Annotated in this window: 43 protein-coding genes and 1 pseudogene; 24 read left to right on the top strand and 20 right to left on the bottom strand. The window is 70.1% G+C overall.

Translation table 11 applies throughout. The features are described 5' to 3' along the window. Nucleotides 1–3: 3 nt before the first annotated feature. From VH914_18335 to pstC, 4 genes are read right to left on the bottom strand one after another with little or no spacing between them, the layout of a single operon-like run. Nucleotides 4–1,617 (bottom strand): phosphate ABC transporter substrate-binding protein PstS, encoded by a 1,614-nt coding sequence (locus tag VH914_18335; protein HEX4493167.1) that lies wholly within the window; start codon nucleotides 1,615–1,617, stop codon nucleotides 4–6. Nucleotides 1,618–1,645: 28 nt separating this feature from the next. Beyond that, nucleotides 1,646–2,476, bottom strand: a complete 831-nt coding sequence (locus VH914_18330) for a phosphate ABC transporter ATP-binding protein (GenBank protein ID HEX4493166.1) — start codon at nucleotides 2,474–2,476, stop codon at nucleotides 1,646–1,648. Continuing rightward, nucleotides 2,473–3,624 carry a phosphate ABC transporter permease PstA gene (pstA, locus tag VH914_18325; protein HEX4493165.1) on the bottom strand — a complete coding sequence of 384 codons (1,152 nt, stop codon included), beginning with the start codon at nucleotides 3,622–3,624 and terminating at the stop codon, nucleotides 2,473–2,475. Before pstA ends, VH914_18330 begins: the two co-directional genes overlap by 4 nt. Beyond that, nucleotides 3,621–4,610 (bottom strand): phosphate ABC transporter permease subunit PstC, encoded by a 990-nt coding sequence (pstC, locus tag VH914_18320; GenBank protein ID HEX4493164.1) that lies wholly within the window; start codon nucleotides 4,608–4,610, stop codon nucleotides 3,621–3,623. Before pstC ends, pstA begins: the two co-directional genes overlap by 4 nt. 190 nt (nucleotides 4,611–4,800) lie before the next feature. Here pstC and VH914_18315 point away from each other — a divergent pair, with 190 nt between their 5' ends. Further along, the gene (locus VH914_18315; GenBank protein ID HEX4493163.1) at nucleotides 4,801–6,861 is read left to right on the top strand and encodes a substrate-binding domain-containing protein; all 2,061 of its coding nucleotides are present in this window, start codon (nucleotides 4,801–4,803) and stop codon (nucleotides 6,859–6,861) included. Further along, entirely contained in the window at nucleotides 6,858–7,832 is a 975-nt protein-coding gene (locus VH914_18310) for a sortase (protein HEX4493162.1), read from the top strand. Before VH914_18315 ends, VH914_18310 begins: the two co-directional genes overlap by 4 nt. Nucleotides 7,833–7,856: 24 nt before the next feature. Here VH914_18310 and VH914_18305 read toward each other — a convergent pair whose 3' ends face one another. After that, nucleotides 7,857–8,939, bottom strand: a complete 1,083-nt coding sequence (locus tag VH914_18305; protein HEX4493161.1) for a hypothetical protein — start codon at nucleotides 8,937–8,939, stop codon at nucleotides 7,857–7,859. Between VH914_18305 and VH914_18300 the strand changes: the two genes are divergently transcribed. From VH914_18300 to VH914_18285, 4 genes are all read left to right on the top strand, one after another. Beyond that, nucleotides 8,929–9,207, top strand: coding sequence for a hypothetical protein (locus VH914_18300; GenBank protein HEX4493160.1), 279 nt, complete (start codon nucleotides 8,929–8,931; stop codon nucleotides 9,205–9,207). The two genes, VH914_18305 and VH914_18300, sit on opposite strands and share 11 nt — an antisense overlap. 93 nt (nucleotides 9,208–9,300) lie before the next feature. Next, entirely contained in the window at nucleotides 9,301–10,569 is a 1,269-nt protein-coding gene (locus tag VH914_18295) for a substrate-binding domain-containing protein (protein HEX4493159.1), read from the top strand. Between the two features lie 194 nt (nucleotides 10,570–10,763). Next, nucleotides 10,764–12,053, top strand: a complete 1,290-nt coding sequence (locus VH914_18290; GenBank protein ID HEX4493158.1) for a substrate-binding domain-containing protein — start codon at nucleotides 10,764–10,766, stop codon at nucleotides 12,051–12,053. 71 nt (nucleotides 12,054–12,124) lie between these two features. Further along, the gene (locus tag VH914_18285; protein ID HEX4493157.1) at nucleotides 12,125–13,252 is read left to right on the top strand and encodes a hypothetical protein; all 1,128 of its coding nucleotides are present in this window, start codon (nucleotides 12,125–12,127) and stop codon (nucleotides 13,250–13,252) included. A 48-nt stretch (nucleotides 13,253–13,300) separates the two neighbouring features. On the opposite strand, the gene VH914_18280 is transcribed toward VH914_18285, so the two are convergent. After that, nucleotides 13,301–14,062, bottom strand: coding sequence for a PIG-L family deacetylase (locus tag VH914_18280; GenBank protein HEX4493156.1), 762 nt, complete (start codon nucleotides 14,060–14,062; stop codon nucleotides 13,301–13,303). Nucleotides 14,063–14,145: 83 nt separating this feature from the next. Between VH914_18280 and VH914_18275 the strand changes: the two genes are divergently transcribed. The 3 genes from VH914_18275 (at nucleotide 14,146) to VH914_18265 (ending at nucleotide 16,232) form a co-directional block, all read left to right on the top strand. Then, a complete protein-coding gene (locus tag VH914_18275; protein HEX4493155.1) occupies nucleotides 14,146–14,670 on the top strand; it encodes a sigma-70 family RNA polymerase sigma factor in 525 nt (174 codons plus the stop codon). Between the two features lie 128 nt (nucleotides 14,671–14,798). Beyond that, the gene (locus VH914_18270; protein ID HEX4493154.1) at nucleotides 14,799–15,590 is read left to right on the top strand and encodes a VOC family protein; all 792 of its coding nucleotides are present in this window, start codon (nucleotides 14,799–14,801) and stop codon (nucleotides 15,588–15,590) included. 33 nt (nucleotides 15,591–15,623) lie between these two features. Further along, the gene (locus tag VH914_18265) at nucleotides 15,624–16,232 is read left to right on the top strand and encodes a hypothetical protein (protein ID HEX4493153.1); all 609 of its coding nucleotides are present in this window, start codon (nucleotides 15,624–15,626) and stop codon (nucleotides 16,230–16,232) included. Here the strand turns inward: VH914_18265 and VH914_18260 are convergent. Further along, entirely contained in the window at nucleotides 16,217–16,783 is a 567-nt protein-coding gene (locus tag VH914_18260; protein HEX4493152.1) for a dihydrofolate reductase family protein, read from the bottom strand. The two genes, VH914_18265 and VH914_18260, sit on opposite strands and share 16 nt — an antisense overlap. Before the next feature lie 67 nt (nucleotides 16,784–16,850). Between VH914_18260 and VH914_18255 the strand changes: the two genes are divergently transcribed. After that, nucleotides 16,851–17,480: a hypothetical protein gene (locus VH914_18255; GenBank protein HEX4493151.1), complete on the top strand. Its 630-nt coding sequence runs from the start codon at nucleotides 16,851–16,853 to the stop codon at nucleotides 17,478–17,480. Between the two features lie 112 nt (nucleotides 17,481–17,592). Here VH914_18255 and VH914_18250 read toward each other — a convergent pair whose 3' ends face one another. Beyond that, nucleotides 17,593–18,348, bottom strand: a complete 756-nt coding sequence (locus VH914_18250; protein HEX4493150.1) for a sulfite exporter TauE/SafE family protein — start codon at nucleotides 18,346–18,348, stop codon at nucleotides 17,593–17,595. Between the two features lie 174 nt (nucleotides 18,349–18,522). On the opposite strand from VH914_18250, the gene VH914_18245 reads away from it, so the two are divergent. Further along, nucleotides 18,523–19,395: a LysR substrate-binding domain-containing protein gene (locus VH914_18245; protein HEX4493149.1), complete on the top strand. Its 873-nt coding sequence runs from the start codon at nucleotides 18,523–18,525 to the stop codon at nucleotides 19,393–19,395. A 6-nt stretch (nucleotides 19,396–19,401) separates the two neighbouring features. Here VH914_18245 and VH914_18240 read toward each other — a convergent pair whose 3' ends face one another. Then, the gene (locus tag VH914_18240; protein HEX4493148.1) at nucleotides 19,402–20,136 is read right to left on the bottom strand and encodes a class I SAM-dependent methyltransferase; all 735 of its coding nucleotides are present in this window, start codon (nucleotides 20,134–20,136) and stop codon (nucleotides 19,402–19,404) included. 540 nt (nucleotides 20,137–20,676) lie between these two features. Here VH914_18240 and VH914_18235 point away from each other — a divergent pair. After that, entirely contained in the window at nucleotides 20,677–21,564 is an 888-nt protein-coding gene (locus VH914_18235; GenBank protein HEX4493147.1) for an undecaprenyl-diphosphate phosphatase, read from the top strand. 35 nt (nucleotides 21,565–21,599) lie between these two features. Here VH914_18235 and VH914_18230 read toward each other — a convergent pair whose 3' ends face one another. Then, the gene (locus VH914_18230; GenBank protein HEX4493146.1) at nucleotides 21,600–22,055 is read right to left on the bottom strand and encodes a MarR family transcriptional regulator; all 456 of its coding nucleotides are present in this window, start codon (nucleotides 22,053–22,055) and stop codon (nucleotides 21,600–21,602) included. An 89-nt stretch (nucleotides 22,056–22,144) separates the two neighbouring features. On the opposite strand from VH914_18230, the gene VH914_18225 reads away from it, so the two are divergent. Together VH914_18225 and VH914_18220 are read left to right on the top strand one after the other, a co-directional pair. Further along, nucleotides 22,145–22,687, top strand: a complete 543-nt coding sequence (locus tag VH914_18225) for a hypothetical protein (GenBank protein ID HEX4493145.1) — start codon at nucleotides 22,145–22,147, stop codon at nucleotides 22,685–22,687. Between the two features lie 70 nt (nucleotides 22,688–22,757). Beyond that, nucleotides 22,758–24,131: an ABC transporter substrate-binding protein gene (locus VH914_18220; protein ID HEX4493144.1), complete on the top strand. Its 1,374-nt coding sequence runs from the start codon at nucleotides 22,758–22,760 to the stop codon at nucleotides 24,129–24,131. Between the two features lie 42 nt (nucleotides 24,132–24,173). Here VH914_18220 and VH914_18215 read toward each other — a convergent pair whose 3' ends face one another. Together VH914_18215 and VH914_18210 are read right to left on the bottom strand one after the other, a co-directional pair. Then, on the bottom strand, nucleotides 24,174–27,011 hold the full coding sequence (locus VH914_18215) for an ATP-binding cassette domain-containing protein (protein ID HEX4493143.1): 2,838 nt from the start codon (nucleotides 27,009–27,011) through the stop codon (nucleotides 24,174–24,176). Nucleotides 27,012–27,300: 289 nt separating this feature from the next. Beyond that, nucleotides 27,301–28,266: a YafY family protein gene (locus tag VH914_18210; protein ID HEX4493142.1), complete on the bottom strand. Its 966-nt coding sequence runs from the start codon at nucleotides 28,264–28,266 to the stop codon at nucleotides 27,301–27,303. A 181-nt stretch (nucleotides 28,267–28,447) separates the two neighbouring features. On the opposite strand from VH914_18210, the gene VH914_18205 reads away from it, so the two are divergent. Together VH914_18205 and VH914_18200 are read left to right on the top strand one after the other, a co-directional pair. Then, nucleotides 28,448–28,594 carry a hypothetical protein gene (locus VH914_18205; GenBank protein ID HEX4493141.1) on the top strand — a complete coding sequence of 49 codons (147 nt, stop codon included), beginning with the start codon at nucleotides 28,448–28,450 and terminating at the stop codon, nucleotides 28,592–28,594. 115 nt (nucleotides 28,595–28,709) lie between these two features. After that, entirely contained in the window at nucleotides 28,710–32,171 is a 3,462-nt protein-coding gene (locus tag VH914_18200) for a S8 family serine peptidase (GenBank protein ID HEX4493140.1), read from the top strand. A gap of 87 nt (nucleotides 32,172–32,258) precedes the next feature. On the opposite strand, the gene VH914_18195 is transcribed toward VH914_18200, so the two are convergent. Together VH914_18195 and VH914_18190 are read right to left on the bottom strand one after the other, a co-directional pair. Then, a complete protein-coding gene (locus VH914_18195) occupies nucleotides 32,259–32,516 on the bottom strand; it encodes a hypothetical protein (protein ID HEX4493139.1) in 258 nt (85 codons plus the stop codon). Then, entirely contained in the window at nucleotides 32,513–33,892 is a 1,380-nt protein-coding gene (locus VH914_18190) for a PspC domain-containing protein (GenBank protein HEX4493138.1), read from the bottom strand. The genes VH914_18195 and VH914_18190 overlap by 4 nt, the downstream gene beginning before the upstream one ends. Nucleotides 33,893–34,019: 127 nt before the next feature. Here VH914_18190 and VH914_18185 point away from each other — a divergent pair, with 127 nt between their 5' ends. The 4 genes from VH914_18185 (at nucleotide 34,020) to VH914_18170 (ending at nucleotide 37,547) form a co-directional block, all read left to right on the top strand. Beyond that, a complete protein-coding gene (locus VH914_18185) occupies nucleotides 34,020–35,270 on the top strand; it encodes an ATP-binding protein (protein ID HEX4493137.1) in 1,251 nt (416 codons plus the stop codon). Nucleotides 35,271–35,352: 82 nt separating this feature from the next. Next, nucleotides 35,353–35,985, top strand: a complete 633-nt coding sequence (locus VH914_18180; GenBank protein ID HEX4493136.1) for a response regulator transcription factor — start codon at nucleotides 35,353–35,355, stop codon at nucleotides 35,983–35,985. Nucleotides 35,986–36,018: 33 nt separating this feature from the next. Then, entirely contained in the window at nucleotides 36,019–36,987 is a 969-nt protein-coding gene (locus VH914_18175; GenBank protein HEX4493135.1) for an aldo/keto reductase, read from the top strand. Nucleotides 36,988–37,100: 113 nt separating this feature from the next. Further along, on the top strand, nucleotides 37,101–37,547 hold the full coding sequence (locus tag VH914_18170; protein HEX4493134.1) for a neocarzinostatin apoprotein domain-containing protein: 447 nt from the start codon (nucleotides 37,101–37,103) through the stop codon (nucleotides 37,545–37,547). A gap of 57 nt (nucleotides 37,548–37,604) precedes the next feature. Here the strand turns inward: VH914_18170 and VH914_18165 are convergent, their stop codons facing one another. From VH914_18165 to VH914_18150, 4 genes are read right to left on the bottom strand one after another with little or no spacing between them, the layout of a single operon-like run. Further along, nucleotides 37,605–37,751, bottom strand: coding sequence for a hypothetical protein (locus tag VH914_18165; GenBank protein HEX4493133.1), 147 nt, complete (start codon nucleotides 37,749–37,751; stop codon nucleotides 37,605–37,607). Nucleotides 37,752–37,801: 50 nt separating this feature from the next. Continuing rightward, nucleotides 37,802–38,632: an ABC transporter permease gene (locus VH914_18160; GenBank protein HEX4493132.1), complete on the bottom strand. Its 831-nt coding sequence runs from the start codon at nucleotides 38,630–38,632 to the stop codon at nucleotides 37,802–37,804. Nucleotides 38,633–38,643: 11 nt separating this feature from the next. Further along, nucleotides 38,644–39,594 carry an ATP-binding cassette domain-containing protein gene (locus VH914_18155; GenBank protein ID HEX4493131.1) on the bottom strand — a complete coding sequence of 317 codons (951 nt, stop codon included), beginning with the start codon at nucleotides 39,592–39,594 and terminating at the stop codon, nucleotides 38,644–38,646. Then, nucleotides 39,591–40,202, bottom strand: a complete 612-nt coding sequence (locus VH914_18150; protein HEX4493130.1) for a PadR family transcriptional regulator — start codon at nucleotides 40,200–40,202, stop codon at nucleotides 39,591–39,593. The genes VH914_18155 and VH914_18150 overlap by 4 nt, the downstream gene beginning before the upstream one ends. Nucleotides 40,203–40,441: 239 nt before the next feature. On the opposite strand from VH914_18150, the gene VH914_18145 reads away from it, so the two are divergent. The 3 genes and pseudogenes from VH914_18145 to VH914_18135 all read left to right on the top strand — a co-directional run bounded on the left by VH914_18145 (nucleotide 40,442) and on the right by VH914_18135 (nucleotide 42,180). After that, a complete protein-coding gene (locus VH914_18145) occupies nucleotides 40,442–41,164 on the top strand; it encodes a hypothetical protein (protein ID HEX4493129.1) in 723 nt (240 codons plus the stop codon). Continuing rightward, the gene (locus tag VH914_18140; protein HEX4493128.1) at nucleotides 41,164–41,568 is read left to right on the top strand and encodes a hypothetical protein; all 405 of its coding nucleotides are present in this window, start codon (nucleotides 41,164–41,166) and stop codon (nucleotides 41,566–41,568) included. The genes VH914_18145 and VH914_18140 overlap by 1 nt, the downstream gene beginning before the upstream one ends. Nucleotides 41,569–41,580: 12 nt before the next feature. Beyond that, a pseudogene (locus tag VH914_18135) lies at nucleotides 41,581–42,180 on the top strand (TlpA disulfide reductase family protein). A gap of 97 nt (nucleotides 42,181–42,277) precedes the next feature. Here the strand turns inward: VH914_18135 and VH914_18130 are convergent. Beyond that, complete coding sequence (locus VH914_18130; protein HEX4493127.1) at nucleotides 42,278–44,098, bottom strand: family 43 glycosylhydrolase; 1,821 nt, start codon at nucleotides 44,096–44,098, stop codon at nucleotides 42,278–42,280. Between the two features lie 166 nt (nucleotides 44,099–44,264). Further along, entirely contained in the window at nucleotides 44,265–57,239 is a 12,975-nt protein-coding gene (locus VH914_18125) for an HYR domain-containing protein (protein ID HEX4493126.1), read from the bottom strand. Here VH914_18125 and VH914_18120 point away from each other — a divergent pair. Beyond that, on the top strand, nucleotides 57,232–57,671 hold a 440-nt coding region (locus VH914_18120; protein HEX4493125.1), incomplete at its 3' end, for a hypothetical protein. The genes VH914_18125 and VH914_18120 overlap by 8 nt on opposite strands.

The raw sequence follows: 57,671 nt of genomic DNA, 5'->3' as shown, positions 1-57,671 counted from the left end.
CCGTCAGCCCGCGCCCCGCCTGCGCTCTCGCGACCGCATCGCGAGTGCGACGCCGGGCGGTGCGAACACGATGAGGAGCACGATCGCGCCCGCGAGGACGTAGAGCGCGAGCGGCAGCGGATCGTGCTTGCCCGGAAGGTCGATCGGCCCCGACGCGACGTCGCGCGTCACGCCGATTTGCTGTGCCGGTGTCGTCCCGCCGGTGAGTCCGTTACCGCCACCCGACGACCGCGCGGGCGCGGTCGTGTTCGTCGCGCCGTTCAGGCCGTTGCCGCCACTTCCACCGCCGCTGCCACCGGAACCCGACGGACCCGACCCCGGCTGCGGAGGCGGCGCACCGACCGGCGGATCGCTCGCCTTCGAGCCGGCCGGAGGCGGCGGCGCGTGCGCGAGTGGACTGTCGCCCGTGAGCCACGGGTTGGCGCAGTGCGCGGCGTCGAGCGGCGGTGGCGCGGGTGCGCCGGGAATGAGCTTCTCGGCGGCGAACGCGTACTGCACGAGGTTCGGCGGCAGGGGCGAGTACCCGAGCTCTCCGGCCTTCGTCTGACCGACGCACACCGCGTAGAGGATGAACCGGCCGAGCGTCTCGCCCTTCGCGGTGCTGAAGGGTGACGCGGTCGTGGTGGGCACGATGAGGTAGCTGTAGCTCGACACGGGGTACGAGCGCGGGTCCGGGTTGTTGTAGACGCCGACGAGGTTCTGCGTGCGGTCGGCGTTGATCGTCGCCTTGGTGAGCGCGATCGCAACGTTGCTCGGTGTCGGCTGCGAGTAGTAGCCGGCCTTGTTCAGCACCGACGCGACCGGGAAGCCCTTCGCCTTCGCGTAGCCGTACTCGACGTAGGTGATCGCACCGTTGTTCGCCGGGTTCGCGACGAAGGTCGCGACGCCGTCGGAGAGCTGCTGGGCGATCGACCCGTCGAACGGTGGATAGAGCGACGTCGCCGGGCACGGGTTGAGGTGGATCCCGACCTTGTCGCAGAACGCCTGCCAGATCGACGCGGTCTGATTCGCCATGTACGCGGTGAACTGCGCGGTCGTGCCCGAGCCGTCGGAACGGATCACGGGCTTGATCAGCAACGAAGGCAGCTGACGCCCGCCGTTGTCCGCCGCGATCGCGGGATCGTTCCAATTGTCGATGACACCCGTGAAGATCTTGGCGAGCGTCGTCGGCGACAGGCGCAGGTTCGTCAGCCGCTGCCCGTTGACGTCGAGGTGGTACATGAACGACGTGCCGCCCGCGACGTCGGGCAGGTACGCGTACGGGCGGTGCGCGGCGAACGCGACCTCGTTCGTCGTCACGGTGCCCGTCGAGTCGCGGTACGCGGCCTGGAACGGGATCTCCGACGCGGCGAAGTCGGCCTGGTTCTGGTAGTAGAAGACGCGGCCTGCGGTCGAGCCGTTCGCCGTGAAGTTCACCGGCACGCCCTGACGCCTGACGTCGGCCTGCCACTGGTTGATCGCGATGTACACCCACGTCGAGCCCGCGCCGTTGATCGTCGCGAGCCCCGCGGGTTGCGGGCCAGCGGACGCGGGCGCAGCGGGCAGGAAGGTCGCGATCGCACCGACGACCGCAAGGATCGCGCCGGCGCGCGCGAAGACGCGCTTGAAGCGAGACATGGCTACCTCCGGGGGGCGCGGTCGACGGTCATCCGAACCGACCGCGGACGTAGTCGAGCGTGCGGGGGTCGTCGGGCTCCGAGAACAGTTTCTCGGTCGGGCCCGACTCGACGATGTAACCGGGCTCGTTCTCGGCGGCGAGGAAGAACGCGCAGCCGTGCGAGACCCGTTGGGCCTGCTGCATGTTGTGCGTGACGATCACGATCGTCACCGTCTCCGACAGCTCCGCGATCGTCTCCTCGATGCGGCGCGTCGACGTCGGGTCGAGTGCGGAACACGGCTCGTCCATGAGCAGCACCGACGGCAGGACGGCGAGCGCGCGCGCGATGCAGAGCCGCTGCTGCTGACCGCCCGAGAGTCCGCCGCCCGCGTCGCCGAGCCGGTTCTTCACCTCGTTCCAGAGCCCGGCGCGCTGCAGGCAGTTCTCGACGATGTCGGCGTGCTTCGAGCGCTTCAGGCCCGAGAGCTTGAGGCCCGCGAGCACGTTCTCCGAGATCGTCATCGCAGGGAACGGATTCGGCTTCTGGAACACCATGCCGATCCGTCGCCGCGTCTCGGTGACCGCGACGTTGCCGCGATAGATGTCATTGCCGTCGAGCCGGATGTGACCCGAGAGGCTCGCTCCCGGCACGAGCTCGTGCATGCGGTTGAGGACGCGGAGGAACGTCGATTTCCCGCAGCCCGACGGCCCGATGAGCGCCGTGACCTGACGCGCGGGCATGTCGAGCGACACGTCGGCGAGCACGTGGTGCGTTCCGAACCACGCGCCGACATTGCGCGCGGTGAGCGTGGCCCCCGTCGGCGCGTCCGGCGCCGGCGATGGAGGCGAGGTCGGAGACGCGTCGAGCGCGATCGTCATGCGAGACCCTTTCGTGCGAGACGGAAGCGGCGCACGCGCCCGATGTGGCCGACTTTCCGGCCGCCGGCGACCCGCGCGAGTACGAACAGGACGAACACGATGCCGAGCAGCACCAGCGCGGCGTTCCACGCGCGCTGCACGGAGTACTTCTGCGAGAGCAGGAAGTACTGGTTCCAAATCAGGAGTGGAAGCCCGTTCTGCGGACGCGAGAACGGGTTGCCGTTGAAGACGTGCGCGCTCCCGAGGGTGAAGAGCAGCGGTGCGGCCTCGCCGACGACACGCGCGACACCCAGGAGCACCGCGGTGACGAGCCCGCTGCGCGACGTCGGGAGCACGACATGGCGCGTTGTGCGCCACTCGGTCGATCCGAGCGCGAGCGACGCCTCGCGGAGACCGTTCGGCACCAACCGCAACACGAGCTCCGACGTTCTCGTCACCGTCGGCAGCATCAGCACCGACAGCGCCAGCGCGCCGGCGAATCCACCGGTGTGGTAGCCCATCTCTTCGATCACCGCGATGAAGATGAAGAGACCGGCGACGATCGACGGGATCGCGCTCATCGCGTCGACAATCGTTCGTACGGGCCGCGCGAGCCGGCCGCCGATCTCGTTGAGGAACACCGCGGTGCTCACGCCGAGCGGCACCGAGATCAGCAGTGCGATCCCGACCTGCTCGAGCGTCCCGACGATCGCGTCGGACGCGCCGCCCTTGCTCGCGGGATCGAGCGGGCCTACGAGACTGCCGTCTTGGGTGAAGAAGTGCAGGCCCAACGCGTGGACACCGTGGCTCACGACGGTCACGACGATCGAGATCAGCGGGACGATGACACCGACGGCTCCGCTCCACACGACGATGCGCACGACCTGGTCGCGCGCGACGACCGCTCCGTGCTGCTCACGCGCGACGAACCCGGCGATGGCGAGGAACGCGACGTAGGTGCAGACCCAGAATCCGAGCGCGCCACTCAACGGCGTGAGCCGCTCGTAGACGAGCCATACCAGCGCGAGCGCGGCGAGGAAGCAGACGGTGAGCTCGCCGGCGTCGCTCGGACCGAAGGCGCGCACTCGAATCCGCTCCGACGCGGCCGGAAAGACTCGCGCTTCGCGCGTCGTCTCCGCCGGGCGCGGCGGCGTCTCCAGAACCGTCATATCTCGGTCGCCGATCCGGAGCGGGAACGGGCCACGATCGTGGACGCGAGCGCGTTCACGGCGAGGGTCACGACGAACAGCGTGAGGCCCGCGGCCATGAGCGCGTTGAAGCCGATGCCCGATGCGGACTCGCCGAACTTCAGTGCGATCAGCGACGCGATCGAGTTCCCACCCGCGGGAAGGACGTGCACGAGGTGTGAGATCTTGAAGTCGGGCGAGATGATGAGCGTCACCGCGATCGTCTCGCCGAGCGCTCGGCCGAGCCCGAGCATCGCGCCACCGATCATGCCGCCTTTGCCGAACGGCAACACGACGTCGCGGATGACGCCCCACTGCGTGCCGCCGAGCGCGAGCGCGCCTTCCTTCTCGCCCGGTGGCGCCGACGCGAACACCTCACGCATCACCGCGGTGCACAACGGCACGATCATGAGCGCGACGACCATCCCCGCGATGAGCTCAGAAGCCGAGAACGTGCGTGCTTTCGACGCGTTGAAGATCGGGATGAACGCGAGGTGCTTCGAGAGCCAGACACTGAGCGGAAGCACCTTGTTGCCGAGCACCGCGACGCCCCACAGGCCGTAGATCAGGCTCGGCACCGCGGCGAGTACGTCGATGAGGGCGGTGATCGGGCCCTTGAGCCGTCGCGGCGCGTACTCGGTGATGAACAACGCACAGAGCGTCGCGACCGGAACCGCGAGCGCCAGCGCGATGAGCCCGATGACGGCGGTTCCGAAGAGCGCGGCCGCGACTCCGAACGTGCTCGCTTGCGGGAGCCACTGCTGCGCCGTGAAGAAGTGCAGTCCGAAGCGGTGCAGCGCGGGCCACGCCTTGAGGAACAGGAAGAGGCCGATCAATCCCATGATCGTGAGCGTGATGACGCCCGCGCCGTAGGCGACACCGCGGTACACGCGGTCGCTGTTCGAGCGGTGAACGCGGATGCTGATCGGCGCGCCCTCGGAGGCTGCCCACGATTCGGTTGCCGTCACCGGCAGAGTCCCTCCCGCGGCGCGCGCGATCGTGCGCGCAGGGCCGTGCTGGTCGCGTCCACCGCTACTTCACACGATGCGAATGGCGTCGCCCTGGCCCCGAGGTGAACGAGGAGTGAATTCGCCCGACACAGGAGGCGTGTGCACATCGGTGATGCGACGATGCGAAGCGACGTCTCGAAAGGTGACGATGCCCTCTCGATCCCGGCCCCGAACATTCGGTACGCGCGCGCTCTCGGCGCGTGTGCTCTTGCTCGTCGTGTTGATCGCCGCCGTGTGCGCGAGCGCGCTCGTCGGCGTAAATCCCGCGCGTGCGGCGGGGCGCACGCTCACCGTGACGCCGGCGACCGGTCTCGGCGATCAGGTCGCGCTCGTGCAGTGGAGCGGGTTCGATCCGACGTCCGGCTTCAACAACACGGTGAACCTGCTGCAGTGCAGAGCCAACCCGCAGAAGATCGACGTCGACCGCGACCCGACCACCGTCGACGACTGCTTGACCGCGACGCCGTTCCCGAACCAGGGCAACGAGGTCACGACGGGCGTCACGCAATCGGACGGCACCGGCAGCGTCTACGTCGAGATCCTGCCCGCGGCCCAGCAGCCGTTGTTGAACTGCAGCGAGTCGAGCCCGTGCTCGATCGTGGCGTACGAGAACACCGGCATCATCCCGCCGCGGAACGCGCTCCCACCGACCGCCGCGGTCGCGCCGATCACGTTCTCGAAGAGCGTCGACGACTGCCCCCAGGTCACGAACTACGACGTGCGGTCCGAGGGCGAGGCGTCGGCTGCGCAGCTCATGTACTACTGGGCCGCCAATCTCTGCACCGCGAACCCGAAGCTGATCCTCGACTACACCGAGACGTCGTCGGTCTCGGGACGTGAGGACTTCCTGAACGGGTTGGTCGACATGGCCGCGACCTCGATGCCGCCGACCGCCGCGGAGCTCGCCGCCGCGCCCAAGCACCCCTCGTACACGTACGCGCCAATCGACGTCGGTGCCGACGTGCTCGCGTACAACATGATCGATCCGACCACCGGCAAGCGCATCACCGATCTCACGCTCTCGCCCCGACTGGTCGCTCGGATCATCAGCGACTCGAACCTCGTCGGACCGCAGTCCGACAAGACGAGCTTCTTCGGTGACAAGGAGCTGAACCAGCTCAACCAGAACCACCATTGGCCGACGGGCGGGATCGCGCCGCCGCTGCTGCGCGGCGAGCGCAGCGCCGACACGTACTTCGCGACCGACTGGATCGCGCACGACGCCGCGGCCGAGAGCTTCCTCGAGAGCAACGCGGTGAACCCGGGCTGGAAGAACGTCCAGTACCCGACGGAGATCTTCGAGAGCCGCGACCCCGGCGACAACGCGTACGTGCCGCTCACGGGTGAGCTCCCGGTCGTGCGCAAGCTCTTCTACGGCGTGAAGCCGGCCGAGAGCGCGCCGACGAGCCCGAAGGCCTTCGGCTTCATCGGACTCGTCGACTACCAGACCGCGCAGCGCTACCAGCTGCCGATGGCGAAGATCATCAACGCGGCAGGCAAGCCGGTCGGGCCGACGCCGGACTCACTCGCCGCCGGCTTCGCGGCGATGAAGACGAATCCCGACGGCATCACGAAGTATCCGGACTTCACCGCGAAGGACCCCGCGATCTACCCGCTCACGAAGGTCGACTACGCGATGCTCCCGACCTCGGTCACGAGCGCGACCTTCGCGACCAACCTCGAGAACTTCCTCGCGTTCGTCGCCGGTCGCGGGCAGACGACGCTCCCGACCGGTTACCTGCCGATGCCCGCCAGCCTGATCACGCAGGACGCGGCCGCCGCCGGTCGCATCAAGGTCGCGGGCACCACGCCGTCGACACCCACCACCACGCCGACGGCGAATCCTCCGTCGTCACCGACCGACAACTCCGTTGTGCCGTTGGGCAACGACGGCGGCACGAGCTACGACGACGGCCCGATCAGTGACTCGGGGTCGACGAGCCCGAACGCGACGACGCCGACCACGACGAAGCACACGTCGACGCCGACGAAGACGCACCACGAGCGGGTCGAGAGTCCCGTCGTCGCGATCGCCGACACCGGCGAGCGCTACGGCTTGCCGATCTTCGTCGCGCTCGCGCTGCTCGCGGGTCTCTATCCGCTCGGCCGCCGCGGCCGGCCCTTCGCGAAGCGCGGCTGGGCCGCGGCGCGCGCCCGCTTGCGCCGCGCACCCAAGGAGCCCGCGGCCGCGACAACGGTGGGCTCGTGACCGCGACGCAGGAACCGAACGTCATCGACATCCGCGACGAGTCGACTCGCAGCGCCGTCGCCGTCGCCGAGCGCGAACCCGACACGCAGGCGGTCGACCTGGTCGCGGGCGAACGCCGGGAACGCCGAGCCAAGGCCGCGTCGTCGTCGACCGACGTCTCGAGCGTCATCAGCCGCGGGCTCACGACGTTCAGCCTGCTCGTGCTCGCGATGCTCGTGTTCCTCTTCGTGCTCTCCGGGTTCGCCGAAGCGCGTACGCAGGTCGGACTGCAACGCCGCTTTGCGAAGAGTGTCGAGAACCTCGCAGCGCCGACGGGCGGCGTGATCGACAACGGCACGCCGGTCGCGGACCTGCGCATCCCCGCGATCGGCTTGCACCAGATCGTCGTGCAGGGCACGACGAGTGGAACGCTGCGTGCGGGTCCGGGCCATCTGCGCGCGACACCGTTGCCGGGTCAGGTCGGTAACTCGGTGTTGTTCGCCCGCCGCGAGGCCTACGGCGGCCCGTTCCGTCACATCGGCTCGTTGCACAAGGGCGACGAGATCCTCGTGTGGACGATGCAGGGTCGCGCTCGCTACCGCGTCGACTCCGTGTTCACGACGAGGGCGACGCGCGGCGATCCGATCGGCACGACCGCGGGCAAGAACCAGCTGACCCTCGTCACGTCGGATCCGCCGTACGTCGGCACGAGCCGTCTGTACGCGCAGGCGCATCTGCTCGACAAGCCGTGGGCAGGATCGAGCGACCCCAACCCGCTCGACCGCGACGAGCTCGGGCTGAGCGGCGAGAACGACGGCATCCTCTCGCTCGTGCTCTGGCTCGAGGTGCTGCTCATCGCGGCGGTCGGATCCGTGTGGCTGTGGCGCCGGTGGACGCGCTGGTCGGCCTACCTCGTGTGCGTGCCGATCGTGCTCGCGTCCGCGTGGATCGTGTTCGAGAACATCACGAAGCTGCTCCCCGCGACGCTGTAACCGGCTCGCGCGAGCTCCGCGGACTCAGCGCGCCTTCTGCGAGATCGTCACGCTCACGCCGCCCATCGTCCGAACGCCCGACGGACCGACGCCGACCGGCGCGGGGTCGGGTCCGATGAAGTGCTTCAGGAACCCCGTGACGACCTGGTCGATCAGCGGCCACGCGTTCGACGGGGCGATGGCAGGCGCCGCGCAACCGTCGGTGAGTTGTGCAACGAGCGGGTTCGACAGCATCGCGCCCGAACCGGCCGAGTCGAGCACCTTCACGAGACCGCCGGCGGGCTGCGCGACGACGCAGACGTCGGTGAACGCGTTGTGGCCCGCGCCATCGATCAGCCACTCGTACGACGGCGCCGGCGCGCGCCCGTACTGCGCGGTCGCGGCGCTGCCGGGCGTCACCTTGTCGGCCGTGCCGGCGACGAACAACGACGGCTTGTTCGGCGTCGACGCGCTCGACATACGCGACGCGCTCGACGCGCTCCCCGCGCTCGACGCGCTCGACGCCGGCGGCGCGATCGCAACGTACGCGTCGACACGCGCGTCGAGCGCAGCCGCACGCGCGATCGGCACACCACTGTCGATGCCCATCACCGCGATCCGCGAGAGATCGACGCGAGCCTTGAACGGACCGCTGGCACTCGCGTTCTCGTGCTGCAGGAGCGCGATGGTCGCGAGCACTTGCGTCGCCGACGGCGACAGGGTCGACGCACCCGACGTGAGGGCGTGCGCGAGATCGCGCGACGGGTCCTCCGGAACCGCGACGATCATCCCCCACGACGCGAGTCGCGTCGTGAGGTACGTCGCCTCGTCGCGATAGCCGGCGGTGCCGTGACTCAAGACGACGACCGGGAACACTTCACCGGGCGCGCCGACGAGCACGTTGCGATTGGCATCGGTTCCGACGTACAGATGTTGCTTCCCGAGGTCCTGCTTGATCGCGGCGGGAAGGAAGTCGCGCACGTCGTACGTCGCGGAGCCCACGCCGACCGTGCCGTTCGCGGGATACCAGACGTCGACCGGCGTGCCGCCCGCGAGCGTCAGCGTCACCTCGCCGACGTTGTAGATGCCCCCGCCGTTGTACACGGACTCGTCGACCGTGCTCTTCATCGTCGAGGTCGGCGCGGAAGTCGCCGATGTCGTCGATGTCGATGAAGTAGCGGCGCCGCCACTGCTGCAGGCCGCGACGGCAACACAGAGCACGAGCGCGAGGCACGGCACGCGGCGCACGGATCCCCCGATCGGACAAGGCACGCGCGCCCTGCGCGCGGCCGGTGTGGTGCTGATGCGTCTTGTCTACGCGCGCGCGCGCGACCACGCGGTACCGAGCGGCGCGATGCCACCGGGAGTTCATGTTCCCGATGCCTGCGCACGGTGAGGCCGTTCACTTTGCGTGATTAAACCGACGTCCGGCTTCGCCCGGGGGATTCTCGGCGGAGTCTCCGGACCGTCTGAAGGAGAGGAAGCTCATTTGAAGATCCTGGGCAAGACCGCCCTCACTACCGCGCTCGTGGGGGCGCTCGGTCTGGCGATGTCAGTGGGAGCCGCAATCCCGGCTCACGCGGCAACGCAGACCGAGCTCTCGGGAGCCGGTTCCGACACCATCTACTTCCTGATGGCCGGTTCGCCGAACTCGGCGACCAAGCCCAAGGCCGGACTCGACTCCCTGTTCAACGCGTCGAGCTCGACCGTGGCCGTGAAGGAAATTCCTCCGTCGAACGCGACGGCGACCGGATTCCCGGCGAGCGTGACGATCCCGGCCGACAACAACTGCCCGGCCTACACGTGGGACTCGAGCACGGGCCCGAAGACCCCGCCGAACGGCTCGTCCGCCGGCATCACCGCGCTGCAGAACGACGACGCGGGTGCGAACCCGGGTTGTCTCGTCGACTTCGCGCGTTCGTCGCGTGGTCTCGGCAACGCTTCGGACACGCCCGACCTCGAGTCGTACGCGTTCGCGCTCGACGCCGTCAGCTGGGCGATCATCGGGAGCGGTGCGAACAAGAACACGCACGCACCGCACAACCTGAGCGTCGGTCAGCTCACGAAGATCTACACCTGCAAGGCCGACGGCACGCCGAAGTTCGGCAACTGGATCAACGTCGGTGGAAAGTCGGCGGCGATCGTGAAGTACGCGCCGCAGACGGGTTCGGGCACGCTGTCGTTCTTCCAGACCGCGCTGCTCGGTGGTGCCACGGTCGACTCGGGTTGCAACGCCGCCCACCTGTCGCACCGCGCCGAGGAGAACCAACTCTCGACACGTTGCACGGGCAACGACCCGACCTGCAACTCGGGCACCGAGGCGATCCCGGCCGCTGACCTCGACAACCTCATCTCGCCGTTCAGCTACGCGAAGTGGAAGTCGCAGGGTGCCAAGGCCGAGCCCGACCTCCGCAACGGTGCGGTCCTCGAGGCCGTCGAAAACCTCAAGCCGAGTGCTTCGACGATCAACGAGGGCACCGACCCCGACGCGCCGCACTTCGTGGGCACGCGCTACGTCTACAACATCCTGACGCAGAACGAGCCCACCTACGCGGCTTCGGCTTCGTACGTCGGTATCAACCAGAACAACCTGCACAACGGCTTCCTCTGCCAGGACGCCTCGGACAAGGCGAGCGTCGCGAGCCACAAGAAGGTCGCGGCGATGCTGAAGGCATTCGGCTTCCTGCCGTTGCCCGACGCGGTGCAGGGCGCGGGGCAGCCGTCCGGCTACTGCCGGTTCGACGCAACACCGGTCTAACGCCCAACCCTCAACACACAGCGTCACCCGTTCCACGCGAGGCCCGGCCAGGGATGGCCGGGCTTCGTCGCGTTCACCGCGAGTTCATGTACGCGTCGACTGCGGGCCGGGGAGTCGTTGCCTGCGTTCGTTACACCTGACCGCGGGATGTGGCGTCGAACGGCGTCATCACGAACGACGAGGAGGCTTCCCGTATGAGGACGTTGGGCAAGCGGCTCGGCGCGACCGCACTGGCGGGCGTGCTCGGTCTGGCATTGGCACTCGCGGGCACCGCGAGCGCGGGTGCCGCAACGAAGACCGTGCTCTCGGGCGCGGGGTCGGACACGATCTACTTCTTGATGGCGGGGTCGCCGAACGGTGCCGCGCACACGCACGGCGGGCTCGACGACCTCTACAACAAGTTCAAGAAGAAGGTCGCGAACGTCACCGAGATCCCGCCGTCGAACTCGGTGGCGACCGGGTTCCCGGCGAGCGTCACGGTGCCGGCCGATGCCGGTTGTCCGAAGACGTCACCGTGGCATTCGAACGGCTCGTACACGTGGGATTCGTCCGACGCCGCGCACACACCGCCGAACGGCTCGTCCGCCGGCATCACCGCGCTGCAGAACGACGACGCCGGCGCGCACCCCGGTTGCCTCGTCGACTTCGCGCGCTCGTCGCGTGGGCTCGGCGCCGCGTCGGACACGCCCGACCTCGAGTCGTACGCGATCGCGCTCGACGCCGTGAGTTGGTCCGTGATCGGAACCGGCGCCCACGCGAACTCGGCGGCGCCGGCGAACCTCAGCGTGAACCAGCTCGCCGACATCTACACCTGCGGCGCCGACGGCAAGCCGAAGGCGAGCAACTGGAAGCAGGTGGGCGGCAAGAACGCGGCGATCGTGAAGTACGCGCCGCAGGCGGGTTCCGGAACGCTCTCGTTCTTCCAGACATCGTTGCTCGGCGGCGCGACCGTCGACTCGGGTTGCAACGCGGCGAACCTGTCGCACCGCGCCGAGGAGAACCAGCTCTCGACGCGTTGCAAGAACAACGACCAGACGTGCGCGTCGGGCACCCAGCCGATCCCGACCGCGGATCTGGGCAAGCTCATCTCGCCGTTCAGCTACGCGAAGTGGAACTCGCAGAAGGCCGGCTCGGAGCCGGACCTGCGCAACGGTGCCGTGCTCGAGAAGGTCGCGGGCGTGAAGCCCACGCCGCAGTCGATCAACGAGGGCGGCGCGAACCACTTCGTCGGGACGCGCTACGTGTTCACGGTCCTCACGCAGGATGAGCCCACCTACGCCGCGGCTGCGTCGTACGTCGGGATCAACCAGAAGACGTTGAAGAACGGCTTCCTGTGCCAAGACCAGGGCGACGCCGCGCACGTCAAGAGCCGCCGTCAGATCGTCGCGGTGCTCAAGGCGTTCGGCTTCACGCCGCTCACGGATCAGGTCGAGGGACCCGGCGACCCGCGCGGGTTCTGCCGGTTCAACCCGACGCCGCTCTAACTCTCATCCGGTTGCGGGACCCGGCCACGGACGGCCGGGTCCCGTGTGCCGCGGGCGGTTAAGTTCCGCGCGTGACGCGACGGCGCGGTCTCGTGCTCCTCGTGACCGCGGTCGCGCTCGGCGCCGGCGCGTGTCACTCCTCCGCATCGAATGGTGAGTCGAACGGTGCGTCGAACCGCGCGTCGCCGCGCACGACCGCGCCGACCGTCCCGCACGTGATCGCCACCGGCTGCGGCGCGACCGCCGGACGCGCCGGACCTGCCGGCGTCACGATCCCGTGGGCACAGTTGCGCAACCCGATCCTCTCGTATCCCGCCACCGCGGCGAAGGACGTCGGCGTCCGCATCGCGAACGGCCGCTGGCACTTCCTCTTCAGCTCGGTCGGCACGCCGGAGCACTGGAGCATCGGCGCGACGAGCAGCACCGACCTCCGGCACTGGACGCCGTTGACGGTCTGGCCGGACCAGAGCGGCACGCGCGGGCTGGCTTCACCCGACATCGTCGAGGCGCCGGACGGCACGTACGTCGTCACCTACCAGTCGAACCCGGGTGACGCCGGTGGCGGCGCGGCCAAGCTCTACTACCGGACGTCGCGCGATCTCGAGCAGTGGTCGCGCGCGAAGCCGCTCGCACGCGCGCTGTATCCAAGTCCGGATGCGCGCATGATCGACGGCGCGCTCGCGTACACCGGCCACGGTCTGATCCTCGGCTTCAAGTACGGGCTCGCCGACGGCTCGGAGAAGCAGGCGTTCGAGATCGCGTGGTCGCCGTCGGGATCGCTCGACGGGCCGTGGCAACTCGTCGGCCGGCCCACGATCTCCGAGTTCGGCGACACGTTCGAGAACTACGAGTTCTTCCGGCTCGACGGTGTGTGGCATCTCATCGCGACGACGAACACGCTCGACCGTCCGTACCTCGCGACGCTCGCGGGCCCGCCGTCGAACCCGCGCTCGTGGCTCGACTGGACCGGCGGGCGCGTGCTCGACATCCCCGCGGAGAAATGGAACTCGGCGCCCGGAGTGTCGAGCCTCACACACGAGGTCGCGAACGCGATCTATCTGTGCGACGCGCGCGCGATCGACGGGCACTACTACGTCTTCTACGCGGGGAGCGCGGAGCTCACGGAGTTCGGCGGGTGGGGCCACGCCGCGATCGGCGTGGCGCGCAGCATCGACCTCGTGCACTGGTCGGTGCCGTGATCATTCGCTCGCACCCGCGGCCGCGCGGGAGCACGTCAGCTCCGGAGCTCAACGTTCGCTGAGCCGTTCCCAACCCTGCGGCGGCGGTGCGAGCCGCCAGTGCTGCTCGGGGACGCGGCCGTCGAGACGCGACGCGAGCCCGTGATCACGCTCGAGCGGCGGGATCTGCGACGCGTATCGGTACACGGCTTCGCGCTTGCGCGCGTGGTCCTCTTCGACGGGCACGATCGCGGGTGTGGGCCACAGTCCCGAATGGAAGAGCTTCGCGACGCGCCACGCGAGCATGCCGGGGATGTGCTTGTAACCATGGTCTTCGTACGCGAGCCAGCACACGTCCGGGCGCGCGGTCGCGAGCAGCGCGCCCGCCTCCTGCGTGAGCTCGTGGTCGGGGTTCGCGATGCCCATGGGCACGAACACCGCCGTCGGTCGGCGCGCGTCGATCACGTCGGCGAGCGCGTCGGCGATCTGCTCGGGTCGCGCGCGGTCGCGCTTCTCGAGGTACTGATGATCGACGAACTCGAGCCAGACCGGATCCGCCGCGAGCACCTCCATCGCGGCGCGGTCCTCCTCGCGCCGCAGCGCGACGACGTCGTCGCCCGCCTTGAACCCGCCCAGGGCGTCCCACTCGCTCGGCGGGTCGGGGTACGCGGGCGGAGGGCCGCCGCAGACGGTGACGACCGTCGAGCCCGGATAGGTGCCGAGCAGGTGCGCGGCGCCGAGCGCGGCGTCGTCGAAGTGCGGCGACACGACCATCACCCGATCGAGCGCGCCGTCGGGCAGCGAGCCCCACATCGCCTGCGCATCCGCCATTCCCGCCTCCGTCTCTCGCGTCGAGCGGATGCTATTTCGACGCGAGGGCGTCGGAGCCGGGCCGGCCGAACGATGATCAGATCGTGAGCAGCTCCGAGACCGCTCCGGCCCCCGGCGCCGAGCTCCTCGCGATCTACGACCGCGCGCTCCCCCAGGTTTACGGGTACCTGCGCGCCCGCACCTCCACCGACGCCGCGGCCGAAGACCTCGCGTCGGAGACGTTCCTCGCCGCCATCGACGCGTTGCAACGCGGCGCGGTACCCGAGCTCTCGGTCGCGTGGCTCATCCGCGTCGCGCGCAACAAGCTCGTCGACCAGTGGCGCCGCGAGGAGCGCGAGGAACGCAAGCGGTTCCGCCTGCTCGAGTCGTCCGACGACGACGAAGCCGGCGACGAGACCGACGAGCGTTTCGAGCGCGCCCGCGTGCACGTGTGTCTCGGCGACCTGGGCGCGCATCACCGCGCCGCGCTCACGCTCCGCTACCTCGACGGCCTGTCGGTCCCCGACGTCGCCGACCACCTCGGCCGCACGGTGCACGCGACCGAGGCGCTGCTCGTGCGCGCCCGGCGCGCGTTTCGAGCCCGTTACCACGAAGGCATCGAACGATGACTGACCCCTTCGAGTCCCTCGCAGAACCCCCCATCCCGCTCGCCCCCCGGCCCGATTTCGCGGCCCGGTTGCGCGCACGCATCGTCGCCGAGCTCGGACTCACACCCAAGCCGCCCGAAGGAGCACCCATGCCCGAAGTCCGCGAGTACACACCCGCGCGCCTGCACGCGTTGACTCCATATCTCTCGTGTCGCGACGCCGCGGCCGCGATCGCCTGGTACCAGGACGTGTTCGACGCGCAGATGGTCGGCGAGCCGATCATCATGGACGACGGTCGCGTCGGTCACTGCGAGCTGCGCGTCGGCGACAGCGTGTTCATGCTCGCGGGCGAGTTTCCCGAGGAGCAGCACCTCAGCCCCGAGACGCTCGGCGGCAGCACGGTGAGCCTGATGGTGCACGTGCCCGACTCCGACGCGACCTACGCGCGCGCGGTCGCGCGCGGCGCGACCGCACTGCGGCCGATCGCGGTGAACTACGGCGCGCGCCAGGGCACGATCCGCGACCCGTTCGGACACCGCTGGTTCGTCGCGACCGCGGTCGAGTCCGACGACGTTCCCGTCGAGGACGCGCCCGGCCGGCGCTTCGGCGACCTCGCGTACCTGACCCTCGAGGTGCCGAGTGGTGTGCAAGCCCGCTCGTTCTACGAGCAGGTGTTCGGTTGGACGTGTGAGGTGGGTCACGTGCCCGACTCGTTCCACATCTCGTCGATCACGCCCCCGTCGGGGATCCACGGCGGCCAGGACCGCGCCGAGTTCAAGATCTACTTCCGTGTCGACGACGTGGAAGCCGCCGCGGCCCGGGTTCGCGCCGCGGGCGGCCAGGTGCTGTCGACGGGCGGCTCCGAAGCCGGCGGCAACGCCGAGTGCGTCGACGACCAAGGCCTCCGCTTCGTCCTCTTCCGCCCGCGTCCCGGGTATTGATCCGGCGGCACTCGAGCCGCACACTGGGACCGCATGTGGGAACGCGGTGGGAAGGCCGTGGTGGCGCTCGGCGCGCTCGCGCTGGCGATCGTCGGTGTGGCGCCGCCGGCCGGCGCGAAGGTGCTCCCGATCGCGTCGGTCTCGGTGTCGACACCGACGCCGACGGTCGGGAAGCCGTTCACGGTCGGCGTGCGGTTCCAGCCCGGCAAGGACTTCGGCGACTACCCATGGGAGAACAACGAGGTCTTCGTGCTGCCCGCGGCGCGCGCCGACGCGCAGGGCTGGCCCCTGTCGAACGAGGACCGCGGGAAGGCGATCCCGATCCATCGCGTCGCGTTCGGCCGCTTCCGCGGCACGGCCGTCGTGCGCACACCCGGCGATTACGTAGTAATCGACGGCTCCGGGCTGTCGGCGCGCGTCGAGCGCGCGCAGGGCGTCGTCAACATCCCCGGCACGTACGCGTCGCCCGTGCGGCTGCACGTCGTACGCGCGGCGACCGGGTCGGCGTGGCCATCGATCGTGGTCACGGTTGCGATCGTCGTCGCGCTCGCGGTGGCCGCCCTGATGGTCGCGATGCGACGACGTCGCCGCGCTCCCGGCACCGTGCCCGAAGCCGAGGAGCTCGTCTACGCGGGGCGATAAGTGTGCACGGCGACGCCCGATGGGAACGCGACGCTGTCGGCGAGTGAGAACGTCTGCTTCGACTGGTTGTCCGGGAAGCAACGCTTCCCACCGCCGACCGCGACGGGGAACACCATCAACCGCAGCTCGTCGACGAGTCCCTGCTCGAGCAGGAACGGAACGAGCGTCGCGCTGCCGGCCACGAGGATCGGAGCGCCGTCCTGCTCCTTCAGCGCGCGAATGCCGGTCGCGATGTCGCCGGTGATCACCGTCGAGTTGTTCCACTCGAGCGGCGTCGTGCGCGACGACGTCACGACGTGCTTGGGCATCGCGTTCATCTTGTCGGCGAACTCGCCCTCGCGGTCCGGCCACGCGGCCGCGAATCCGTCGTAGGTGACGCGCCCGAGCAGCAGCGAACCCGCCTCCTGCACCTCGCGGAGCTTGTACTGCATCTGCTCCTCGCCCGCGAAGTCGAGTGCCCAGCCCGCGTGCGGGTGCGTCGGCTCGCCCCCCGGTGCTTCGACGACGCCGTCGACGGTCACGAACTCCGAGACGATCAAGGGGGTGCTCATGGTGCGCTCCGCTCCGCTCCGCCGCGAGTGATGGTCGGTCCACCCTCGCGCGTCAAGACTGTCGCCCGTGACCGAACTCACCACTCCTCTGCGCGCGCTCGATGCCGCGGTCGAACGCATCCGCGCACACGTCGCGACCCGCCCCCGGCGCGGGATCGCGCACGACGACGCCGACGACACGGTCGGCACGATCGACAGCGACGAGGCGGTCGACTTCGACCCGCGTCCGCTGCTCGCGGCGTTCGACCGTCACGGCGCGCGGGTCGTCGTCATCGGTCAGGTCGCCGGCATCCTGCACGGGTCGGAGGAGCTGACCGGCGACCTCGATCTGCTGTGGTCGGGCACCGCGGACGAGGCACCGAAGCTCGTCGCCGCGTTCGCCGACGTCGACGCGTCGCTCTTCGACGACGACCATCACGCGCTCGACCTCACCGTCGACGCGCTCGCGTTGGCGAAGGTCCTGTTCGCGTCGCCGAGCGCGTCGGGCGACTGCTGCACCCCGCGCCTTCCGTGGGGCGCGCTCGACATCGAGGGCACGCTCGCTCGTGCGGTGCGCACGCACGACGGCCGCGTCACCGTGCACTACGCCGCGCTCCCCGACCTGATTGCGATGCGGCGGGCCGCCGGCCGCCCCAAAGACCTCCGTCGTGCCGCCGAGCTCGATGCTCTGAACGGCCGCAACGGTCCGCCGAACTGATCGAGAAAAGTGACGCGTCCGCGTCACCCAACTCGATCAGATCCGCGAAAGCGCAGGTCACCGGGCGCGGGCCGCGCGCGCCGCGGTCGACGGCGGGGGCGAGACGCGACCGTCAGACGAGGGGTAGCAGCCGGGTGGCGCAGAACCAGGCCGCGACGAGCACCAGCGCGACGCCGAAGGCGGTGCGCAGGCGGGCGACCGGGAGATGGTTCGCGGCGCGGGCCCCGAGGAACGCGCCGGGCACCAGGCCGAGACCGAACACGAGGGCGATCGCCCAGTTCACGTCGCCCGCGATCGTGTGCACGATCAGCGCGGGCACCGAGAGGATCGTCGCCACGACGAGGCTCGTGCCCGCCGCGCAGTTCATGTCGAGCCCGAACCACACGAGGAACAGCGGCACGAGCAGGAAGCCGCCGCCGTTCGCGAGCAGACCGGCGAGCGCGCCCACCGCGAACGCCGCGCCCTCGACGAGGCCCGGCCGGCTCCGTCGCAACGCGGCGCGCTCGGCGGGTGCGCCGCCCGGAACGAGCACGCGTACCCCGACGACCAGCAACGCCACACCCGAGAGCAGGAGCACTGCGGGCCCGCCGACGACGTGGGTGAACGCGGCACCGATGAGCGCGCCGGGCACGCCACCGGCCGCGGCTCGCCGGGCCATCGCCCAGTCGACCCGCTCCCGGCGCGCGTAGCCCCAGGCGCCGGCGAAGCTGCCGGGCATGATCCCGGGCAGCGGCGCCGTCACGGCGATCACGCCGGGGACCCCGAGCAGGGCGAGCACCGGCGTCGCGAACGCCGATCCGACGCCGAACAGGCCGTAGAGGAGCCCGACGACGGCCCCTCCGAGCAGCAGCACCGGCGATGACGGCATGAGTCGATTGTCGACCGGTCCGATCCAGAGATCCAAGACGCAGTCCTGATCACTTCGATAGTCTGAGCCTATGCATCAGCGGGGCGGGCCGGAGCGGACGGGTCGCGGTGCGGGCCGCCCGACCCAGGGGCCGACGCGTCGGTCCCGACGAGCGATGCGAGCGGGACGATAGGGATGGATCTTCGTCAGCTCGGCTACGTGCTCGCCGTCGTCGACGAAGGTGGATTCACGCGGGGCGCGGCTGCCGCGCACGTCGCCCAGCCGTCGCTCTCGCAGTCAGTGCGAGCGCTCGAGCGCGAGCTCGGGGTCGAGCTCTTCCACCGCGCGGGTCGGCGCGTCCACCTCACCGCGGCGGGCACGGTCTTCGTCGACGCGGCGCGCGCCGTCGTGCGCGACATGGCGACGCTCGAGGCCGCGGTCGACGCGGTCCGCGGCGTCGTGACCGGCACCCTCGACCTCGTCGCGCTCCCGACGCTCGCCGTCGATCCGCTCGCCGCGCTCATCGGCCGCTACCGCGTCGCGTTTCCCGGCGTCACGGTTCGAGTCGCACAGCCCGAAGACGTCGGCACCGCGACGGATCTCGTGCGCCGCGGCGACGCGGAGGTCGCGCTCGCGGAGCTCCCCGCACCCGCGCCGCTCGTCGGTCACGAGCTCGAGGTGCAGGAGCTCGTGCTCGTGCTGCCGCCGTCGGATCCGCTCGGCCGCGCGCACGGATCACTCCCGATCGAGCGGCTCGCGGGCGTCGCGCTCGTCGCGACCCCGGTGGGCACGTCGACGCGCACGATCATCGAGCACGCGTGCGCAGAGGCCGCGATCACACCGGAGATTCGCGTCGAGATCGATCAGCGCGAGGCGATCCTGCCGCTCGTGCTGAACGGTGCGGGCGCGGCGATCCTCCCCCGCAGCCTCACGGCCGAAGCCGAAGCGCGCGGCGCGCATGTGCGGCGGCTGCGGCCGGCGCTCACGCGCCCGATCGGGCTCGCGCACCGCGCCGGCGTGCTCTCGCCCGCGGCGCGTGCCTTCGTCGACCTCGCGCTCGCGGCCTGAGCCAGCTCAGCGGGAGCGCGTGGCCTCGCCGTAGATGAACTGCCAGCTCGTCTCGCGCGCTCGCGCGTTCCAGCCCAACGCCGCGAGCTCGGCTTCCAACACCGCCGGCTCCCAGAACCGCTTGACCACCCGGAAGCGGCGGCCGTCGCGCAGCTCGCGCTCGGTGATGTCGGAACCGACGCTCCCGCCCTGCAACGCGGCCAGCTCCGCGCCCTTCTTCTCGCGCCACTCCGCCGGACCGCTCGCGAGCCCGCGCTCGGGACGCGCACCGTCGAGGAAGAAGACGCGTCCACCCGGCGCGACCGCGTTGGCGACGACCGACCAGAAGTCGGACCACCGCTGCGCGGGAACGTGCGAGATCCAGAACGAGAAGAAGACGACGTCGAAGCGTCGAGGCGGTGTGAAGGAGAAGAGGTCGGCGACGATGCGGTCGACGCGCTCGTCGCCATGCTTCGCGCGGTTGATCGCGAGCGTCTCCGCCGACGCGTCGACGACCGTCACGCGATCGGCGAAGCGCAACAGCTCGCCCGTCCAGATGCCCGTGCCACCCGCGAGCTCGAGCACGTCACCGCGCGGCGCGAACGAATCGAACGCGGCAACGAGCTCGGCCTTGTCGCGGTCCCACGCGGCGTTGGTCTCGGGTCCGAGTTCGTACTCGCCGCGGCGGTACCACCAGTCGTCGTACTCCTCGGCGCGTGCGCAGTAGTAGGCCTGCTGTTCCGCGAGCAACGCCTCGTCCATCACTCGCAAGCTACGCGAGCGATGAGCGAGGCGCGCTCACATATCCGGTCGCGCTCGCGTGCGCTCGCGCTCGCCGCTTCCACGCTTCCGATCGTTCTCTAGGGACCACGGCGACCGCTGCGGACGTGCCGGCGCAGACGCGCCCGGCGTGCATCCTCGATCGCACGGGTCTGACGCTCACGACTGATGGCCGCGAGGACGTAGGGGTTGTTGTACATGAGTTGCCTCCGAGAGAAGTGGCCGCGCGCGACACACGTGCGGCAATGGCGCCGACCGGCGAGGCGACGCTCGACGCGCGCTCAGGCCGCGGAATTGCGGCGGCCGTCGCGGGCGCGAAGGGACACCAAGACCGGAACGGAAGAGCTCAACGGCATTGGTCACCCCCTTCGACATCGACGTCGGAACCGCCGGAGAGTCTGGGCGATGAGAGGCCTTTCATGCCAACGATTTATGCAAAGGACCTTCACGCCGTCTTCATGGTCGTGCGCAGGTGTTCTTGTACTGTGACCCGACTTTCTCGACCCTCCCGGAGCGTGCCCGATGATCAGCTATTTCCAAGCGATCGTGATCGGACTGCTCCAGGGCGTCACCGAGCTCTTTCCGATCTCGAGTCTCGGTCACTCGGTGCTGCTGCCCGCGTGGCTCGGATGGCACACGATCGCGAACGAGCAGTCGAAGGAGTCGCCGTACCTCGCGTTCCTCGTCGCGCTGCACGTCGCGACCGCGCTCGCGTTGCTCGTGTACTACCGCGAGGACTGGATCAAGATCATCGGCGGCTTCTTCCGCACGCTGCGCACGCGCCGCATCGAGACCGTCGACGAGAAGATGGCGTGGCTGCTGATCGTCGCGACGATCCCTGCCGGCGTCATCGGTCTCGCGTTCGAACACGAGTTGCGGGTCGTGTTCGCGAAGCCGCTCGCGGCCTCGATCTTCCTGACGATCAACGGCTGCATCCTGCTGTTCGGTGAGTGGCTGCGCCGCAAGTCGATGGTCAAGGATCTCGTCGCGACCCACGAGACGACGCACAGCAAGACTGAAGTCGGCCGCCGTTCCGACACGCTGAACTTCAAGGAAGCGCTCGCGGTCGGCGTCGCGCAGGTCGGCGCGCTGTTCGCCGGCATCAGCCGCTCGGGCATCACGATGGTCGCGGGACTCGTGCGCGGCCTCGACCACGAAGATGCGGTGCGTTTCACGTTCCTGCTCGCGACACCGATCATCCTCGCCGCGGGGGTGCTGAAGATCCCCGACCTCACCGGTCATCTCGGCGACGGCATCCGCGGTCAGGCGGTGGTCGGCGGGATCTGCGCCGCGCTCGCGGCGTTCGTCTCGGTGCGGTTCCTCGTGCGGTTCTTCCAGACCCGCAACCTGCTGCCGTTCGGCATCTACTGCCTCGTCGCCGGCGCCCTCTCCATCATCCGCTTCGCCTAGACCGCGCTCCGAACGCGGCCGAAGGCGCGTGCGAATCAGTTCGGCGTGTCGGCGAGACGTTCGAGGATCGGTACCGCGCGCTCGACGAGCGTGAGCTCGTCGGCGTCGAGGTGATCGAGCAACGACGCGAGGAACGCGTCGCGGCGGGTGCGCGATCGCACGAGCAGCCGCGAGCCCTCGCTCGTGATCGAGACGCGCGCGACGCGGCGGTCCGACGGGTCGACCGTGCGCCGCACGAGCTTGGTCTCCTCCAGCCCGGCCACGATGCGCGTCATCGACGGCGGGCGGACCCGCTCGTGGGCGGCGAGGTCGCCGAGCGCGATCGGGCCGTGGCGCTCGATCGTCGCCAGCGCGGCCAGCTGCGAGGGCGTGGCACCCTCGTTCGCCTCTTGGCGCAGCCGCCGGCTGAGGCGGGCGACGACCATGCGCAGGCGGGTCGTCATCTCGCCCTGCTCGGCGTCGCGTGCCGGGGGGACCGTCGATGCCGTCACAGATTGTTAGCGTAGCGAACTAACCTTCGAAAGCCAAGCCCCGAGCGCCCGCGGACGGGACCGGTGCGGCCGTCGCTATCGTGTCCGTCGTGCGCCGCCTCGCCCTCGTAGCCATCGTCGCCTTCGGGCTCGCCGCCGCCGGTTGCGGCTCGTCGTCGAGCTCGCCGAACGCGAGTGGATCGTCGCAGACGACCGTCGCGAAGCCGGGTGCCAATCCGTCCGAGTCATCGCGGATGATCTGCTCGAAGGAGGCGGTCACCGACATCGCCGCGAGCCTCGGCGTGACCGCGAAGGTCTCGACGCCGACGTGGGCCGACCACGTCTACTCGTGCAACTACGTCTATGCGCAGGGCACCATCAAGCTCTCGGTGAAAGAGCTCGCGAGCCAGTCGGCGGTCGCCGCGCTCTACAACCAGGACGCGCAGACGCTCGGCCGCCGGCCCGACGCGATCGCCTTCGGCCAGGGCGCGTTCATCACGACGAACGGCTCCGTGATCGTCCGTAAGGACAACAAGGTGCTCGAAATCGACGTGTCGGGCATCCCCCAGAAGTTCGGGACGCCGCCGCAGACCCGCGACAACGTCGCGTTGAGCATCGCCGCCACGGTGATGAGCTGCTGGACGGGCGCCTGAGCCCGACAGCTTCGCTGTCGTACAGTTCGCGCGTTCCGGGCCGAGGGGGATGCGCGTGCGAGGGCTTCGAGTGGAGCGGCGACGTCGGTCCGGCGTCGCCGCGGTGCTCGTGATGGTGTTGGCGGCAACGGGGTGCGCGGCCAACTCGGCCGGTAAGTCGGGCGCGAACAGCACGACCGCGACGACGGCACCGGGCGCGACGACCACCACGACGACCGGAACCGCGGTCGGTGTCACGCCGACGACGATCAAGCTCGGCATCGCGATGATCGATTTCGCGTGCATCCCCGCGGCGTTCAACGACTTCGAGGAGCCCCTGCAGCAGAAGGGGTATCAGGCGTTCGTCGACGAGATCAACGAGCACGGCGGCATCAGCGGTCGCAAGATCGTGCCCGTCTACAAGACGGTGTGCCCGCTCGCGGAGACCGACGGCATGGCCGCGTGCACCGCGTTCGCCGACGACTCGAAGGTGTTCGCCGTCGTCGGCGAGTTCGGTCAGATCACGCCCGACATCCCGCTGTGCGTCACCAAGCAGCACCACCTGCCGCTGATCACGTTCGGGATCACGCAGGACATGATGGATCAGGCGCCCCCCGGTCTCCTGCTGACGCCCGACATCCTCGACGACCGGCGCGTGAAGATCATCGCCGCGCTCCTGAAGTCGCAACACACGCTCGACGGCAAGACGGTCGCGATCCTCGCCGACTCGAACACGACACAAGAGGTGTCGCAGGTCTTGAAGCCCGCGCTCGCGGGCATGGGCGTGCAGCAGGTTCCGCCGAGCGTCGTGTCGATCTCGGGGACCGACACGACGGCCGCGCAGACGCAACTCGGCGGCTTCATCGAGAAGTGGAAGACCGAGCACGTGAACGCGGTCTTCCTCGCGGGCGCGGCGATGGAGGCGAAGCAGTTCGTCGAGAAGGTGCGCGCGTCGTTCCCGACGATCCCGATCATCGCCGACAGCACCGGCATCCTCGAAGGTGCGCAGGACGAGCAGAAGGCTCACGCGAGCCCGAACCCCTACACCGGAATGATCACCGCCGAGGGTCTCACCGGCACGCAGCACGAGAAGACGAAGAACGGCAAGTTCTGCAGGAGCGTGTTCGAGACGCATACCGGCGTGACGGTTCCGCCGACGCTCACGCACCTGAAGCTCAAGAACGGCCGCGAGAACAACATTCAGGGCGCGGCCGGCGACGCCTGCACGCTCGTGATGATGTTCGACACGATCGCGAAGCGCGTCGGCACGAACCTGAACATCGCGAACTGGGTGAACGCGGTGAACAACATGGGGTCGTTCAACTTGTTGGACACGACGTGGGCCTCGCTGCACACCGGCAAGTACGACGCCGACGACACCTACGGGCTCGTCGCCTACGACCCCACGCTCGGCGACGTCGGCGATTGGAAGCCGCTCACGCCCGTGAAGGACGTGCCTTCCTAGTCCCGGTCGAGCTCACACTCTGATGCGGGAACGGTCGCGTCGTCATGCGTTGGAACGTTGTATCGCTCGTTCGTCGGTGCCGAGGTAGGACGCGACGACGCGCGGGTCGTTGCGCACGTCGTGCGGCGCGCCCGACGCGATCACCGCGCCGGCCTCGAGGCAGTAGATCGTGTCGCTGATCGACAGGATCAAGGGGAGGTCGTGCTCGACGACGACGAGCGTCGCGTCGAGCTCGCGCTGCACGCGCTTGATCAACGGTCCGAACGCCTCGGCCTCGCGCTGGGCAACGCCCGCGGTCGGCTCGTCGAGGCAGATGACGCGCGGCGCGACTGCGAGCACCGCCGCGAGCTCGACGATCCGACGCGTACCGGTCGAGAGCTCGGCGATGAAGCGGTCGGCGTAGCGCCCGAGGCCGAGGAAGTCGATGAGCTCGCGCGCCTCCGCTCGTTTCGCACGCTCACCGCGTGTCGCCTTCGGCAACCACAGCAGCGTTCCCCAGAACGGCGTCGCGCCGCGCGCCTCGAGCGCGAGCTCGACGGTCTCGCGCACGGTGAGCTCCGGGAAGAGCGTGGCGGCCTGGAACGTGCGACCGAGGCCGACCCGCGCGCGTTGGTGCGCGGCGAGACCCGAGATCTCGCGGCCGAGCAGCTCGACGCGCCCGGTGCTCGGGAGGAAACCGCCGATCGCGTTCAGCAGCGTCGACTTCCCCGCGCCGTTCGTGCCGATCAGCCCGACGACCTCGCCCGCGCGCGCCGAGAAGTCGACGCCGTTCACCGCGACCAGCCCACCGAAGCGAACCGTCAAGCCGTGGGTCGCGAGCACGCCGCCGTCGGCGTTCGTCGCGGGCGGCCCGGTCGCGACGCGCGTCAGCGACGCGGGCGGGGCGACGACCGTCTTCGTGGGCGCCTCGGGTAACCGCTTCTCGACCCAGCGCAGCACCCAGCCCCGCGCCCAGTATCCGATCTGCGTGAAGCCGCCGGGGATGTAAAGCAGGATGATCAACAGCCCGATGCTCGACGTGAACAGCGGGACCTCCGCGTTCGTCGGCCAGAACGCGGGCAGGCCGACGACCCATAGCGCGCCGGTGATCGCGCCGGTGAGGCTGCCGAGCCCGCCGATCACCGCAATCGCGACGATCGACAGCGAATCCTCGACGCGGAAGAAGCGTTGTGAGAACGCGATGCTCACGACCGTGCCGCCGAGCAGCGCGCCGCCGAAGCCCGCGATGAAACCACCCGACGCGAACGCGATGAGCTTGGCGCGCGTCGGCGAGACCGTGAGCGCGGCGGCTGCGGGCTCGTTCTCCCGCACGCCGATGATGATGCGACCGATGCCCGTGCGCCGGAGGTGCGACATCGCGACGACCACCACCGCGAGGCAGCCGAGCACGAGGTAGTAGTACGCGCGGTTGCGGTCGCCGAGATCGAACGGCCCGAGGTGACCACGGTTGAACGTGACCGCGGTCGAGAACTCGTTCCCCGAGAAGATCGGCCGGTGGAAGATGTACTCCTCGGCGGCGATCGCGAAGGCGAGCGTGCTCACCGCGAGCAGGAGCCCCTTCACGCGCAGCGCGCCGACGCCGACGCCGATTGCGAACACGCACGCGACGGCCGAGCCCAACACGACCGCGAGCGCGAACGGCAACGGGTAGAGGTGCGCGTTCACGAACCGGTGCGCGTGCCACCCGATGTTCACGCGCACGCCGCGCTCGAACGCGGCTGCGCTGAGCGCACCGACGCCCGCGAACGCCATCTGCCCGAGCGACAGCTGGCCGCCCCAACCAGTGAGCACGGTCACCGAGATCACGCAGATCGCGAAGCCGAGGATCGTCGCCCACGTCAGCTGCCGGCTCGACTGCGTGACGACGAGCGGGAGTGCGATTGCGAACAGCAGCGCCGCGCCCGCGAGCAGCTGCGGCATGCGCCGCACCCACCAGATCTCACGTAGTCGTTCGGGCACCGGAGGTACGCGTGGCGCGAATGCGAACGACTCGCCGCCGGTGTCGTCGCTGCGGCGCATGCGCGCGACGAGGACGAGCACGAGCATGAAGAGCAGGAACTGCACGAGACCCGCGTCTTCGGAGAAGTTGAACGGGATCAGCTGGTAGAGGATCCCGACGACGATCGCGCCGACGACCGTTTTCGGGAACGACGTCATGCGTCCGATCAACGCGGCCGTCAGCCCGAGCAGCAACGTGTCCGGTCCGATCGACACGAGCTCCGACGAGTGCTGCGTCGTCGCCCAGAGGATCACCGCGATCGCGGAGAGGAAGCCGGCGATGCTCCAGATCGCGGTCGACATCAGCTTCGGATTCACGCCCGTGAGTCGCGCGAGGTCCGGGTTCGTCGCGCACGCGCGCACCTGCTCGCCGAAGCGGGAGTGTCCGAGCAGCCACCACAGACCGAGCGTGATGAGCGGCACCACGATGAGCGTGAGCAGCTGCGCGCCGTCGATCGTGATGCTGCCGACGTTCCAATGGCTCGCGATCGGGCTCGGGAACGAGGCCTGGATGTCGCCGGTGCGGTAATCAGGCAGCGCGTGCGTGACGGCCTGCGCGAGCTCGGCGACACCGATCGTCGCGACGAGCACGATCACCCGCGGCGCGCGGAACAACCGGCGGATGACCGCGAGCTCGATCACCGCGCCCGACACCGTGCCGACGAGCACGACCGCGATCAGCGAGGGCCAGTAGGGCCAGTGACTCTTGGCGACCATGATCGCGAGCAGCGCGGCCGCGGGCACGCCGATGTCGCCGACCGCGAAGTTGATGACGCGGCTCGACCGGTACACGAGCACGATGCCCATGCCGAGCAGGGCGACGATGAGCCCATCGACCGCGCCGCCGAAGAGCAGGTTCGCCGTGAAGAGGGACGCGAGCATCAACCGCGCTCGGTGCCGAAGAACACCACGCGCGCCAGGTCGTCGCGCTCGAGCAGCTCGGCCGGGGAGGCGCCGACAGCCGGCGTCTCGCCGCCCCGCCCCGGGCTCGCCTCGTCCACCGCTCTCCCCGTCGTAGACCCACCGGCGACCGGTCTTTTTGGTCGGGCTCGCAAGCTTCGCCCTCCCCGACGCCTCCGCCCCCGGTTCGGGCGGGCCGCAGAGCGACCCGCCCGTTTCGTGCGGGATCGCGCTCAGGCGAGCGGAGGATACGCGTCATCTGACACGCGTGTCAGGCGGTCGGCGCGACTCCGCGGTGGTCGGCGAGGAGCCGTTCGGCGAGCGCGCGCACCTCGGCACGGACCTCGTCGGGCTCGAGCACCTCGACTCGGCACGCGATGCTCGCGAGGTACCGCGCGATCCAGTCGGCGTCGCCGCCGATGCGCGCGATCGTGCACTCGGGGTTCGTGTCGGGCTCGAGGATCGCGACCGTGCGCGACACGCAGCGGCGCGCGTCTTCCAGCGGTAGGTACAGCCGCACGCGCGCCTGGAGCGAGTGCGCGTGCAACGCCATGCCCTCCGCCACCATGCGCGCCGCATCGGGCTCGTCGCGCGGCGTGAAGCGCGCACCGGTGAGCTTGATCTCGTCCATGCGATCGACGCGGAAGGTGCGCCAGTCGGCGCGGTTCGTGTCGTACGCGACGAGGTACCAGGAACGGCTCGTGAACACGAGGCGGAACGGCTCGACGAGCCGATCGGTGCGCTGCTCGCTCGCGTCCGTGTACGAGAAGCGAAGGCGTTCGAGCCGCGAGCAGGCGAGGGCGACGTTGACGAGCGCGTCGACGTCGAACGCGGGCACGTCGAGCCGGCTCAACCCGACCGTGACGGTGCGGAGCGCGGCGACCTGTTCGCGCAGTTGCGCGGGCAGCACGCGGTCGAGCTTCGTGAGCGCCGACAGCGCCGCAGACTCGACGCCGGGCGTGCCCCCCGCCGTCGCGCCGCGCAGTCCGATCGCGACCGCGACCGCTTCGTCGTCGTCGAGCACGAGCGGCGGCAGGTGGCCGCCGGCACCGAGCGCGTAGCCGCCGTAGGGGCCCGAGCTCCCGGTCACCGGGTAGCCCATGCTGCGCAGCCGGGTCATGTCGCGGCGCACGGTGCGCTCCGTCACCTCGAGCCGGTCGGCGAGGTCGGCCGCGGTCCAGGACTGCCGCGCGGAGAGCAGGACGAGGAGGCGCAGGAGCCGGGTCGGCGTATCCATCTCCGCAAGTATTTCAGGGGTTGCGGACCGATCCTGTCCGGGTCCCGTCGTACCGTGAAACGCAGCAGATCAGAGCGCTCCCGCCGCAACGAGCGGGTCGCTTTGCGGCCGCTCGTTCGCCGACCGAGGCGTCAGGAGCGGTGAGCGAAGCGAGCGTGACCCGAACCCACAGGAGGCCAGCATGCACCCCATCTTCGCGACCGAGCTCGCGCGTGATCGCCAGGCCCGCTACCGCGCCGAGGCCGGCCGGAGCCGGCTCGCCCGACCCGCGGAAGGATCGCGGCGCACCGCGCGCACCGGCCGCACCGATCCCGACCGCGCGGCCTGACCGCCGGCTCCCCCCCAAGAGCTCGGCCCGTCGCGAGTCGCGTCGTTTGCGCGGCGGCGACCCAGCGTCGATGATCGCGCCGAGCGTGGTCGGTTTCGCGGGGGAAGGACCAGCAATGAGGTCTCGCAATGTGGGGGCGCGTCTCGGCGCGTTGGTCGGATCGATCGGACTCGTCACCGCACTCGTCGTGCCGGGCGGAGTCGCCCGCGCCGGCGCGGCGTCACCGACGAGCACGAGACGCGAACGCGTGATCGTCGTGCTCGCCGATCAGCTCGCGTCGACGCCCGCGTCGAAGGCGCACATCTCCGCGCGTGCGTCGAGAGCAACGAGCGCACAGGACGCGGTGCTCGCGCGCCTCGCCGGGCCCGCGCCGACGCGCGTCACGCACTTCGCGGTCGGCAACGCGTTCGGCGCGACCGTGACGAGCGACCAAGCCGCCGCGCTCGCGAGCGACCCGGCCGTCGCGTCGGTCGCCAAGGACGCGAGCGTGCGCTTCGATTCGACACCCGGGCCCACTCCGGGCGCGACGAGCGCGTCGTCATCGCCCGCGGCCTCCGCGTCCTCCGGCGCGTCGACGCGCCCGAACGACGTCGGCAATCCGTTCACGATCTGCCCGACCGATCCGGCCGCTCCGCTCGTCGAGCCCGAGGCGTTGCAGTCGATCGACGCGTTGACGACCGACGGCAGCCCGAACGCGCAGCAGCTCTCGACCGGCGCCGGTGTCAAGGTCGCGTACATCGCCGACGGCATCGATCCCGACAACCCGGACTTCGTCACGCCCGGCGGCGACCACGTCATCGTCGACTACCAGGACTTCTCGGGTGAAGGCCCGAACGCGCCGAGCGAGGGCGGCGAGGCCTTCGGCGACGCGTCGTCGATCGCCGCGCAGGGCACCGTGTCCTACGACCTGTCCGACTTCGTGAACCAGGCGCACCCACTCCCGCCCGGCTGCAACATCCGCATCCTCGGCGTCGCGCCGGGCGCGCAGATCGTCGCGTTGAAGGCCGCGGGCACGTTCTTCACCACCAGCTCGGTCCTCCAGTCGATCGACTACGCCGTGCGCGTCGACCACGTCGACGTGTTGAACGAGTCGTTCGGGGTCACGCAGTTCCCCGACGCGAGCAGCCGCAACGCCATTCAGCTCTTCAACGATCAGGCGGTCGCGGCCGGTGTCACGCTCACCGTCGCGAGCGGTGACGGTGGCGTGAACGGCACCATCGCCGGCAGCGCCGCGGACCCGAACGTCATCTCCGTCGGCGCGACGACCGACAACCGGCTGTACGCGCAGACCACGTACGCGGCCGAGCCGTTCTCGAACGGTCGTTGGACGAGCGACAACATCTCGGCGTTGTCGTCCGGGGGCGTCACGCAGCTCGGGCGCACGGTCGACCTGGTCGCGCCCGGTGAGGGCAATTGGGCGGTGTGCGAGCCGGGGTTCTCGAGCTGCCTCAACTTCCGCAGCCCGGCCGGCCCGTCCGACATCCAAGCGTTCGGCGGTACGAGCGAGTCCGCGCCGCTCACCGCCGGCGTCGCCGCGCTCGTCATCTCCGCGTACCGATCGACGCACGACGGCGCGTCGCCGTCGCCCGCCGTGGTGAAGCAGATCATCACCGGTACCGCGACCGATCTCAGCGTGCCGCCGTCCGAGCAGGGATCGGGTCTGCTGAACGCGCGCGCCGCAACCGAGGCCGCGCTCACGTGGCCGGGCGCGACGGCGGCCGCGGACCCGTCGGTCGCGTCGAACATCGTCACCTCGACCGACCAGATGACGCTCACCGGCACGCCCGGGAGCACCAAGCAGGGCAAGTTCACCGTGACCAACGTCGGCACCGATCCGCAGACGGTCGCCGCGGGCACGCGCGCCGAGCAGACGCTCGCGGAGTCGACCCAGGCGACCGAGTTCGACTCGACGACCCTGCCGACCTTCACCTACTACAACGGCCAGAATTGGGCCGACAGGAAGCTCACCTTCCACGTGCCTCCGGGCGGATCGCGACTCGTGGCGCAGGTGGCGTGGGCGGGATCGCGTCCGAGCTCCACCGACGCGACCGTGCGGCTCACGCTGCTCGCGCCCGACGGCACGCTCGTCGCGAACAGCCTTCCTCAGGGCGGCGCCGCGAGCGCGAACGAGGCGACCGTCGACGTGCGAAATCCCGCCCCCGGCACGTGGACCGCCGTCCTCTACTCGCTCGGCGGCAGCGCCGGCTACACGGGCGTCATCGGTCTGGCCGCCACGACCGAGCGCGCCATCGCCGTCGGCTCGGTGCAGCCGCCGGTCTTCACGCTGAACCCCGGTGCCAGCCAGGTCGTGACCACCCGCTTCACGGTGCCGACCGCCGCGACCGGCGACCAGACCGACGCGGTGACGCTCGCGAGCTCCGACGGGCACCAGACCGCGGTGGGCGCGGTCGTGCGCACGCTGATCGACACGGGCAGCGGGCACGGAACGTTCAACGGGATCATCACCGGTGGCAACGCGCGCCCCGGTGCGCCCGGAGAGACGCTCAGCTACCAGTTCGACGTGCCCAAGCAGACGTCGCAACTCGACGTCGACATCTCGTTCCATCACAACCCGGAGAGCGTCTTCGACCTCGTCCTCATCGATCCGAAGGGCGAGCTCTCCAACGTGGTGTCGAACCTGACCCCCAACCGCCAGGGCACGGTCCTGTCGCTGAAGCGCGGGATGCAATCGTTCACCGCCGATCCGCTTCCCGGGCGCTGGACGCTCGTCGCCGTCGCGCAGAACCCGGTCAGCGGCACGTATTTCACCCAGAGCTTCCGCGGCGACGTGAGCTTCGACGCACTGCCGGTCGACCGCGCCGGCCTACCCGACGATGTGGCGACCGTTCTCGCCGCAGGCGTACCGGTGACGACCACGGTGTCGGTCACGAATCCGGGCGTGCAGCCGATCCTCGTCGGCGCCGATCCGCGACTGATGAACACGGTCACGTTGCAGCCGGTGCCGATCCAGGGTTCGAGCACGTTCGCCCTCCCGGAGAACGGCGCGCAGAACCCGACGTACAACGTCCCACCCGACACGTCGAGCCTGACGGTCGCCGCGAGCTCGACCGTGCCCGCCCAGCTCGAGTTGCTGGGATCGGCCAACGGCTTCGACGTCCTCGGTGACCTCGCCGCGGCGCAGGCCGGGGGCACGATCTCGAGCGCGACCGTGAGCGAGACCGGTACCCGGAACTTCATCACCAAGGGCCTGTGGTTCACGGGCGTCCAGGAGATCGGACCGTTCACCGACGCGGGTCAAGTCGCAGGATCGACGACGCTGACCGCGTCGATGCGCACCTACGCGTTCGACTCGGACGTGACCACGAGCACCGGAGATCCCTACGGGAACTCGATCGACCCGAACAACAACGGGTTCGACCGTCCGATCTTCTTGAAGCCCGGTCAGACGAAGACGATCCGGGTCACGATCACACCGAGCGGCGCGCCGGGAACCGTCGTATCGGGAGTCCTCAACCTCGTGATGCCCGCGGCCTTCCCCGCCGGCGTCACCGCGCTCCCGCAGTTCGGCACCGGAGCGGTGATCGCCGCGCTGCCGTATCACTACACAATCGGCTGAGAGCGTGGCCGGATTGGCGAAGCCAAGCCGCGGCAAGCGGGGCCCGAGCGGCCCGGCGCCGAAGGCGCAATGAGCGGGACGCATCTCCTACGAGTCGGTGCGCTCGGGGTCGTGCCCGCCGGCGGCGTCGTCGCGTGCGACGGTCGCAGGCTCCGGGCCCGGCCCGAGCATCGCGGTCACAACCGACGCGCACACCGCGAGCCCGATCACGATGAACACGAGCGCGGGCACGATGCCGAGGTCGAGGCTGATCGTTCCCGTCGCCTTCAGCGCGAACACGACGCCGAGGCCGGCGAAGAGCACGCCGCTCACGAGCGAGAGCAGATCGAGGTCGTGGCGCTTCATGACGTGAACCCTTCTGCGCGCGTCACCCGGATCGATCCGAAGCCGACGTGTGCGTCGATGACGAGCAACGGTCCCGACGTACCCGCGGGCTCGTCGATCACGGTCTTGTGGAAGTGCGTGCCGCCGTGCCGGGAGCGCCCGAGGATGTCGAGCTCGCCCGAGTCGGCCTTGGCGATCACCTTCACGCGCGCGTTCTCGGGAACGCGTACCTCGAGGAAACCGATCGTGTCGCGCAGGTCGACGTGGTGCGCGCGGCCGTCGGAGGCGGTGTCACCGAGGTCGACCAGCAGATGTCCGATGCCGAGCTCGTAGGACGAGCGCAGGCTGTGCAGCGACTGCGGCCGCACGATCGTCTCGCCGATGGGGCCGCGGAGCGGCACGTCGAGGATCGAGAAGACACCGGCGAACACCGCGAGCACGATGCCGATCGCGATCAAACCGCGCGCGCGACCGAACCACGCGCCCGCGAGCAGCGCGGCGCCGACGATCGCGAGCTCGAGCGCGACGACGAAGCGCGCGTCGACGTCGACGGCCCCCACGACGTCGAGCAGCCACGCGCCGCCGACGACCATGAGCATCACGCTCCACGTGAGCCGGCCGAGCAGCGACCGCTCGCGGCGCGCCCGCCGGCGCCGCTCGCGCGCGCGTTCGCGCGCGCGCGGTGGATCGGGCCAGGGAAGGCTCGGCGGATACGCGGTCGGGGGCGCGGCCGGCGCGGTGAAGCCGATCGTCGTCGGCTCGTCGTCATCGACGCCGGTGCCGGTCGCCGCGGGGGGTTCGGCGACCGGCACCACCGGCGAGCTGGGCGAGCCGGGCGATTCGGATGACGCAGGTGCGCCCGACGGCGGCGCGGGCGGCGGCGCGACCGGAACGGTGCCGCCGCGCGGGCCTTCGGGAGTGGGCGGCGCGTGCGCTTCCTCGGGGCGCTCGCGCAGCAGGAGCACCGACGCGCCGATCCCGATGAGCACGAGCGGCCAGAACACGTGGGAGAAGACGCCGAGATGCCAGCCGTACTGTCCCGCGAGCGCCTCCGCGCCGAGGAAGAGCAGCAGCAACCCGAGCCACAGGCGCCGGTCGACCGGGCGGCGGCGGGCCCGATGGACCGCGGAGCTGAGCACGGGCTCGTCGGCGTCGGCCTCGGGCACCACGAGCCAGGCGACGATGTACGCGAGGGGCACGACGCCGAACGTGAAGGGCGTGAGCATGACGAACGCGACGCGCACGATCGCGGGGTCGAAGTCGTACTTGCGCGCGATCCCACCGGCGACGCCCGCGATCATCCGGTCGGTGCGGCTGCGGGTCAGCGGGTGCTGCGACGCCGAGGACGCGCCGGGGGGCGGGCTCGACGGGTTGGGCGGTGTCATCGTCGTATCCATGCTCGCATCGTGTGCTCCTCGCGCCGCGGCGACCATCGGGGGAGTCCCTGATTCACGGGCCGCGCGACCGAGGGTGGCCAGGGTCGCGGCCGTAGGCGCCGGAAGGGCTGCGTGCGATCATCGCCGCGTGCAGGTGCTCACCAAACGGCGCATGGTCCGGACCGGCGATCGGCTGGTCGCGGGCGTGTCCCTGCCGCTCGCGCGTTCGCTGCACCTGCCCCGCCTCTTCGTCCGGATCGGCTTCGCGGTATCGGCGGTGACCGGATTCGGGGTCCTCTATTACCTGCTCTGCTGGGCGCTGATCCCCGACGCGCAGCAGCCGACCGACCTCGCCCGCCGCATCGGGCCGCGCGACTGGCTCGACCTCCTCGCGATCGGCGCGATCGCCAGCGGCATCACGGCCCTGATCGTGGGCGCCGGCTTCGGCGTGCCGGTCCGGATCCTTGCGCCCCTGGTGCTCGCGGTGGTGGGCATCGTCGTCGCGGTGAGCGCGGCCGGTGGCACCGACGACCAATCTTCGCCGCGCGCGAGCGCGTTCGACCTGCCCGCGTGGCTCCCGCCCGGCGCGGCCGCCGCGGTCGACGTGCTCGGCACCCGGCGCGGCGTCCTCGTGCGCGCCATCGCCGGCTCGCTCCTCGTGCTCGGGGGTCTCGGTGTGCTGTTCGGCACGAGCGAGTCGTGGACCGCGGTGCGGGGCGGGATCATCGCCGTGATCGTCATCGCGTGCGGGCTCGCGCTCGCGCTCGGTCCGTGGTTGTGGCGGCTCGGCACGGAGCTCGTCGACGAGCGGCGCGAGCGCATCCGCAGCGACGAGCGCGCCGAGGTCGCCGCGCACCTGCACGACTCCGTCCTCCAGACGCTCGCGATGGTGCAGCGCCGCGCCGACCAGCCGCGCGAGGTCGTGCGGCTCGCACGCAAGCAAGAGCGCGAGCTGCGCACGTGGCTCCTCACCGGCGAGCGCGTCGACGGTGGCGCGCCCGCGGGCACCGTCGGCGCCGCGCTCGGTGCGGTCTCGGCCGAGCTGGAGGAGACGCACGGCGTTCCCGTCGAGGTCGTGCAGGTACGCGACTGCGAGCTCGACGATCGCATCGGTGCGCTGCTGTTCGCGGCGCGCGAAGCGATCTCGAACGCGCAGCGGCACTCGGGCGCGGCGAGCGTGTCGGTCTACTGCGAGGTCGATCCGAAGGAGGTCTCGGTGTTCGTGCGCGACCGCGGGAAGGGCTTCGAGCGCGCGGCGATCGCGGCCGACCGGCGCGGCATCGCCGAGTCGATCGAGGGGCGCATGGCGCGCCACGGCGGCCGCGCGACCGTCCGCAGCGCGCCCGGCGACGGCACCGAGGTCGAGCTCACGATGCCGAGGACCGGAGCCGCGTCGTGACGGGCCCGGCGCAGACCGCAGGCGCGGTCAGTTTCGGGAATCGGCCGAACCGTCGGGATCGAGCCGCGGAGGTCGAAGCCGCATGACGACCGTCTTTCTCGTCGACGACCACCAGCTGTTCCTCTCGGGCGTGCGCGCCGAGCTCGGCGACGAGTTCGACGTCGTCGGCAGCGCGTCCGAGGTCGACGCGGCCATCGAGCTCATCGGAGAACGTGCGCCCGACGTCGTGCTCGTCGACGTGCACATGCCCGCGGGCGGCGGACCGCGTGTCATCCGCGAGGTGCTCGCCGACCACCCGGACACGAAGTTCCTCGCGTTGAGCGTCTCCGATTCGCCCGACGACGTGATCGCGACGATCCGCGCCGGCGCGCGCGGTTACGTGACCAAGTCGATCGCGCCGGGGGAGCTCGCCGATGCGATCCGCCGGGTCGTCGACGGTGACGCGGTGTTCTCGCCCCGGCTCGCAGGCTTCGTGCTCGACGCCTTCGCGAGCGTGCCCGTCGGCGCCGTGGACCCCGAGCTCGACCAGCTGACGGCGCGCGAGCAACAGGTGCTGCGGCTGATCGCACGGGGGTACACCTACAAGGAGATCGGCCGCGACCTCACGATCTCGGTGAAGACGGTCGAGGCCCACGTGTCGGCGGTATTGCGCAAGCTGCAGCTCTCGAACCGCCACGAGCTCGCCCGCTGGGCGAGTGAGCGCCGCATCGTGTGATTCGTTCGAAGGCCACGCAACCGAGGAGCGCACATGAGATACGTCGAGGTCGACGGCGTCCGGCTGTCGGTGATCGGGCTCGGGACATGGCAGTTCGGCTCGAAGGAATGGGGCTACGGATCCGACTACGCGGCGAACGAGGCCGGGCGCATCCTCGACCGCGCGCTCGACCTCGGCATCAACGTCGTCGACACCGCGGAGATCTACGGGCGCGGTGAGTCGGAGCGCATCGTCGGTCGCAACCTCGACGGGCGCCGCGCGGAGGCGTTCGTCGCGACGAAGGTGCTGCCGGTCGTGGCGACCGCGAAGTACGTCGAGCAACACGGCCGCAAGAGCGCGGAGCGACTCGGCGTCTCGACGATCGACCTGTACCAGGTCCACTGGCCCAACCCGATCATCCCGATCTCGCAGCAGATGGAGGGCATGCGCCGACTCCAGGAAGCGAAGATCGTCACGCGCGTCGGCGTCAGCAACTTCTCGCTCACGCGCTGGAAGGCAGCCGAGCGCGCGCTCGGCGGACCCGTGTTCTCCAACCAGGTGCAGTACAGCCTGGTCGCGCGCAAGCCCGACATCGACCTCGTGCCGTACGCGCAGGCGCACGATCGTCTCGTCCTCGCCTACAGCCCGCTCGGCATGGGACTCCTGTCGGGGCGCTACGACGCGGACCATCTTCCGAACGGATCCGCGCGCCTCAACAACGCGCTGTTCCTCCCGGAGAACCTCGAGCGCGCGCGTCCGCTGATCGACGCGTTGCGCGAGATCGCCGCGCGTCACGGTGCGACACCCGCGCAGGTCGCGCTCGCGTGGGTCGTGTGGCACGACCACGTCGTCGCGATTCCGGGTGCGAGCAGCGTCGAGCAACTGGAGGCGAACGCCGCGGCCGCGGACTTGACGTTGGCGCCCGACGAGATCGGGCGGCTCACCGAGGCTTCGGACGCGTTCCACCCCGTGCGCGGTATCGCGGCGGCGCCGAAGCTCGTGAAGCGCCGCGTTCTGCACTGATCGCGCGCACCGCGCGACCAGGCCGTTTGACGGGCGGCGCCGGCGCCGACATCCTCCCCCGGGGGCTGGGATCACCGGGAACCAGCTGACACAGGGGGAACAACAGGATGCGAGTGAATCTACGTCGTGCGTTGCCGGCCGCGGTCTTTGCCGGCGCGATGGTGCTGTCCGCGGTGCCCGCGGGTGCGGCGACGCCGTCGGCGACGGGCAAGCCGACCACGAAGCTGACGAACGGCAAGGTCGTCACCGTGAAGTGGAAGGGCTTCAACGCCAAGAAGGACAAGGTCATCGCGATCGTCGAGTGCACGAAGAAGGTCACGACACTCGGGCAGGACGCGTGTGACGTGAACAACCCCGTCCTCGTCAGCCCGGGCACCGCGTCCGGCACGAAGACGATCACCGTGCACACCGGCAAGATCGGCACCAAGGGCGGGAAGTGCGGGACGACCGCGAAGGACGCGGGCAACTGCCTGATCGCGCTCTCCGGCCTCGATGCCGGGCTCATGGCGGTCGACGGCCAGAACGCGACGATTCCGATCACGTTCAAGGTTCCGGCGTAACCGACCACTCAATTCGTTTTCCGATGGAGCCGGGCCTTCGGGCCCGGCTTCTTCGCGCTACAGCTCCAGCGTCGGCGACGCCGGGTCGATGCCGGCGCGGCGTAACGCCTTCTGCTTCGTGCTCATCAGCGCGGCGCGCGGCGCGCGCACGATCGCGTCGGTCACCGACGTCGTGCGCGCGAGCAGATCGTCGGACTCGACCACTGTCCGCCGTCGATGACGGCCGACACCTCGACTTCGGCCACGCTCCCCCTCTATCCGCGATGGAACCGCGCGATCGCCAGCGGCGCGAACGCGACGGTAATGGCCGCGGCCCACAGCAGCGAGAGGACGACGTAGTAGGTCGTCGTGTGGCCGAGGCTCGCGATCGCGGCGTGGCCCTGCGTGAGCGCGCGCACCGCGTCGACCATCACGGTGATCGGTTGGTGCTGCGCGACCGGCTGCATCCAACCCGGCATCGAGTGCACGGGCACGTACGCGCTCGACACGAATGTCAGCGGGAACACGAGCAGCGACATGCCCTGCGCCGCTTGCGCGTTACCGGACAAGAGGCCGATGCACATGAACATCCACTCGAACGCGAAGCCGAACCCGACGATCAGCGCGAACGCGGCGACCGCGTGGAGGAACCCGTCGTGCACGCGGAAGCCGATCGCGAACCCGATCGCGCCGGTCACGATGAGGCCCCACGTGACGAGCGCGGCGTCGGCGAGCGCGCGACCGAACGGTGCCGCGGTGCGCGGGATCGGCAGCGAGCGGAGCCGGTCGAACACGCCGCCCTCGATGTCCTCGGCGACACCGGCGGCCGCGCCGGTGCCCGAGAAGAGGACGCCGGTCGTGATGAAGCCGGGAACAACGAAGTCGACGTAGCTCAGGCCGCCTGTACCGATCGCGCCGCCGAACACATAGCGGAAGATCAGCAGGAAGATCGCACCCTGAATGGTGCTCACGACGATGAGCTGCGGCGTGCGCGCGAACTTCAGCACCGTGCGGCGCGCGACCGCGAGCGTGCTCGCGGTGAAACCGGCGCGGCGCGGCCGGCGGGCCGGCGTCGCGACCGCGGGAGCGAGGTCGATCGTGGTCATGGCGTCTCCGATCAGGACGATGCGCCCGCGGGCGCGCCGGTGAGGTGCAGGAACACCTCGTCGAGGGTGGGACGGCGGAGGCTCACGTCGTCGACGACGAGCTGCTGCTCCTCGAGGACGCGCAGCGCGTCGCGCAGGCGGTCGATGCCGGCGTCGACCGCGACCGAGACGCGGTGCAACTCGGGCTCCACGACCGGGGCTTCGACGCCGAGCGCCGCGAACGCGCTTGCGATCGCGGGCAACCCGTCGACTGCGGGCGCGTGGACCTCGATCACGTCGTGCCCCGCGCGCGCCTTGAGATCGCGCGGTGTGCCCGACGCGATCGCACGGCCGTGGTCGATGATCACGATCTGGTCCGCGAGATGGTCGGCTTCGTCGAGATACTGCGTCGTGAGCAGCACGTCGGTGCCGCGGCCGACGAGCGCGCGGATCGCATCCCACAGCTCGATGCGGCTGCGGGGGTCGAGGCCGGCGGTCGGCTCGTCGAGCAACAGGAGCCGAGGCTCACCGACGAGGCTCGCCGCGAGATCGAGCCGCCGGCGCATACCCCCCGAGTACGTGCGCGCGAGCCGATCGACCGCGTCGGTGAGCCCGAGCAATGCGAGCACGTCTGCGCCGATCGTGCGGGCGTCGCGCGCGGAGTAACCGACGAGACGGGCGATCATCTCGACGTTCTCGCGCCCCGTCATCGCGGGCTCGACCGCGGCCGACTGTCCCGCGAGGCTCATCACGCCGCGTACCGCCGCCGCGTCCCGCACGACGTCGTAGCCCGCGACGCGCAGCGTGCCCGAGTCGGGCTTCAGCAACGTCGCGATCGCGCGCACGAACGTCGTCTTGCCCGCGCCGTTCGGACCGAGCAGCGCGAGCACTTGTCCCGACTGCGCCGACAGGTCGACGCCGGCGAGCGCCTCGACCTTGCCGAACCGCTTGCGAACGCCGACCGCTTCGATGATCGCACTCACTTCGAACCTCCCGTCGATGCGCCACCACTCGGTTGGAAGCCGCGCCAGTCGTCGATGCCCTCGAGATCACCCGACTCGATGTCGCGCGCCAGCGCCTTCACGAACTCGAGCTCGGCTTCGCAGAGCCGCTCGAGGTACTCCGTCTCGATCGTGAACAGCCGCGGCACGACGCCGGTCGACTGCTGCGCGCGCAGCACCGCGAGCCGCGTCGTCAACGCGTCGACGCGCTGGTGCAGCAGGGTCGCGACCTCTTCGGGCGGCAGCGCGGCCATCAGCGAGAGTCCGGCCTCGAACGCGAGGTAGTCCTTCACCGGTGTCGCGAGCAGCTCGGCCAGCCAGTCGGCGAGCTCGCGGGAGCCGGCGTCGGTGATCTCGTACACCGTGCGGGGCGGGCGCTTGCCCTCCTGTACCGGTTCGCGTGCCTCGATCAGGCCCCGCTTCTCGAGCGCCTCGACGACGCTGTAGAGCGAGCCGTAGTTGAGCCGCATGCTCTCGTGCTTGCCCCGCGTGCGCAGGGTGTGCGCGACTTCGTACGGGTGCATCGGGCGCTCGAACAGGCAGACGAGCACCGCGAGGGCGAGCGGATTCGACCGCTGGGGCTTGGGCATGCCGCCGACAATACTCTGAATAGAATAATTGTCGAACAGTTATCCGGTGACGGACGTCACGTCAGGGCACGACCACGTGCTCCTCGGCGAGGAAGAGGGGTGATCGGGCGAGGTCGATGCAGCGGCGCGCGTTGCTCGCGCCAGTAGGTCTGGAACTCCTCCCGCGTCATCTCGGCGCGGCGGCGGAGGCAGAAGACGATCTTGATCACGGTCACGAGTCTGCTCGTATCATCCGCGGCGTGGAACCCACGGCCGCGCGTCCGATCGCTTTCGTGTGCGCGATGCCGATGGAGCTCAAGCCGCTCGCGAAGAAGCTGGCACTGCGCAAGACGGCGATCGGCCCGGTCGAGGTGCGCGCGGGATCCTTCGCCGGACGTGACGTCGTCGCGATCGCGACCGGCATGGGCACCGACCTCGCGGCGCACGCGACGGAACGGTTGCTCGGCGCGGTCGACGCGGAGCGCGTCGTCGTCTTCGGCATCACGGGCGCGGTCGAGAACGAGACGCCGATCGGCACGCTCGTGTTGCCCGAGGTCGTCGTCGACGGCGCGACCGGTTCCGAGTACCGACCCGAGGCCCTCGCCGACGGCACACCCCACGGAAAGATGTGGACGACGAACGAGCTCCACACCGATCTCGAGCTCATCGCGGGACTTCGCGCACAAGGCGTCGTGTCACTCGACATGGAGACGGCCGCGATCGCGCAGGTGTGCGAGCAGCACGGCATCCCGTGGTCGGTGTTCCGCACGATCAGCGACCGCGCGACCGACGGCAGTGTCGACGAAGAGATCTTCCGTCTCAGCAACCAGGACGGCACACCGAACCCGATCGCGGTCCTCCGCTACTTCCTGCTGCACCCGCAACGCATCCCGCGTATGGCGCGTCTCGCGAAGGGCGCGCTGCGCGCGACGGAGGCCGCGGCCGACGCCGCGATCGCCGCGGCCGCGAAGGCGAGCGCGTGATGCGCGCGACGATCGTGACCGACGAAGCCGTCGCGGTCGACGCGACCGCCGACGGCGATCGCCTGCTGCTCGACGCCGACGCGCTGCACGCCGCGATCGGGTGGGAGTGGAAGCCCGAGGGCCTCTGCCGCGACGACGTGTGCGTGCCCGTGCGCGACCGGGAACGTCTGCTCGTCGGTGATCGGCTCGACCTCGCCGCGGTCGCGGACGCGCTCGGCCGGCCCGCGGTCGTCGACGCGTCCGCCGGTCTCGCGGCGATCGCGCTCGACGCGGAGACGCGCTCCGACGCGCTCCGAGCGCGCCGCGTACCCGACTTTCGTCTGCGCGATCTCGACGGCGTCGAGCACGATTTCGCGCAGTGGCACGGCAAGAAGCGCCTGCTCGTCGCGTTCGCCTCCTGGTGAGGCTGCCGCTACGACCTGCCAGGTTGGCAGGACCTGCACGACGAGCTCGCCGCCGACGGGTTCACCATCGTCGCGGTCGCGCTCGACGAGTCGGCTGACGACGTCCGGCCGTTCACCGAGAACATCACGTACCCCGTGCTGCTCGATCCCGAGCACGTCGTGAGCGAGCTGTTCGCGATCAGCAACGTGCCGACGGTGATCTGGATCGACGAGGACGATCACATCGTGCGACCGAACGGGGTCGCCTTCTCGAACGACCTGTTCAAGGACTTCACCGGCGTCGAGGCCGCGCCCCACCTCGACCTCGTGCGCGCGTGGGTGCACACGGGTTCGATCCCGGCCGATGCCGAGCCGCCGGTCGACGACCTCAGCCCCGACGAGGTGCTCGCGCGCCTGCACTTCCGAGTCGCCGTGCACGCGCGCCGCGCGGGCGACACCGACACCGCGCAACGACACTTCGCGCTCGCCGCGGAGCGCGCACCGCACGACTTCACCATTCGCCGCGCGCTGCTGCCGCTGATCGGTGACGATCCGTTCGGCGCCACGTTCTTCGCGCTCTACGAGGAATGGCAGGCGGCCGGCCAGCCCTACCACGGGCTCGCGGCGCCATAACTCTGGTCGCGCTCGCTGCCGGCCGGGATACCCGACCCGCGGACGCTCGCCGCTCCATAACTCTGGTCGCGCTCGCTGCCGGCGGACCTGCGCCGTACTACGCGATCCCGACGATGGGGCGGACGAGGTGCACGCTGCCGGTCGAGCCGTAGAAGTGCGCGTCGCCGAACGAGAAGATCCCACCGTCGGCCGCGACGAACCAGTAGCCGTGACCACTCGCCGACGCGCTCATGCCGACGATCGGCTGGTTCAACTTGATCGCGCCGGTCGAACCGAAGAAGCGCGCGTCGCCGAACGAGAAGATCCCACCGTCGCGCGCCACGAACCAGTACCCGTGACCCGTCGGCGACGGCGCCATCCCCACGATCGGCTGGTTCAACTTGATGGCACCCGTCGAACCGAAGAAGTGCGCGTCGCCGAACGAGAACACACCGCCGTCGGCCGCGACCAACCAGTAGCCGTGGCCGGAACGCGTCGCGGCCATGCCGACGATCGGCGAGTTGAGATGGATCGCGCCGGTCGAGCCGTAGAAGTGCGCATCACCGAACGAGAAGATCCCGCCGTCGCGCGCCACGAACCAGTAGCCGTGTCCCGAGGGTGACGCGGTCATGCCGACGATCGGCTGGTTCAGATGGATCGCACCCGTCGAGCCGTAGAAGTGCGCATCACCGAACGAGAAGATCCCGCCGTCGGACGCGACCAACCAGTAGCCGCCGCTGCTCGGCGTGCGGGCCATGCCGACAATCGGCGAGTTGAGCGAGATGTCGCCGGTGCTGCCGCAGAACTGCTCGGTGCCGAACACGAAGATGCCGCCGTCGGATGCGACCATGCGGTAGCCGCGCACCGGGTTCACTGCGTGGCACACGATCGGTCCGGTCGCGTTCAGCGGCGCGACGAAGAGCCGGCGCGCGCACGAGTTGTCGACGCGGTACTGCGTGCATCCCGTGTTCCAGGCCGCGTAGGTGAGCCAGAGTCGTCCGGACGCGTCGGCGAACGCGGTGCCGCCGCCGGGCCCACCCGCGTTCGGGTACGTGGTGACGAGCGAGGACGTCGACTCGTGACACGGCCCCGCGGGACCGTCGCAGAGCGCGTCGCCCATGCGGTACGCGTTCGACGTGTAGAGCCCGCGCGAGAAGACGAGCACGTAGCGCCCGCCGGCGCGGATCATCTGCGGGTTCTCGACGGTCTCGAACGGGCTCGTCAGGCTCTCCTGCGCGAGCACGATGTGCGCGGTACCGATCGGTTGCTGACCGTTCCCCGACAGCGCGACCGCGTAGATGCGCGCGGGCGTCGATCCATGGTTCACGTCGTCGTAGGTCTTGAAGTAGAGCCATGGGTTGCCCGCCGCGTCGACGAACGGCTGCGGGTCGATGACGCCGCCCTCGCTGTCGCGACAGAGCAGCGGTCCGCTCGACGTATCGCTGAACGGACCCGCCGGTGCGCTCGCGGTCGCGACCGAGAGGCAGTAGTGACCGCCGTGCCCGGACACGGTTTGCGCCGTGTAGAACATCACGTACTTGCCGGCGAACGCGAACACTCCCGGCGCGTGCTGCGAACCGTTGATTTGCCACGGACGCACCGACGTGCCCGCGGGGAGCGAGCCGAACGCCGACGATCCGAACGACCGGTTCTGCAGCGTGTGCCAGCCCGAGCTCGGTTGCGACGACACGAGAACACCGATGTGGTTTCCCCACATCGTGCCGGTCGTGTAGGCGTAGTACGTCGAGCCGACCCGCACGACGGCGGGATCGGGCGCGTCGGACTGACGCGTGTTCGTCGCCCACGACGGCTGGAACGCGGGAACCGTCGGATGCGCGGCGAGCGTCAACGGTCCCGCGGCACTCGCGGGCGCGACGGACGCGAAGGAGATCAGCGCGAGGAGCGCCGACCCGACGAGGCAGCGCCGCGCGGTTCGCACGCTCTCCAATCGACGCGGTGCGGCGGTCGGTTGAGCACTGCGTGACCGCGTCACGGCACCGACACGCAGCGAGCGCGACCCGACATCACCGAAACGGCGGCAGCAGGAGAACCTGCTGCCGCCGTTTGCCCCGGTGGGTACCCCGCCCGCCGAGATCCGTTTGCGATCAGCCGACCTTGAGGGTGAACGTCTTCGTCGTCGTGACGAAGCCGTCGCTCGCCGTCACGGTGATCGTCACCGTGCCGCTCTTGCCCGCCTTGGGCGTGAGCTTGATCGAACGGGCCGAGCCCGAGCCGCTGAAGCTGATCGACTGCACGATCGACGAGTTCGACGAGGAGCCGCTCAGCGTCACCGCGTTCGCGCCCTGGTCGATGTCGCCGACCGTGAAGCTGATCGTCTTCGCGGCGTTGCGAGCCGTCGTGTACGACGCCGACAGTCCGGAGATCGTCGGCGACGCGTCGATCCGCTCCACCTGGCCCGCCGACACGTAGCCCGTTGCGCTGACCGTGATGGTCGGCACACCGGACGCGCTGTCCCGGTAGCGGAAGCTCGCCGTGCTCGCGCCCGACGGGATCGTCACCGTGGTGATGATCGCGTTGGTCGTGGCGCTCACGAACTGACCCGTGGTCGAGCTGGTGTGGAGCTGCACCGTGAGCGAACCCGACGTCTGCGCCGAACCGCTCGACGACTGGCGACGGATCGTGATCGCACCCGACGTCGCGTTCGGCGCCGGCACCTTCTGCGTCGTGGTGAACACGAGCTTGGGCATGAGCTTGATCGTCTCGGTCTGCGACGCCGACGAGTAACCGCTCGCCGACACGGTGATCTTCGGCGACCCGACTGCGCTGTCGCGGTAGCGGAAGCTCACCGAGCTCGAGCCGTTGGCGATCGTGACCGACGTGATCGCCGCGCTGTCGCCGGCGTTGCGGAACGAACCGCTCGATGCCGACTTCGCCAGGCTCACCGTGAGCGAGCCGGTCGTGATCGGCGTGCCGCCCGAAGTACGGCGCTGGATCGTGATCGGGCCCGTCGACACGCTCGGTGCCGTCGTCATCGCCGCCGTCGTGAACACCAGCGCCGGAGGCACTGCGATCGTCACGGTCTGCGTCGCCGGCGTGTAGATGCCGTTGGTCACCGTGATCGTCGGCGTGCCCGCCGCGGTGTCGTGGTACCGGAAGCTGCCGGAGCTCTGACCGTCGGAGATCGTCACCATCGTGATCGTCCCCGTGTTCGCCGAGTTCCGGAACGAGCCGGTGCCCGCGGAGCTCGCCATGCGGATCGCGATCGCACCCGACGTCATCGGCGTGCCGTCGTAGGCCTGCCGCTGCACGGTCATCACACCGGAAGTCGCACCCGGTGCCATCGACTGCGCCGACGTCGTGAACACGAGCTTCGGCGTCATGACCGTCACGCCCTGCGTCGCCGAGGTGTAACCGGCGACCGAGGCCGTGATGGTCGGCGAGCCCGGCTGCGAGTCGCGGTAGCGGACCGTCACCGTGCTCGCACCGTTGGCGATCGTCGCCGTCGTGATCGTGGTCGTGTCGAGGCTGTTGCGGAACGTACCGCTCGCCGCCGACGACGACAGGTGCACCACGAGGGCGCCCGACGTCTGCGCGACACCCGCGCCCGACAGGCGCTGGACCGTGATGGTCTTCGTCGAAAGCGTCGCACCGACCGTCTGCGGAGCCGACGTGAACGTCAGCGACGGCGTGGTCACGACCACGTTGTTCACGGTCACCGTGAAGCTCGCCGTGCCCGTGTTGCCGTGCGCGTCCGTCGAGGAGCAGTTGACGGTCGTCGTGCCGATCGGGAAGGTGTCGCCGCTGTTGTGGCCGCAGGTCACTGCGTCTGTGCCGTCGACCGCGTCGGTCGCCGACGGAGCGGTGTAGTTGACCACCGCACCCGAGGCACTCGTCGCCGCGACGTTCTGGTTCGCCGGCACCGTGATGTGCGGTGCCGTCGTGTCCTGCACGGTGACGGTGAAGCTCGCGTGGCTCGTGTTTCCGGCCGCGTCGGTCGAGCTGCAGTTGACCGTGGTGGTTCCCATCGGGAAGCCGCCGCCGCTCGTCGAGCCGCACAGCACCGGGTCGGTGCCGTCGACGAGGTCGGTCGCGGTCGGGGTCGGGAAGCCGACGCTCGAGCCCAGGCCACCGCTCGCCTCGACCGTCTGGTTCGCCGGCACCGTGATGTGCGGTGCCGTCGTGTCCTGCACGGTCACGTGGAAGCTCGCGTTGGCGTGGTTGCCGGCCGCGTCCGACGTCGTGCAGTTGACGGTCGTCGTCCCGAGCGGGAACGCGTCGCCACTGTTCTTCGAGCAGGCGACGACGTCGCTGCCGTCGACGGTGTCGGTCGCGGTCGGGGCGGTGTAGTTGACGACCGCACCGCTCGCACCCGTCGCCTCCGCGGCCTGGTCGGACGGAACCGTGACGACCGGAGCCGTCGCGTCGCCGACCGTGACCGTGAAGCTCGCGGTACCGGTGTTGCCGGCCGCGTCCGTCGCCGAGCAGTCGACCTCGGTCGTACCGATCGGGAACACATCACCACTGTTGTTCGAGCACGTGACCACGTCGGTGCCGTCGACCGCGTCGCTCGCCGACGGAGCGGTGAAGGTCACCACCGAACCCGATGCGCCCGTCGCCTCGGCCGCCTGGTGCGACGGAACCGTGACGACCGGCGCCGTCGCGTCGCCGACCGTGACGGTGAAGCTCGTCGAAGCGTCGTTACCCGCGTTGTCGACCGTCGCGCAGCTCACCGTGGTGGTGCCGAGCGGGAAGCCGTCGCCGCTGTCGTTCGAGCAGGTGACGGCGTCGGTGCCGTCGACCGCGTCGGTCGCCGACGGCGCGGTGTAGTCGACGACCGCACCGTCGGCGCTCGTCGCCTCGGCAGTGAGGTTGCCCGGCGTCGTGATGTGCGGCGCCGTCGTGTCGTGCACCGTGACCGTGAAGCTCGCCGCGGCGTCGTTGCCGGCGGCGTCGATCGTGATGCAGTTGACCGTGGTCGCGCCGAGCGGGAACCCGTCACCCGGGTTCGAGCCGCACAACACCGTGTCGGTGCCGTCGACCGCGTCGGCCGCACTCGGAGCGGTGTAGTCGACGACCGCACCGTCGGCGCTCGTCGCCTCGGCGGTGAGGTTGCCCGGCGTCGTGATGACAGGCGCGGTCGTGTCCTCGACCGTGACGTTGAAGCTCGCCGTGCCGGTGTTGCCGGCCGCGTCCGTCGCCGAGCAGTCGACCTCGGTCGTGCCGACGGCGAACCCGTCACCACTGTCGTTGCTGCACGTGACGATGTCGGTGCCGTCGACGATGTCGGTCGCGCTCGCGGCCGCGTAGTTCACGGTCGCACCGTTCGCACTCGTCGCCTCGACCGTCACGTCCGACGGAACCGAGACGACCGGAGCCGTCGTGTCGTCGACGGTGACGTTGAAGCTCGCGGTACCGGTGTTGCCGGCCGCGTCCGTCGCCGAGCAGTCGACCTCGGTCGTACCGATGGCGAACCCGTCACCACTGTCGTTGCTGCACGTGACGATGTCGGTGCCGTCGACGTCGTCGGTCGCGCTCGGGGCGGTGTAGTTGACGACCGCACCGCTCGCACCCGTCGCCTCCGCGGTCCGGTCCGTAGGAACCGTGACCACCGGCGGCGTGGTGTCGCCGACACTCACGTTGAAGCTCGCGGTGCCGATGTTGCCGGCCGCGTCCGTCGCCGAGCAGTCGACCGCGGTCGTACCGATCGGGAACACATCACCACTGTCGTTCGAGCACGACACGACGTCGGTCACGTCGACCGCGTCCGTCGAGCTCGGCACGGTGTAGTTGACGACCGCACCGGAAGCACCCGTGGCCTCGGCCGTCGGGTGCGACGGAACCGTGATCGCCGGCGCCGTCGTGTCGACGACCGTGACCGTGAAGCTCGTCGAGCTGTCGTTGCCCGCGTTGTCGACGGTCGAGCAGCTCACCGTCGTCGTACCGAGCGGGAACCCATCGCCACTGTCGTTCGAGCACGAGACGACGTCGGTCACGTCGACCGCGTCGGCCGCGGAAGGCGCGGTGTAGTTGACCGTCGCACCGTCGGCGCTCGTCGCCTCGGCGGTCACGTGGCCCGGCGTCGTGATGACCGGCGCCGTCGTGTCCTGCACCGTGACGTTGAACTGCGCGAGCGTCGGGTTGCCGGCGGCGTCCGAGGTGACACAGTCGACCTCGGTCGTGCCGATCGGGAAGACGTCGCCGCCGTTCGAGCCGCACAGCACCGTGTCGGTGCCGTCGACCGCGTCGGTCGCCGACGGAGCCGTGTAGTCGACGACCGCGCCATCGGCACTCGTCGCCTCGGCCGTGAGGTCGCCCGGCGTCGTGATGACCGGCGCCGTCGTGTCCTCGACGGTGACGTTGAAGCTCGCGGTGCCGGTGTTGCCGGCCGCGTCCGTCGCCGAGCAGTCGACCGCAGTCGTGCCGAGCGGGAACACATCACCACTGTCGTTCGAGCACGCGACCACGTCGGTGCCGTCGACCGCATCGCTCGCGGAAGGCGCGGTGTACGTGACGATCGCACCGTCGGCACTCGTCGCCTCGGCGGTCCGGTCGGTAGGAACCGTGACCACCGGCGGCGTGGTGTCGCCGACACTCACGTTGAAGCTTGCGGTACCGGTGTTGCCGGCCGCGTCCGTGGCCGAGCAGTCGACCGCGGTCGTGCCCAACGGGAACACATCACCACTGTCGTTCGAGCACGACACGACGTCGGTCACGTCGACCGCGTCCGTCGAGCTCGGCACCGTGTAGTTGACCGTCGCACCGGAAGCATCGGCAGCCTCGACCGCGATGTCGTCAGGAACCGTGATCGCCGGCGCCGTCGTGTCGACGACCGTGACCGTGAAGCTCGTCGAGCTGTCGTTGCCCGCGGCGTCGACCGTCGAGCAATCGACCGTCGTCGTACCGAGCGGGAACACATCGCCACTGTCGTTCGAGCACGAGACGACGTCGGTCACGTCGACCGCGTCGGCCGCGCTCGGCGCGGTGTAGTTGACCGTCGCACCGTCGGCGCTCGTCGCCTCGGCGGTCACGTGGCCCGGCGTCGTGATGACCGGCGCCGTCGTGTCCTGGACGGTCACCGTGAAGCTCGCCGCCGAGCCGTTACCGGCCGCGTCGATCGTGAGGCAGTTGACCGTGGTCGTGCCGAGCGGGAACTCGTCGCCGCCCTGCGAACCACAGATGACGGTGTCGGTGCCGTCGACCGCATCGGTCGCCGACGGCGCCGTGAAGTTCACGACCGCGCCGCCGGGAGCCGTGGCCTCGGCCGTCTGGTCCGACGGAACCGTGATGACCGGCGCCGTCGTGTCCTGCACCTTCACGTTGAAGCTCGCGGTGCCGATGTTGCCGGCCGCGTCCGTCGCCGAGCAGTCGACCGCAGTCGTGCCGAGCGCGAACACCGAACCGCTGACGGGCGAGCACGTGACCACGTCCGTACCGTCGACCGTGTCGCTCGCGGTGGGCGTGAAGGTCGCGACCGCGCCGTCGGGGCCCGTGGCCTCGAGCGTGAGGTGCGAAGGCACGGTGAGCACCGGCGGTGTGGTGTCGCCGACGCTCACGTTGAAGCTCGCGGTGCCGATGTTGCCGGCCGCGTCCGTCGCCGTGCAGTCGACCTCGGTCGTGCCCAACGGGAACACCTCGCCACTGTCGTTCGAGCAGTTGACGAGATCCGTGCCGTCGACCGCGTCCGTCGCGCTCGGCGCCGTGTAGTCGACGACCGCACCGTTGGCGTCGCTCGCCTCGACCGCGATGTCGGACGGAACCGTGATCGCCGGCGCCGTCGTGTCCTGCACCAGCACGTTGAAGCTCGCCGCGGCGTCGTTGCCGGCGGCGTCGGTCGTGGTGCAGTCGACCTCGGTGGTGCCGAGCGGGAAGCCGTCACCACTGTTCGGAACACACGTCACCGTGTCGGTGCCGTCGACCGCGTCCGTCGCGGTCGCGGCGTCGTAGTTCACGACTGCGCCGTCGGCGCTCGTGGCCTCGGCGGTGACGTCACCCGACGCCGTGATGTGCGGCGCCGTCGTGTCCTGCACCAGCACGTCGAAGCTCGTCGAGATGTCGTTGCCCGCGTGGTCGACCGTCGAGCAATCGACCGTCGTGGTACCGAGCGGGAACACATCGCCGCTGTCGTTCGAGCACGTGACCACGTCAGTGCCGTCGACCGCGTCCGACGCCGACGGAGCCGCGTACGCAACGGCCGCGCCGTCCGCACTCGTCGCCTCGGCAGTGAGGTCACCCGGCGTCGTGATGTGCGGCGCCGTCGTGTCCTGCACGAGCACGTTGAAGCTCGCGCTCCCGGTGTTGTTCGCCGCGTCCGTCGCCGCGCAGTCGACCTGCGTCGTGCCCAGCGCGAACACCGAATCACTGTCCGGAACGCACGACACGGCGTCGACGCCGCCGTCGACGAGATCGCTCGCCGACGCCGAGAACGTCGCGGTCGCGCCGTCGGAGCCGGTCGCCTCGACCGTGAGGTCGGACGGAACCGAGACGACCGGGGCCGTCGTGTCGTGCACGATCACGTTGAAGCTCGCGCTCCCCGTGTTGTTCGCCGCGTCCGTCGCCGAGCAGTCGACCTGCGTCGTGCCCAGCGCGAACACCGAATCACTGTCCGGCGTGCACGTCACGACGTCGGCGTTGCCGTCGACGAGATCGCTCGCCGACGCCGAGAACGTCGCGGTCGCGCCGTCGGGACCGGTCGCCTCGCGCGTCAGGTCCGACGGAACCGTGACCACCGGAGCGGTCGTGTCCTGCACGGTCACGTCGAAGCTCGCGTTCGCCACGTTGCCGGCCGCGTCGGTCGACACGCAGTGGACGGTCGTCACGGCGATCGGGAAGGCGTCGCCGCTGTTCGATCCGCAGAGCACCGAGACGACGCCGTCGATCGCGTCGGTCGCGCTCGGCGCCGTGAAGCTCACGAGCGCGCCGTCGGGACCGGTGGCCTCGGCCGTCCGGTTGCCCGGCGTCGTGATCGACGGGGCCGTGGTGTCCTTGGTGAAGGTCGTCGATGCCGGGTCGCCCCAGTTGTTCGAGGCGTCCTTGGCGTGGACGTAGATCGTGTGCTGACCGTCGGCGAGGGCCGAGAAGTCCGAAGCGGAGAGCGTCGCGTTCAGCGCCTCCGACGTGCTGTCGAACGCGCCGTCGGTCGCGGCCATCGCCGTGCCCGTGCCGTTCGCACCGACGGTGTCGATGAAGAACTCGGCCGCCACGACGTTGCTCGTGTGCGTGCCGAGGTCGTCGGCCTGAGCGGTCACCGACGGCGCCGATCGCGTCAGCGCGGGCGCCGCGCTCACCGAGCTCGTCACCGGACCGACCGTGTCGTAGAGCGCGCCGACGACGAAGTCACCGGTGCCGGTGAAGCCGTTGCCGGTCACCGAGCTCGCTCCCGCGTTCGACCCACCGGCCGGCGCGTTCCACACACCGCCGCTGTAGTTGCGGGCGACGAAGAGGTTCGGCGTCGCGGCCGAGTCGAGGTCGCCGGCCGCGTAGTTCGTCGTCACGTTGTAGGACGAGAAGCCGAGCGCACCGCCCGGCGTGAGGGTCCAGACGCGGTTGGCGTCGTTCGCCGGGTCGAGGTCGCTCGACGCGATCGCCGCGTGATCCGCGCCGTTCGTGCTCGCGGTGAGCGAGCCCGCGCCGGAGACCGACGCGAACGCCGCGGTCAGCGGGGTGTAGCTGCCGCCGTCGCCGATGGCGAAGTCGACGCTCGGCGAGCCCGTCGCGATCGCACGCGTCAGCTTGCCGTTCACGTAGCTGCCCGAACCGCCGCCGCTGACGGAGCCGTTCGCGATGACCGCGTTCGCACCCGTCGCGACGACACCGGCCGTCAGACCGAGCTGGCCCGAGACCGTGACGTTGCCCGAGGCGAGCGTGAGGCCCGCCGCGTTGTTCACCGTCAGGTTCGCGAACGTCGGCGCGCCGTTGATCGTCTGCGCGGCTGCGCCGTTGAACACGTACGTGCTCGACGCGGGGGCGAACGTCGGACCCGCGAGCGTGAAGTCACCCTGCACGCTCGTGGTGCCCGCGGCCGCGGTCTTCGTGTTCGTGCCACTGAGCTTCAGGTTGCCGTAGGTCTCCGCGGCGACCGTCTGGTTCGTGCCCGCGTACTCGACGGTGCTGCTCGGGTCGAGCGAGTGCGTCGCGTAGTTCGTCGGGAAGCCGTTGGTGCTCCCGATCCTCAGGCCCGCGCCGCTCGCGACCGTCAGCGTGTTGTTGTTCGACGAACGGTTCGCCGTGAAGGTCGACAGGTCGAGCGTGCCGCCCTCGATGTCGAGGTTGCCGGCGACCGACGTCGTGCCCGCGAGCGTCTTCGTGCCGCTGCCGCTGATCTTCAGCGTGCCGTAGGCCGCCGAGTTGCTGACCGTCTGGTTGCCGGCCGCGTCGTAGTCGACGGTCGAGCCGCTGCTGAGCGTGTTCGTGGCGAAGCCGCTCGGGAAGTTGCTCGCGCCCCCGACCTTCAGGGTCGCACCGCTCGACAGCGTGAAGGTACGGGTGCCGCTCGACCCGGTCACGCTGGCGGTGAACGTCGACAGGTCGAGCGTGCCACTCGAGACCGTGAGCAACGACGAGCCGCCGGTGCTCGACGCGAACGAGATGTTCTTCGCGAGGGAGACGACGCCGCCCGCACCCGGGTTGATCGTGAGGCCGCGGAACGGCACCGACGAAACCGAGCCCCCGATCTGTGAACCGTCGCCGGTCATCGTGACCGTCGTCCCGGAGCTCGGCGTCAGCGTTCCGTTGTCGGTGAGGTTGCCGCCGACCGAGATCGCGCCCGCCGAGAACGTGAACGCGCCGCCGGACTCGATCGTGAAGTCGCCGGTGTCGTTCAGCGTCGTCGAGCCCGACGACGTGAGCAGACCACCGTTCTGGATGTCGACACCCGCGACCGTCGTCGTGACCGCGATCGGGTCACGCGTCGTCGACGGGATCGCCACACTGTCGATCGGCTGCGGTGCGACGTTGGCGCAGTTGTTCCAGTTGGCCGCGGTGCCCCACGTCGTGCTCGACGCGCCGCTCCACGCACAGGTGTGCGCGGCGGTATCGATCACGATCGCCTTGTTGGCACCGAGCGAGCCTGCGCCGCCCGGCGTCGGGAGCACGAGCGCGCTCGCGTTGCCGGCGCCGTCCTTGATCGTGCCGGTGAGTGCCGACGTCGACGTGGCGTCGAGGTCCGCGCTGCTCTGACCGGCCGCCACCGTGTAGTTGAACGTGAGCGTGCTCGTGCCCGAGCCGCTCGAGTAGTTGACCGTGGCGCCCGAGTTGAGCGCGAAGGTCGGTGTCGCGCCGCTCACGATCACGTTCTCGCTGAACGTGACGGTGACCGGGACGACGGCCGTCGTGCCCCACGTGCCGTTGGCCGCGGACGACGTCACGTTGGTGATGGTCGGCGGCGTCGAGTCGACGACGATGTTCTTGCTCGCGCCGAGCGATCCGCTCGCGCCGGGGGCGGGCACCGTGACGATCGCGTCGATACCGCCGGCCTGGATCGAGCCGCCGCTCAGCGTCAGCGCGCTCGCCGACGACTCGTCGAGGTCGTTCGAGCTCTGGCCACCGCCGACGACGTACGTGAACGTGAGCGTGCTCGTGCCCGAGCCGCTCGTGTAGCTGGCCGAGCCGCCCGAGTTCAGTGCGAGCACCGGCGTACCCGTGACCGTGACCGGCGCGGTGAAGGTCACCTGCACCGGGATCGACGCGCCGGCACCGTACGTGGCGTTGGCCGCCGAGGAGGTCACGCCGGACACCGCCGCGGCGTAGGTGAACAGGTCGGCGGACGACGCCGGCGACTGACCGCCGTCGTCGGTCGTGACGGTGACGTCGACCACACCCGCGGCGTGCGTCGGCGCGGTCGCCGTGATCGTCGTCGAGTTGGTGACGTTGTACGAGAAGATGCCGGTCGTGCCGAAGCTGACGGTGTTGACGCCGACGAAGCCGGTGCCGCGGATCGTCACGCTCGTCCCACCGACCGTTGAGCCCGCGACCGGGCTGACGCTCGTGACGATCGGCGGCGCGACGTAGGCGAACGTCACACCCGAGACCGACGTGATCACGTTCGTGACCGTGATGTCGACGACGCCCGTGCCCGACGGCGTGGTCGTCGTGATGGTCGTCGGGTTCACGACGGTGAACGGAACGCTCGTCGAGCCGAACTGAACGCTCGTCACCGCGGAGAAGTGCGAACCGGTCAGGGTCACGGCCGTGCCGCCGGCCATCGGGCCGCTGCTCGGGCTCGCGTTGGTGATCGACGGCGTGGTGGCGTACGTGAACTTGTCCGCCGACGAGGTCGACGACGTGCCGCCCGCGCTCACGACGGTCACGTCGACGGCGGTGTCGACGGTGCCGGCAGGCGCGGTCGCGGAGATCGTGCTGTCGTTCGTGACACTGAACGACGCCGACGCCGAGCCGAACTTCACCGCGGTCGCGCTCGTGAAGTTGGCGCCCGAGATCGTGACGACGGTGCCGCCCACCGACGAGCCGGCCGCGGGCGAGATGGCGCTGACCGACGGCGGAGCGACGTAGGTGAAGTGGTCGTTGCCGTTCGGCAGCGACGTCGCGATCGAGTTGGAGACCGTGACGTCGACGAGACCGGCCGCCTGCGCGGGCGCGGTCGCCGTGATCGTCGTCGCGTTCACGACGTTGAAGATCGTCGCGTCCACGCCGCCGAAGGAGACGGTCGCGCCGGTCGTGAAGTTGGTGCCGGTGATCGTCACCGACGTCGAGCCTGCGGTCGTGCCGACCGAAGGCGACACCGAGCTCACTGTCGGGAACGCGTTGGCGTCGTAGACGAACTGGTCGGCGCCGGAGATCGTCGACGTGCCGCCGACGGTCGTGACCGTGACGTCGACCGTGCCCAGACCGGCCGGCGAGTACGCGGTGATCGAGGTCGCGGAGTTCACGACGAACGTCGCCGCGGCGACGCCACCGAACTGCACCGCGCTCGCGTTCGAGAAGTTGGAACCCGTGACGACGACCTGCGTGCCGCCGCCGGTCGGACCGGTCGCCGGCGCGATGGCGGAGACCGCGGGCGCGGCGACGTAGGTGAAGTGGTCACCGGTCACGGCGGTCGAGTTGCCGCCCGGGGTCGCGACGCGGACGTCGATCGTGCCCGCCGAACCGACGGGCGAAGTCGCCGTGATCGAGGTCGCGGAGTTCACGGTGAACGACGCCGCGTTCACACCGTTGAACGTGACCGCGCTCGCGTTCGCGAGGTTGGTGCCGGTGATGGTGACGCTCGTGCCGCCGGTCGCGGGACCCTGGTTCGGGCTCACGCTCGAGACCGCGGGGAGCGCGGTGAAGGTGTAGTGGTCGGCGGCCGAGGTCGCCGACGTGCCGCCGATGGTCGTGACCGTGACGTCGACCGTGTTGCCGGCGGTGCCATTCGGCGCGCTCGCGGTGATCTGGCCGTCGTTGTTCACGGTGAAGCCGACCGCGCTGGTCGAGCCGAACTTCACCGAGCTCGCGTTCGTGAAGTTGGAACCGGTGATCACGACCGAAGCGCCCGAGGTCGTCGGGCCCGCGGTCGGGTTGACCGCGGCCACCGCCGGCGCGGCGACGTAGGTGTAGGTGTCGCCGGCGACGGCCGACGACGTGCCGGCCGAGTTCGTGACCTTGACGTCGACGGCGCCGGCCGCACCCGCAGGCGCGGTCGCGGTGATCGAGGTCGCGGAGTTGACGACGACGCCGGTCCCGGCGTTGGCGCCGAACGCGACGGTCGAGCCGGTGACAAAACCGGTGCCGGTGATCGTGACCGACGTGGCGCCGCCGGTCGGACCCGAGGTCGGCGCGACCGCGGAGACGGTCGGCGTCGCCGCGTTGTAGGTGAACTTGTCGGGCGCGCCCGTGGCGCTCGTACCCGAGGCGGAGGTGACGGTCACGTCGACCGCGCCGGGGGTGATCGTCGCCGGTGCGGTCGCGGTCGCGGTCGTCGCGTTGGTGACGTTGAACGTGGTCGCGTTGACCGAGCCGAACTTCACGGCGGTCGCGCCGGTGAGGTTCGTGCCGGTGATGGTGATCGAGGTGCCGCCGGCCGTCGGACCCGAGGTCGGCGAGATGCCGGTGACGGTCGGCGGGGTGAGCGCGATCTGGCCCACGGCGAAGTCGCCGAAGCCGCTCACGCCGGTCGCCTGCGTCGTGGTCGAGGTCGCGGTGCCCGCGGTCTGGAGCGCCCAGGCGCTCGCCGCGAACTTGGCGACGCGGAAGCTCGACGTCGTCACGCCGGAGTCGAGGTCACCGGAGACGAAGGTGAAGGTCGGGCTGTAGGTACCGCCCGCGACGCCGTTCGACGTCAGAGTCCAGTAGCGGTTGGCGTCCTTGTTCGGGTCGAGACCGGAGCTCGCGATGCTCGGGTGCTCCGAACCCGTGGACGAGACGGTGAGGCCGCCCGCGGTCGTCACGCCCGAGGCAACGACGGTCGCCGGCGCGTAGGTCGTGCCGCTGCCGACCTCGAAGGTCGTCGTCGACGAGCCCGTCGCGAGGTTCTTCTGGAGGTTGCCGTTGACGAAGCCGCCCGTGCGGCTGGTCGAGCCGGCGACGACCTTGTTGCTCCCGGTCGCGAGGGCGCCGCTCGTGAGGGTGAGCGCGCCCGACACCGTCGTGTTCCCGGTCGCGCCGGAGAAGCTCGCGCCCGCGGCGTTGTTGAGGGTCAACGCGGAGAACGTCTGGCCTGCGCCCGAGATCGTCTGCGCACTGGTGCCGCCGAAGGTTGCGGTGCCGGTCGTCTGGTTCAGCGTCGCGTTGTTCGTCAGGTCGCCGTTGATACCGAAGCTGCCGCTGAACGTCTTGGTTCCGCTGCCGGAGAGCGTGAGGTCGTTGAAGGTCGTCGTCGTCGAGCCGCTCACCGTCTGCGCGGCGCCGCTCAGGTTCACCGTGCCGGTACCGCCTTGAAAGCTGTTCGCCGCGGTGTCACTCGAGTTGTTCGTCCATGCGCCCGAGTCCGTGATCGTTCCCGAGCCGACTTTGATCTCTGCGTCGGTCGCGCCACCGCTCACGGTTGTGCTCAACGTGACGCTGGCCGCCGAGAGGTTCGCGGTCCCGGACAACGTGAGCCCGACGAACGTGTTGTCGGAGCCCGAGTCTTGCGACCCGGCGACCGTCAGGCCGCCCGTGATGGTGAGCAATTGACCTGTGGCCACCGTCAGCTGGCCGCCCCTGGAACCGTTCGCCGTCGTCCTGCCCGAGATCGACAGGCTGCCGATCGTCGTGCTCGCGCTCAGAGTCGGCCAGGTGGCGGTGTTCGACGTGACGCCCTGGATGACGACGGCGTCGGCCGACGTCGGCGCGTGCCCACAACTCCAGTTGCTGGTCGTGGTCCAGAGAGTCGTCGAGCCCTGCCACGTGCAGGTCGCCGCGAACGCCGGCTCCGCCCAGCGCAGCAGGCTGAGCGGTCCTGCGAATGCCACCAGCATGGCGAGGAACGCGGTCGAGCGCGCCCGAAGGCGCGCTCTCCGTGGTCGCCGCTGGTGCTCGGTCGTGGGGCGCGCATTGCTCGCCGCAGAACGATCGGTGCTGGTGCCCATGCCCTCTTCGCCTTCCGGAGGGGGGTCGAAAGACCCCTCGTCGTCTCA

The sequence above is a fragment of the Acidimicrobiia bacterium genome (genome assembly GCA_036271555.1).
Taxonomy (GTDB): Bacteria; Actinomycetota; Acidimicrobiia; order IMCC26256; family PALSA-610; genus DATBAK01.
Note: the sequence above shows the minus strand (reverse complement) of the source record. Positions and strands in the feature narration are given on the sequence as shown.

Bases quoted from the DNA above. Each gene is read 5' to 3' on its own strand.
- VH914_18335 (HEX4493167.1), bottom strand. From the start codon at position 1,617: ATGTCTCGCTTCAAGCGCGTCTTCGCGCGCGCCGGCGCGATCCTTGCG.
- VH914_18330 (HEX4493166.1), bottom strand. From the start codon at position 2,476: ATGACGATCGCGCTCGACGCGTCTCCGACCTCGCCTCCATCGCCGGCG.
- pstA (HEX4493165.1), bottom strand. From the start codon at position 3,624: ATGACGGTTCTGGAGACGCCGCCGCGCCCGGCGGAGACGACGCGCGAA.
- VH914_18315 (HEX4493163.1), top strand. From the start codon at position 4,801: ATGCCCTCTCGATCCCGGCCCCGAACATTCGGTACGCGCGCGCTCTCG.
- VH914_18305 (HEX4493161.1), bottom strand. From the start codon at position 8,939: ATGAAGAGCACGGTCGACGAGTCCGTGTACAACGGCGGGGGCATCTAC.
- VH914_18290 (HEX4493158.1), top strand. From the start codon at position 10,764: ATGAGGACGTTGGGCAAGCGGCTCGGCGCGACCGCACTGGCGGGCGTG.
- VH914_18280 (HEX4493156.1), bottom strand. From the start codon at position 14,062: ATGGCGGATGCGCAGGCGATGTGGGGCTCGCTGCCCGACGGCGCGCTC.
- VH914_18270 (HEX4493154.1), top strand. From the start codon at position 14,799: ATGCCCGAAGTCCGCGAGTACACACCCGCGCGCCTGCACGCGTTGACT.
- VH914_18265 (HEX4493153.1), top strand. From the start codon at position 15,624: ATGTGGGAACGCGGTGGGAAGGCCGTGGTGGCGCTCGGCGCGCTCGCG.
- VH914_18260 (HEX4493152.1), bottom strand. From the start codon at position 16,783: ATGAGCACCCCCTTGATCGTCTCGGAGTTCGTGACCGTCGACGGCGTC.
- VH914_18250 (HEX4493150.1), bottom strand. From the start codon at position 18,348: ATGCCGTCATCGCCGGTGCTGCTGCTCGGAGGGGCCGTCGTCGGGCTC.
- VH914_18245 (HEX4493149.1), top strand. From the start codon at position 18,523: ATGGATCTTCGTCAGCTCGGCTACGTGCTCGCCGTCGTCGACGAAGGT.
- VH914_18240 (HEX4493148.1), bottom strand. From the start codon at position 20,136: ATGGACGAGGCGTTGCTCGCGGAACAGCAGGCCTACTACTGCGCACGC.
- VH914_18235 (HEX4493147.1), top strand. From the start codon at position 20,677: ATGATCAGCTATTTCCAAGCGATCGTGATCGGACTGCTCCAGGGCGTC.
- VH914_18215 (HEX4493143.1), bottom strand. From the start codon at position 27,011: ATGCTCGCGTCCCTCTTCACGGCGAACCTGCTCTTCGGCGGCGCGGTC.
- VH914_18210 (HEX4493142.1), bottom strand. From the start codon at position 28,266: ATGGATACGCCGACCCGGCTCCTGCGCCTCCTCGTCCTGCTCTCCGCG.
- VH914_18205 (HEX4493141.1), top strand. From the start codon at position 28,448: ATGCACCCCATCTTCGCGACCGAGCTCGCGCGTGATCGCCAGGCCCGC.
- VH914_18200 (HEX4493140.1), top strand. From the start codon at position 28,710: ATGAGGTCTCGCAATGTGGGGGCGCGTCTCGGCGCGTTGGTCGGATCG.
- VH914_18195 (HEX4493139.1), bottom strand. From the start codon at position 32,516: ATGAAGCGCCACGACCTCGATCTGCTCTCGCTCGTGAGCGGCGTGCTC.
- VH914_18190 (HEX4493138.1), bottom strand. From the start codon at position 33,892: ATGGATACGACGATGACACCGCCCAACCCGTCGAGCCCGCCCCCCGGC.
- VH914_18180 (HEX4493136.1), top strand. From the start codon at position 35,353: ATGACGACCGTCTTTCTCGTCGACGACCACCAGCTGTTCCTCTCGGGC.
- VH914_18175 (HEX4493135.1), top strand. From the start codon at position 36,019: ATGAGATACGTCGAGGTCGACGGCGTCCGGCTGTCGGTGATCGGGCTC.
- VH914_18160 (HEX4493132.1), bottom strand. From the start codon at position 38,632: ATGACCACGATCGACCTCGCTCCCGCGGTCGCGACGCCGGCCCGCCGG.
- VH914_18150 (HEX4493130.1), bottom strand. From the start codon at position 40,202: ATGCCCAAGCCCCAGCGGTCGAATCCGCTCGCCCTCGCGGTGCTCGTC.
- VH914_18140 (HEX4493128.1), top strand. From the start codon at position 41,164: ATGCGCGCGACGATCGTGACCGACGAAGCCGTCGCGGTCGACGCGACC.